Raw genomic sequence first — 53293 nt, forward strand, 5'->3', positions numbered from 1 at the left:
CAATATTAACACTGAACGGCCAGAATCCATAATAATGGATTGTCGCAATCAGGTTCGGGTCATTCAAGTTTTTAATATAATCGTGCAGGTGATCCAGCTTTTCCTGAGCTGCATTGGTTTCCAGTGTTGGAATGACCAGCGGGCGCACATCATTGCTGCCGCCTGATTTACGTACAATGTTGTAGAAGGACGTATTCAGCTCATCCAGATAACGGAGGTGAGACGGATCCTCAGCTCCCCAGCCGTCTGTAAATCTCGGTTCATTGATGCTCTCAAACATTAACTTGTTCGAGTGATTCTTGAACCGGTCCGCGATTTGAGTCCAGGCTGCATTGTAGCGCGCCTTTACTTCAGCCGGATTCTTCTCCATCTTGCTTACCCACAGCCAGGAATCGTGATGCAGATTGATCATGACATACAAGCCTTCGTCCAGCGACCAGTCAACGACCTCCTCTACCCGATCCATAAAAGCAGGGTCAATCGCATAGTCCGGTCCTTGTCCCATACGCTGGTCCCAGGTGACCGGAATCCGGATGCTGTTAAAGCCGTTGGCCTTGACAGCCTTGATCTGTTCTTTTGTCACACGAGGGTTGCCCCAGGAGGTTTCATCTTCGCCTGTAGCATCCAATGTGTTGCCCAGATTCCAGCCAGGCTGCATGGCTTCTACATAAGATTGAATGCTGCTCTTTGGCGGCTGAAGATCTTTAGGCTTATCTTTTGGTGCCGCTGCAGCGGATGTGATTGTGGTCAGCAGCATCGCCGCTGCCAAGGTCAGTGATAACAGCATCTTTTTTCGTAGACTATTCATAAAACCCTCCTACCGTTAATTTTGTCAGCGCTTTCTGAAAGCGGTTGCTGTTATACTCTAACACAGCTAATTTGTGGGTGACATCCTAATAATTAGTGATATTTTCATATGAAAATTAGACCTGTTGTTCCACTCGAAGACTATCCGGATTGAATTCGGCTTACCACAGCGGTTCCATAAACCGGTCCATCCCGGTCCCCGCATACCAGAGAAACAGCATGTAACCGACCACCATCAGCCCCGCTGTAATGAACGTGACCACATAATGTTTGGCTGGCCTTAAATACTTCCATTCCATGAACCCACGAAAACAGTGATACAGAAGCGCCATCGGTATGATCACGTAAAACCCAAAGAAAGACGGCAGGATATCATTATAAATCGCTCCCATACACACGAGAATCATTACAAGCACAATGAGCGAAACCGCAATGAACGGCTTTTGACCGGGTGTATGAGATAACCGGGCTTCACGGTCTTCTCTGCTCACAAACACCAGATTCAGTGGAATCGTTAAAAATCCAATTATCCCTAAAAGGGTGAGTATATTCATAAAGGCCCCCTGCTTTCTCTTCAAAATCATAAACTCTTGAATGAATTCCTTCATCTGGTTAAACGCACTTCAAAGGGTATAAGTTCGGAAATGAAGCAAAAAACCCCGGCTTTCCCTTACACAGGGTAACCGGGGTTGACCACATTGATTTGTCTACCGTTGATCTGCAGCGCTAGATGGCACTTACAGGCTCCTTGTTCTGAAGCAGGGCCACCAGATATGCCAGCGCTAACCCCTGTCCCCATCCCTGAACGCGTTTTTTCGAGATCACTTTATAATCATCTGCTGAGTACATGACCGCCGTGCCTGCGGATACGTTGCGAACCGAGCCGTCCTCATCAATATTTGCCCGGATCCCTTCATATGCTCTAGCCATATAATTCTGATGCAGCGGCTGGGCGTAGATCGTCATCGCAGCTGCAATCCCTGCGGAAGCCGATGTTTCCAGATACGAGGTCTCATCATCCAGAATCGTATGCCACATGCCTTCCGGAGACTGCAGTCTCACCAGAGCACTCAGCTGGTCTCCCAATGCGCCGCCAATCTGCATCCACATCGGCATAAACGGATTCAGCATCTTGTGAGTTTGTGCCATCGTATAAGCAGCCCATGCATTTGCCCGGCCCCAATAAATACCCGACAAATGATCCTGTCTTGTGTTATCCCAGGCATGATAGAACAGATTCGTTTTCGTATCCTGCAAATATTCCTCATGCCAGTAAAACTGATTCAAGGCGTCATCGATATATTCCTTGTTGTCCAGCTTGAATCCAAGCCGAATTAAGAAATAAGCGGCCATGAACAGGGTATCTGCCCAAGCTTGTTCAGGAAAATCATTTTTGGAGGAAACCGTATGCTGAAATACATCTTTCCCAAACCGAATAGCATCCTTGCGGAGATATTCGGCCTTCATCAGCGCCAGATCCAAATATTTCGAGTCACCTGTGGCCTCGTGCAGCGTCAGCATCGTATGCCCCATCGCACAGGAATTGACCATAAGCGGCGGAATGCCTAGCTCCAGATACTCGTCCACCCATTTCACAAGGAAATCGATGTATTCCTGATTCCCCGTGGCCTCCCATGCCTTACAAATCCCGTAAAAAGCCACCCCGCAGGACCAGTTCCACGTAAAGTCCATGTTCATCGTACGGCGGACTACCCGATCCAAAAGTTCCTTAACTTCCTGCTCATCACATTCAAACTTGCGCATTGCATCATCTCTCCTTCATCGCATATCCACTTTTTGCAAGCCTTCTTAGTAAGCCATTCATCCGTTTCAATCATGATGCAGTTTATAATGACTTGGTTTATATCCAAAGTAAGCGCTTCACAGTTATTCTATCAATATTGAGCAGCGCAGGCTATACTACAATTTTGCCGGGAAAGAGATTTGCCTACTCTACTCTCCCTTCCCCTCCCCACACACCCGCCCAGCTCCTGTGATTCGCAGAGAGGTCAGGTGGGTTTTTTGCGCTCCTCTCAAGAGAGCCGCAGGCCAGCGCGGGCTGGGTCAGCTGCACCTTTTCTACCCTGCAGGAGTGGCGTGAGACGGTGGAGGAGCAGCGCGTCCGCCTTTAAAATCGGGAAACTAGGTTGAATAATAATGGAGAGATGCCAGAGGGTGAAATGATTCTGGAGAAGCGGAGCGTTCGCTCAAAGCTTTCTGAAAGAAAGCTCGCATCGGAAGCATACGCTTGATCGTGGATTTCTACCTACCTCCTGAATAAATTGAAATCCACGATCAAGAGCGATCGGAAGAACATTTCACCCGCCGGCTACTACTCCTAATTAGCTTAGTTCAACCTCATCCAAGTTTCCCGATTTTAACAGCGGCCGGAATCGACTCACGCCACTCCCCCCACCCCTGCCAAAAAAGGTGCAGCGCCATCCCAGCCAAATAGCCAGCGGCCCCCATCACATAAGCGCAAAAAAGCCCGGCCTCCCTTCAAAGCAGGAGCCGGGCTGTACATTCAATTACTTTTTCAAATTGTAAAACGACTTCAAGCCGTTGTACTGAGCGAGCTCGCCCAATTGGTCTTCGATGCGAAGCAATTGGTTGTATTTCGCCACACGGTCTGTACGGGAAGGTGCACCCGTTTTGATCTGACCTGCGTTGGTTGCAACCGCGATGTCCGCGATGGTGCTGTCTTCGGATTCACCGGAACGGTGAGAGATTACCGCAGTGTAACCTGCGCGCTTCGCCATTTCGATCGCATCAAACGTTTCAGTCAGCGTACCGATTTGGTTTACCTTGATCAGGATCGAGTTACCGATGTTCTCGTTGATCCCTTTTTCCAGACGCTCAGTGTTGGTTACGAACAGGTCGTCACCTACCAGCTGGATCTTGTCACCCAGCTTCTCGGTGAGGAGCTTCCAACCTTCCCAATCGTCTTCGGAGCAGCCGTCTTCGATCGTAACGATCGGATACTTCTCTACCCATGAAGCCATCAGGTCTACGAACTCTGCAGGCGTGTAGGACTTGCCTTCGCCTTCCAGCACGTATTTGCCATCCTTGAAGAATTCAGTGGATGCAACGTCCATACCAAGCAGAACGTCTTCGCCTGGCTTGTAGCCAGCTTTCTCGATCGCTTCGATGATGGAAGACAATGCATCTTCATTGGACGTGAAGTTCGGTGCAAAACCGCCTTCGTCGCCAACTGCAGTGTTGAGGCCTTTGCCTTTCAGTACGGATTTCAGGTTGTGGAAGATCTCAGCTCCCATACGAAGGGCTTCCTTGAAGCTGGCTGCACCTACTGGCAGAACCATGAACTCTTGAACGTCCACGTTGTTGTCTGCATGAGCGCCGCCGTTCACGATGTTCATCATTGGCACTGGAAGCTGCTTCGCATTGAATCCGCCGAGGTATACATAGAGTGGCAGGTCCAGCGCGTCAGCTGCTGCACGAGCAACAGCCATGGACACAGCGAGGATTGCATTTGCGCCCAGTTTGCCTTTGTTAGGCGTTCCGTCCAGGTTAATCATCAGCTTGTCGATGCCGAGCTGATCCAGCGCATCCATGCCAATTACTTCAGGAGCGATGATCTCATTCACGTTCTCAACAGCTTTCAGCACACCTTTGCCCAGGTAGCGGGACTTATCTTCGTCGCGAAGCTCAACCGCTTCGTGAACACCAGTGGAAGCACCGGAAGGTACAATCGCACGGCCGATGGCGCCGGATTCCAGATAAACCTCAACTTCTACCGTCGGGTTACCGCGGGAGTCAAGGACTTCGCGTGCATACACATCAGAAATAATAGTCATAAGTAGAGTCTCCTTTTTTCTCGTTATTCGTGATCATTACCCCTAGCTTATCACAGGCTGGAGGCACTTTGCATTATCGGGTGGCAATCATGGAGGTTCCGGTCATTTCCTGCGGCTTCTCCAGGTTCAGCAGATCGAGAATCGTCGGAGCGATATCGGCCAGAATGCCGCCTTCACGCAGCGTTACGGTCTCATCTGTCACAATGAATGGCACCGGATTCGTCGTATGGGCCGTGAACGGACGTCCGTTCTCGTCAAACACCATATCTGCGTTACCGTGGTCTGCAGTGATGAGGACAACCCCGCCTTTTTCCAGAACGGCATCCACAACTTTACCAACACATTCATCCGTCGTTTCCACGGCCTTGATGGTTGGCTCCAGCATACCGGAGTGGCCTACCATATCCGGATTTGCAAAATTCAAAATGATCGCATCATGCTTATCTGCTTCAATCTCTCTGACGCAGGCATCGGCTACTTCGTATGCGCTCATCTCGGGCTGCAAATCATATGTAGCCACCTTCGGTGAGTTAATCAGCACGCGAGTCTCACCAGGCAGTTCCACATCGCGGCCGCCGCTGAAAAAGAACGTCACATGCGGATACTTCTCGGTTTCGGCGATACGCAGCTGCTTTTTATTATTTTGTACCAGCACTTCACCCAGCGTGTTATCCAGGTTCTTCGGCTTATAAGCCACAAATCCCTCTACGGTCTCGCTGAACAGCGTCAGGCACACAAAATGCAGACCTTGCGGAGCCTTAGGTCCACGCTCAAATCCGCGGAAATCGCTGTTCGTGAATACCTGGGAGAGCTGAATAGCACGGTCCGGACGGAAGTTCAGAAAGATCACGGAGTCTCCGCTCTCAACGAGACTAACCGGCTGGCCTTCGCTGTCCACAATTACAGTCGGTTCAACGAACTCATCAAAAATGGAATTGTCATACGATTCATTGATCGCTTGAAGAGGGTCCTGATACTTAGGTCCTTCTCCATACACCATAGCTCGGTAGGTCTTCTCTACACGATCCCAGCGCTTGTCACGGTCCATGGCATAGTAACGTCCGGATACCGTGGCGATTTTCCCTACGCCGACTTCATCGATCTTGGCCAGCAGATCCTTGATGAACTGCTTTCCGCTGTCCGGAGCCACATCGCGTCCATCCATAAAAGCATGAATATAGACCTCTTCAAGGCCTTCCTTTTTGGAAAGATCGAGCATGGCAAACAGATGATCGATGTGACTGTGCACACCACCGTCGGAGACCAAGCCGTACAGATGCAGCTTCTTGTTGTTTTTCTTGGCCGCGCGAATGGCTTCCACCAGCGTCTCATTCTCGAAAAACTCGCCATCGCGAATCGATTTCGTGATCCGCGTCAAGTCCTGATACACAATCCGTCCGGCACCAATGTTCAGGTGTCCGACCTCGGAGTTGCCCATCTGTCCTTCCGGAAGACCAACCGCTTCACCGCAAGCGGTCAGTGTGGTGTTCGGATACTGCTTCAGGTAACGGTCATAGTTCGGCTTGTTGGCTTGAGCTACGGCATTGCCTGTCGTGGTGCTGCGCAGTCCGAACCCGTCCATGATGATCAAAGCTACGGGTCTTGGTGCGGACATCTTACTTCGCCCCCTCAACGAGCTGGATGAACGAAGCTGGCTGCAGGCTTGCACCGCCGACCAAAGCGCCGTCGATATCCTGTTGTCCCATATATTCGGTGACATTCTCAGGTTTTACACTTCCGCCGTATTGAATACGTACTTGAGAAGCGGTTGTCTCTCCATACATGCCTTTTACCAGCTCACGGATGTAAGCAATCACTTCATTGGCATCTTCAGAGGTGGAAGACTTTCCGGTTCCGATTGCCCATACCGGCTCATAAGCGATAACCACATGAACCGCCTGATCTGCAGGCACGCCAGCAAAAGCTGCTTCGGTCTGTACCTTGCACACATCCTTGGTGCGGTCTCCTTCACGCTCTTCCAGGCTCTCGCCCACACAAACGATCGGCAGCAGGCCATGACGGAATGCAGCATGAACCTTCTTGTTCACGGTCTCATCGGTTTCGTTGAAATATTGACGGCGCTCGGAATGACCGATCACCACATAGTCCACGCCCAAATCTTTCAGCATCAGACCGCTGATTTCACCCGTAAACGCACCGTTATCTTCAAAATGAAGATTTTGCGCACCGATCTTGATGCTGGTTCCTTTTGCAGCTTTAACGAGTGCAGGCAGTGTCGTGAACGGCGCACAAATGACAGTTTCCACGCCCTCAACTTCTGCCTTGCCTTTGATGTCTTCGAAGAATGCTTCAGCTTCCGGAATGGTCTTAAACATCTTCCAGTTGCCAGCTATGATTGGTGTTCTCACGTCATACTTCACTCCTTTAATTCGCTAATACCAAAAGACTCTTATATTAAAAGATACTACTTATCGTTCAGCGCCACAACACCGGGAAGCTCTTTACCTTCCATAAACTCCAGGGAAGCACCGCCGCCAGTGGAGATGTGATCCATTTTGTCCGCAAGCTCGAACTTCTCTGCCGCTGCAGCCGAATCGCCGCCGCCGATGACCGTGTAGGCTTCCGTATCCGCACAAGCTTGTGCCACCTGACGAGTACCGTTGGAGAAAGGTTCGATTTCGAATACACCCATCGGTCCATTCCATACGACCAGCTTGGAGTTTTTGATAACATCTGCATAGATTTCACGGGTTTTCGGACCGATGTCCACGCCTTCCCATCCAGCAGGAATACCATCAATGCCCACAATTTGTGTGTTAGCCTTTGCACTGAAGTCGTCGGCAACCAGGATATCTACCGGCAGGTAGAAGTTTTTGCCCAGTTCTTTCGCTTTTTCGATAAAACCGAGAGCAACATCCAGCTTGGAATCATCACACAGAGACAGACCGATTTCGTGGCCTTGTGCTTTGAGGAACGTGTAAGTCAGTCCGCCGCCAATGATGATGTTGTCTGCCAGGGTCAGCAGGTTATTGATGACATCGATTTTGTCTTTTACCTTGGAGCCGCCGACAATCGCCGTGAATGGACGATCCGGATTCGAGAGAGCTTTACCAAGAACAGACAATTCTTTCTCCATCAAAAGGCCTGATACTGCCGGCAGGTGATGAGCAATCCCTTCCGTAGAAGCATGAGCGCGGTGAGCCGCACCGAATGCATCATTCACAAACAGGTCCGCAAGCTCCGCAAACTGCTTCGCAAGTTCTGGATCGTTTTTCTCCTCACCTGGATAGAAACGAACATTTTCAAGCAAGAGTACATCACCGTTCTGCATGCCTTCGATCTGCGATTTCACAGCATCGCCCACAGCTTCGTCAGCTTTTGCCACCGGCTTGCCCAGAAGCTCGGACAAACGCTCGCTCGCAGGCGTCAGACGCAGGGATTCCACGACTTCACCCTTAGGTCTTCCCATATGGCTGGCCAGGATCACCTTAGCACCTTGCTCTGTCAGAAACTTGATGGTCGGCAGTGTTTGACGGATCCGGTTATCGTCCGTAATCTTGCCGTCCTCGAGGGGGACATTGAAATCGACACGGACAAACACCCGTTTGCCGTTTACTTCCACATCACGCACACTTTTCTTGTTCATCTCCACGTTCCTCCTAAGATACTATTCTCCTCACCAACAACGCAGCGGTTCTCTTTGTTTCTATGTTTAAAAGACAAACCAAAGAGGAGCACCACAGGGAACCCCTCTTCGATTTATGGTCATGATCTGATATTACAGACCTTTGCTTGCGATGTAAGCAGCCAGGTCAACGACACGGTTGGAGTAGCCCCACTCGTTGTCATACCAGGAAACAACTTTTACCATATTGTCGCCGACAACCATGGTGGACAGTGCATCAATCGTGGAAGAAGCAGGGTCACTGTTGTAGTCGCTGGATACGAGCGGCTCGTCGGAGTAGTTCATGATTCCTTTCAGCGGGCCGTCAGCAGCTGCTTTCAGCGCTCCGTTTACGTCTTCCAGTGTTACGTTCTTGGACAGCTCGACTACGAGGTCCGTTACAGAAACGTTCTTCGTAGGTACGCGCATTGCCATACCGTTTAGCTTGCCTTTCAGCTGTGGCAGAACCAGGCTTACTGCTTTTGCAGCACCAGTGGTGGATGGAATGATGTTCTCGGCAGCAGCACGGGCACGACGCAGGTCTTTATGCGGCAGATCCAGTACTTGCTGGTCGTTTGTGTAAGAGTGAACGGTTGTCATCATACCTTTTACGATACCAAACTGCTCGTCAAGCACTTTCGCGAAAGGAGCGAGACAGTTGGTTGTGCAGGAAGCGTTGGAAATGACGTTGTGGTTAGCAGCATCATATTTGTCTTCGTTAACGCCCATAACGATGGTGATGTCTTCGTTCGTAGCAGGAGCGGAGATGATAACTTTCTTCGCGCCGCCTTTCAGGTGAGCTTCAGCTTTTTCCTTCGCTGTGAAGATCCCTGTGGATTCAACAACGATCTCAACGCCGTATTCGCCCCAAGGCAGTGCTTCAGGATTACGCTCTGCGAATACTTTTACTTCACGGCCGTTTACAACCAGTGCGCCTTCTTTAGCTTCTACTGTTGCGTTCAGTCTGCCGTGAGTCGTGTCATATTTCAAAAGGTGTGCCAGCGTGCTAACGTCTGTCAGATCGTTGATTGCTACGATTTCCACATCGTTGTTGTCCAGTGCTGCGCGGAACACGTTACGTCCGATACGTCCAAAACCATTAATACCTACTTTAACCATGAGTAATTCCCTCCATATAGTGAAAGTTTTTTTATATTCAAAACGGGTGATGAAACCCGTCATGACAACAAAGTGATGTAATTCATTCATTAATGATCAGATGGTACCCTCAGCTTCTTCTCCAGCGCAAGTGCTGCAGCCTCATCGAGAACAAGAATGTCCTCATGACCAAACTTCAGTACTGCGTGGATCGCTTTCGCTTTGCTGACGCCTCCAGCGATTCCGATAATCGTCTCTGTCCGAATGATATCCTCCAGCCTCAGCCCGAGGGTCAGCATCCGGTGAACGACGTTTCCGTCCTCGCTGAAGTAATAACCGAATGATTCTGCGATCGCGCCTTCCTTCTGAAGGCCGGCAATCGAATGTTGATCCAGCTTCCGGCGCATCGCCATCTCCATGGCGTTGCCGATGCCGTGAATAATGATCCGTGATGTGCGAATCACATCAACGATCTCCTGGATATTGGGGTCCTGGACCAGCGATTGGTATGCATCATCGCTTAACAGGTCCGGTACATGGAGCAGACGGTACTCTGCTCCCACCTTCTTGGCCATCTTGGCTGCAATCGTATTGGCTTGAATCTCCATACTCTCGCCCAGACCGCCTCTGGCAGGCACAAACCATGCGCCTTTCAGCGGTCCACCGGACGGCGTCGCCATCTGGTCTGCCACCTCGGCAAGTGTTGAGCCCCCGGTTACGGCAATCGTATCACCGCTTGTCGCTGCACTCAGAAGCGCCCGGGCACCGGCACGGCCTAGCTCCCGCTTCACATCCGGTGAGGATTCGCTGTCACCCGGGACAATGACGACCTTCCTCAGTCCATAAGCCTCACGGATTTTCTCTTCCAGGTCATCCAGTCCAAAAAGATCCTTCATCGCAGGCTCCAGCTGATCCAGTAAAAGTTCACCGGCCCGGCTGATCCGCATCCCGAGGCTCTCGATTTCAAGCAGCCCCTGGGCTTTCATAAAGTCCGTCTCGGCTCTGAGCACCCGCTCGGTCATCGCCAGGGATGATGCAAGCGTTCTGCGCCCTACGAGACCGGAAGACCGGATCTGCCGCAGGATGGTATACCTTCTCTTGAGTGTTTCCATGAGATCGGGCAGAAGCTGCTCTTGTATTTCTAATATATGGCGCATGCCTTCCACTCCCGCAACTTCGTCTTTGGAGTCCTGTCTGGTGGTCAAAAAACGTCCCAGCGAAACAATTTTAGTCCCACCATCATTCTAACCAATATTTATGAAGGTTGCAAGTGTTCCGATTGTATACTTCTCTGTCACAGGCTTTATTATGCATTTCCTGGCAGGAAGAAAGTTAGACGCCCTCTTGTTTTTTTAGCAAATATGCGTTATACTCAATAACGTTGCTAAATTTTCAACTTATATATGCGCCCGTGGTCCAATGGATATGACGTAGGCCTCCGGAGCCTGAGATCGAGGTTCGATTCCTCGCGGGCGCGCCATTTTATATTCAAGTAAGTCTGTCGTCTTCCTGACGACCTCATAATGATTACCCATAAGTGCCTGTAACGGCTCTTTTTTTTACCTTATAGTTTGACTTTCTTTGACTTTATGATTTAAATTGTTTATCATATGGGTAATACGGTAACAGTATTTTAATGAGGAATGTACTTAAGAGGAGGTTGTCCTGTAATGAGCTTTATCCCTATGGTCGTTGAACAAAGCAACCGCGGTGAGCGGGCCTATGACATTTATTCCAGATTGCTGAAAGACCGCATTATCTTCCTCGGCTCCGATGTCAATGACGTGGTCGCCAATTCCATCATTGCGCAAATGCTGTTTTTGACGGCAGAAGACCCTGAGAAAGATATCCATCTGTACATTAACAGTCCGGGCGGATCCATTACCGCCGGTATGGCCATCTTTGATACAATGCAATTCATTAAGCCGGATGTATCCACGATCTGTGTTGGTATGGCCGCATCCATGGGCGCATTCCTGCTGAATGCAGGAGCGAAGGGCAAGCGTTTCGCACTGCCGAACAGTGAGATTATGATTCACCAGCCTTTGGGCGGTGCCCAGGGACAGGCAACGGACATCGAGATTCGTGCCCGCCGCATTCTGAAAATGCGTGACAAGCTGAATCATATTCTGGCTGAACGTACCGGCCAGCCGCTGGAGCGTATCGAGAAAGATACCGACCGTGACTACTTTATGACTGCTTCGGAAGCGAAAGAGTACGGTCTTGTGGATCAGGTGCTGGAAAGCACACCGCCGCAAGGTGTCTAATACGTTTACAGCAGTATAGTTTCCATAAAGGCCCCAGATCCTGAACCAGGATTCGGGGCCTTTTTTTATAGGCTTATGTAAATAAATAGACTTCACCTAATAAATATGGATATAATTGGGATGATAGAAAACCTTGGATATGGAGTGTTTGAATGTATGGGTAGAAATATTTCATTTATTTTGCTGTTGTTTCTCTGCTCTTTTCCATTCAGCTTGACCAATTTTCTTCCCTTCTTTAAGGATCTGCCGCCGGATCCGCGTCACATGATGACTTCACTGCTCGCCGGACTGCTTGTCTTGATCACCGGCCTTGTGATGGGCTTGAACGATCAGCGCTTTTTTCTGCGCTGGTACTCCGGTTACTGGCTGACCGGACTCGTGCTTCTGCTGCTCGGCCTGATAACCAAGGCTTTTGTCCTGTTTATCCCAATCGCTTTTTTATATGTATCTCCTTTCTACGGGCTTCATGACTGGCTGAACATATCCTCTCAGCAGACTCTGCTGTTTGCTCTTCCTCTGGCAGCCTGGATGATTGGTATGGTTGGATATGGAGCAGGCATACTGTTTCAGGCAAAAAAACAACCCGGCGCTGAATCTTGAATCCTCAGCGTCCGGGCTGCTTCTACACATCTATAATTTGAATGAGAATTATGCGTTACGTTATTTCCATTCTTTTAATGGCAGCTCGAATTCCGGGAAACCGTACGCATAAGCGGTATATTCGTACAGCTGAAAATAAAGCACGGCCGTCCCCTTCTTCAGATAAAACTGCGCATCTTCGGGCACTTCGGTAAAGCCGCCAAGATAACCATCAGAATCTTCGAACTGATTCAAAATGTAAGAGTCCAGCTTTTGCTTGTTCCCACCCTTGAGGTTGATAACATCGCCCAGCTTCAGCTCTTTGCCGTCCTTCAGAGAGAAGGTCCGGCTGGTCTGATAGGTCATGCCATGTGCTCCGCCAGCGTATGTGTATTCATAGGATGTAATACTGAGGAGTCCATCCTGATTGTAATGAACTACAAAATCTCCGGTATATTCATATGGATATCCTGTGTGCGACTGCGGAATATCGCTCAGCTCTTCAGCAGCGGTCTCGATAAAAGTCTTGGCATGCTTCTTCAGGACTGCATTGATGGCAGACTGCGCTTCTGCATGTTCCATACCGCGAATAACCGGATAACGGACTTCGATATTCGCTTTGTTATGCGGTTTGTTCATACTTTCGGACCCGATGGTCAGTTTGTTCGGCGCGATTGTAGACATACTGAGCGTTTTGGTGGAAGCATTCCACTGTCCCTGTACCCCCAGATACTCATTCAACAGACTGTAAGGGACATACAGACGCCCTTTTACGATCTTCGCCCCAGGCTCGCCGGCATAAAATCCGTTAACGAGCAGACCAATCTCGCTCGCGTCATACACATGCGCTGTGATCTCATTGACACCACCGCTCAGGGTGTAAGCACGTTTTTTCGCATCATATGTCAAAGACAAGCCCAGCAGATCCCGTACCGCGGTAATGGGAATATATGTGGATCCACGGCTGATCAGCCCTTTTTGCGTAAGTTGTTTTCCATTCCATTTCAAAGTAACGTCTGCATTGACCGAAGCTTGAGTAACCGCCGTCGTCGCTGCATCTACTGACACGGCCTGCCAGCCAGCACCTCCAAACAGCATGCCTGCTGACAGTATGGCCGTCATCATTTTCATTTTTGTGTTCACATGTATCACCTTTTCCTGTTTAGGATTATGAAAATTATGTATATCATTACCCGAAATCATTATATCGAACATGCACCTCGGAAAAGGTAACAATCGTCATGACAATTTTGATGCTAAATAGAATGAAGTTAAAGTTACCATTCTGAGTGGCTGCGATGGCAAGTGTTCTTACGACCGCTGTTGTCTCCAAAATGCATGAACACATAATCCACGGAGGCATTTCGGAGACAAAGCTCATGCTTTCGATGCTATCTTTCCTACGGAAAGCTTTTAGGCGGACGCTGCCGCTTCTTCAGAATCACTTGTCACCTCCGCGTTGGAATGGTAAATATATAAATTCATTCTATACAAATCACAAAAAAGCCCATCCCGATTGGGACAGGCTTATGATGTTACCAGTTTAACGTCCGCTCTTGAGCTCGTTCCAGGAGCGGTCGTAGGTTTGAAGCGCCTCTCCTACATCTTTCAGCCACTCCGTACGGCCCAGCTCTTCGTCCGTAAGGTTAATCATGGTATCGCTGCGGTATTCCTCGGTGTGGAAGTCCATAGCCTTGGTGTTCGGATTGCTGTATCCGATGAACTCATAGTTCTTGGCACTGACCTCAGGATCCATCATATAATTCATAAACTTCTCGGCCAATTCCTTGTTCTTGGAGCCTTTAGGGATGGCGTAGTTATCGGAGAAGATGGTAGCCCCTTCTTGGGGCACGACATAAGCGACATCCGGATTATCCTTCGCGATAAATGAGGCGTCCCCGGACCATACGGTCGCGATCCAGCCCTCTTCCTGAATCATCTTCTGCTTAATGTTGTCTGTATCAAAAGCCAGTACATTCGGAAGCAGTGTCTTCAGCTCCTCCTCCGCACCTTTAATCTCGGCTTCATCCGTTGTGCTGTTGGACTTGCCCTGCTTCTTGAGTGCCATACCGATCATTTCACGGTTGTCATCCAGCAGCAGCACCTTGCCTTCATAGGCAGGATTCCAGAGATCATCCCAGCTCTTGATGTCTTCCTTCACATATTTCTTGTTATAGGCAATCCCGGTTACACCGGAAGTATAGATAATGGAGTATTGATTGCCGGGATCGAACTCCGGATTTTTGAACGTCTCCGATATGTTTTCAAAATTCGGGATATTGTTCATGTCAATTGGCTCCAGCAGATCAAGATCAATCATGGTTTTGACCATGTAATCGGAAGGCTGGATCAGATCATATCCGCTGCCGCCAGCCTTGATCTTCGCCAGCAGGTCCTCGTTATTCGCATAGTTGTCATACGTGACCTTCACATCATACTGCTTCTCAAAATCCTTCAGGACGTCCGGGTCAAAATTGTCGGCCCAGCTGTAAATATGCAAAGTTTCTTTATCGGAGCCGCATCCCGCGAGGGACAGCGCAGCCACCGTTGTTAACAAGCCTGCAAGCAGCAGGCGGGTCCATACACTTTTTTTCAATGAACTATCTCCTCTCAAATCTGTTCTTTCATGGTGCTTACATCGGCAGCATTTTATGCTTCTTCTGACCCCTGCCCCGGTTCAGCACGTATTGGGCGAGCAGGATCAGGATCACACTGACGATAATGAGCAGGGTGCACAGCGCGTTAATCTCGGGAGAGACTCCGCGTTTGACCTGGCCGTAAATATAGATGGGCAGCGTTGTTGAGCTGGGTCCGGCCACAAAAAAGCTAATCATAAAGTCATCCAGCGACAGCGTGAACGCAATCAGGGCCCCTGCAATAATGCCGGGTGAGATCTGGGGAAGCGTGACATGCCGAAACGTCTGCCAGCGGCTGGCGCCCAGATCCAGGGCCGCTTCCTCCAGCTGCCTGCCCATATTGGCCAGGCGGGCTGAAACGACGACGTAGACATAAGACAGGCTGAAGGTAATATGAGCGATGATAATCGTCATTTTGCCGGGGTCGATCTTCATCTGTGAGAATAATACGAGCAGGGATAATCCCATGATGATATCCGGGATAATCACCGGCAGATACAGCAGCCCGTTCAGGCCTGCCCTGCCTTTCCGGCTCCACTTCCGGATGGACAGCGCCGCAAGCGTGCCCAGCACAGTCGACACCACAGTGGATACCAGAGCGACGGTCAGGCTGTTCCCCAGTGCCTCCATTACATAGCGGTTACTGAACAGTGATACGTACCAATCGAGCGTAAAGCCTTCCCAATTCCCGCTGAGTCGCGTGTTGTTAAAGGAAAAGATCACAATCATCAGAATCGGCAAGTAGATAAACACCATCATTAGCACATAATGAATCCCTAGGAGAGGATGATTTGCCTTCTTCATGCGCCCCCCTCCTTGACTTTTAGATAGCGGGCCTGCATCGCCCGATTAAACAGCAGGATCAGAATCAGCGAGGTCAGCACGAAGATGACCGACAGAGCCGCACCAAAGGGCCAGTTGCGCGCACCCAGAAACTGCGACTGGATAATGTTGCTGATCATGGCTGACTTTGCGCCGCCCAGAATATCGGTGACTACAAACATGCCGGTCGTTGATACATACACGAGCACACATCCCGTCATAATCCCGGACTTGCTCTGATTTAGCGTGATATGCCGGAATGCCTTCCACTTGGATGCCCCCAGATCATATGCAGCATCCAGCAGCCGCTTGTCCATCTGCTCCAGAGCCACATAGATTGGCAGCACCATAAAAGGAATGAAATTGTACACCATCCCCAGCAGTACAGCCCCCGGGGTATAGAGCAGCTGCAGCGGCTCCTGAATCCAGCCGAACTCCATCAGCAGCGTGTTCACCACGCCCTGTGTGCGCAGCAGCAGGATCCAGGCATAGGTTCGGATCAGAAAATTGATCCAGAAAGGGACCGTAATCAGAATCAGGCCCCAGGTTTGGACACGCGGGGGAGCGTTGGCTATATAATAGGCCATGGGATAACTGATCAGCAGACAAATGACGGTTGTCGTTACCGACAGGACAATGGTATCCCAATATATGCCCAGATACAGCGGATCGAAAAAGGTTTTATACCCTTCTATGCTGAATGAGAATACCAGCTGTCCAAGCGCATCACGCTGCAGAAACGAGATGCCTGCGACAATGAGCATCGGGATGATCAGGAACAGAGACAGCCATAACAGAACAGGTGCCATACCAAGCTTGTGTCTGCTCATGATCCGATAACCACCTGATCCTTGTCTTCCCAGTTCAGTCCAATGACATCCCCGATCTGCCATGTATGATCATCTGCCAGATCCAAAGCCAGTGTGACACGCATCGGTTCATGCTCCAGCTGTACCATCAGCTTGTGCACATTCCCGAAATACTGGACATCCTGAATGACACCTGTTTTTCTGGCAGAAGCGGAGTCCGCCTGGGCCAGACTTATTTTCTCCGGACGAACAGCAAAAAGACCCTCAGGGGAAGAGAAGATATTATTCTCCCCGACAAAGGTTGCAGCAAACAAGGTTTTCGGTGCCGCATAAATCTCCCGGGGCGTTCCGATCTGCTCAACTTTGCCGCCATTCAGAATCACAATCCGGTCGGACAGCATCATCGCTTCCTCCTGATCATGGGTTACATACACGAATGTAATCCCCAAAGCTCGCTGCAGATGCTTCAGTTCTGACTGAAGGTTCTTGCGCAGCTGCAGATCCAGTGCGCCCAGCGGTTCATCCAGCAGCAGCACCTTCGGCTTGTTCGCAATGGCCCTCGCAATAGCAACGCGCTGCTGCTGTCCGCCGGACAGCTGATGGGGGTAACGTGCTTTAAGCGGCGTCAGCTGCGTCATGGTTACCGCCTCCTCCACGCGTTCCTCAATTTGCGACTTGGGCATCTTTTTCATTTTGAGGCCGAAGGCGATATTCTCTTCCACCGTCATATGAGGAAACAGGGCATAATGCTGAAACACGAGATTGAGATCCCGCTTGTTTGGAGGAACATCCGTCACCTGCTGTCCTGCTAGCCAAATTTCACCTTCTGTCGGCTGCTCGAAGCCCGCGATCATGCGCAGAATCGTGGTTTTGCCGCAGCCGCTCGGCCCAAGCAAGGTCAGAAACTCTCCTTCCTTAATGGAGAGCGAGAGCGGATGCACGACATCCTGGCCCTGAAACTGCTTCTGGATCCCGATCAGTTCAATCATCAGCATTGTTCACCCCTTCCGGTCTAAGTGTTGATTCGTAGTGTCGTAAACTAAGAAAAAAGCCATACATGCGGTATGGCCCTGATTAAAATCATGGTCAATTTTTGCATATTCACTATACCCTGTTTTCCCCCTGCACACAACACTTTTGTATGTATTCCTTCACATTCCAATTCCACCATGTACATGAACAAAAAAAATCGCCCGGCGCAGACAGCGCATTCAGGCGATTGATTTCATTTCTTTAAAAGGCTGGCTCCTACTTCAGCTCGTACTGCACCTGCAGCTGGGTCGACAGCTTGATTTCACCAGGCTCAACAGACGTAACGGCCTTATCTGCAGCTGCACTGTTCATGGACATTTCCTGCTGTGCATATTCAAACCCGTAGGTCTGCACTTGACCTTCCACAACACTTACCACCAGACCAAGCTGGCGCTGGGATGCCTTGGCGATCGCCTGAGCTTTCAGTGCTGCATTGGCCATCGCTTTTTCGAGCACCTGTGCTTCAAAAGCATCCCGGTTCTCCACGGAGAAACGGGCATTGCCAATCGAGTTGGCACCGGCTTCTGAGACATCATCCAGCAGTTCTCCCACTTTGCTCAGATCGCGAAGCGTCACCTGCAGCGTATGGCGGGCTGTGTAGCTTTTCACCTGCTGACCGTCTTTTTCCGTGTACGTGTAGTTGGGCTGAACCGAAAATTGTTCGGTTTTGATATCCTTGTCATCGATCTTCCACGTTGTCTTCAGGACATTCATCACTTTCTCCATCTTCTGTGCATTATGCCGCTGTGCAGATTGTGCAGTAGCTGCGCTGGATTCCGCTCCGATCGACAAATACACGATATCCGGCTTTACCGAAAGCTCACCTTTACCAATGACGGTAACACCTTTCTGTGCCACAGTTTCCGCAGCAAATACCTCCGCCGTTCCCGACACATTTGAAAATGCAGATACCCCCGTTAACAGCGTACCTGCAAGCATGACAGAACCTAACCGTTTTGCCCAAATGTTCATCATCATCAACCTCCTTTGAGTGTTGGCAGCCCCCTGCGCTCTAGCTTGCCTTACTTCATTGACGGATTATGGATGGTAAATGTTGCATACCCCATTAAATTAAAAAAAGCCTTGATCCCAAGGCTTTTCTGCGTGCATATACGAGCAGACTTTACTGATTCTCCAATTCTTCTTTGCTTACCAGGTTTACCAAGGAAGTAACCGCCTGCTCAGCGTCCGCGCCATCTGCGCTGATGTAAACTTCAGTACCCGAACTGATGGCAAGGCTCATAATTCCCATGATACTTTTAGCGTTTACTTTTTTATCATCTTTTTCCACAAAGATTTCAGATGAATATTTATTCGCTTCTTGAACGAACAGCGCGGCCGGTCTGGCATGTAGACCCGTTTTCAACCGAACAACTACCGGGTGCTTGGTCATGGAAAGTTAACCCCCTATTTATGAAATCTTGAAAACCACTTAAAACCTTCACATTTCTAATATTATACCATTTTACCATACAGGAGACTAGTTTAGAAAGCTTCAGCCATTTCGGATTTTTTCTGCCAGCTCGTCAATCTTGCGCAGACGGTGGTTCACTCCCGATTTACTGACCGTTCCTTTCAGCATCTCACCGACCTCTTTCAGGTTCATATCGGGATGCTGCAGGCGAATTTCAGCGACTTCACGAAGCTTATCCGGCAGCGTATCAAGACCGACTTCCCTTTGAAGAAGCTTGATGTTCTCAATCTGCCGGATCGCGGCGCCGATCGTCTTGTTCAGATTCGCGGTTTCACAGTTCACAATCCGGTTCACGGAATTGCGCATGTCGCGCATGATGCGCACATCCTCAAACTTGAACAGTGCCTGATGCGCCCCGATCAGATTCAGAAATTCAATAATCTTTTCGCCTTCCTTGATGTAAAAAATAAATCCTTTTTTGCGCTCGATACATCTTGCATTCAGATGAAACGTATTCGCCAGATCTACGAGCGCCTGACAGTGCTCTTCGTACATGGAAGCGATCTCCAGATGATAGGAAGAGCCCTCCGGATTGTTGACAGAGCCGCCGGCCATGAATGCACCGCGCAGATACGCGCGTTTGCAGCAGTTTTTACGGACAATGTCGTCAGCAATCCGTGGAAGGAACAAAAAGCCTTCGGAAACAATATGCAGTCCTTTGAGAATTTCCTGAACCCGAGCAGGAATCCGGACGATATATACGTTATTTTTCTTCAGCCGCATTTTTTTACGCACCAAAAGCTCGGTATGCGCTTGGAAATGTTTCTTAATCAAGGAATAAATCCGCCTTGCAATCGCGGCATTCTCCGTCGAAATGTCCAGAACAATCTTCTTGCTCGAGAGCTGTACCGACCCGTTCATCCGGATCAGCGCAGACAGCTCGGCTTTTTCGCAGCAGCTCTGGCTTTCGATCATCGTTAATTCTTTCTTGGTTTGCGCCGCAAAGGACAAGGGACTCACCTCTCTCTGGAAATCCAGTCTTGCACTAACTGATAAATGTGATGGCTCAGTTTGTCGGCATCATGCCGGAGATATGTGCGGAACAGCACGAGCTTGTCGGCAATCAGCTTATATCCCCGGCTGGTCACTTCATCCCGATCGAGAAAGACCGGTTTGGCGCCCTTCTCCGCGTATTTGTCCTGAACCTGGGGCGGGATCTCACCGTCATTAACAATGACATAGTCGAACAGATGAAGGCCCACATGATCATACACGGCCTGCAGGTGATCCCCTACGGTATAATTGTCGGTTTCTCCAGGCTGTGTCATAACATTGCATACAAATATTTTTATCGCATTGGATGATACAATCGCTTCAGCCAGCTTAGGCACAAGCAGATTGGGCAAAATGCTGGTATACAGGCTTCCCGGACCGATCAGAATGGCATCCGCCTGGGTGACAGCTTCCAGCGCTTCTGGCAGCGGTTCCACCTGCTCAGGTTCCAGAAATACCCGCTTGATCACGCCCCCAGCCTCGGGGATTTTGGATTCACCGCTGACGATGGTTCCGTCTTCCATTTCGGCATGGAGCACGACAGCCTCGCCCGCAGCCGGCAGTACAGCACCTCTGCAGACAAAAACCCGGCTCATCTCTTTGACCGCCGTGACGAAATCACCGTGCATATCTGTCAAGGCTGCCAGAATCAGATTGCCGAGACTATGTCCAGCGAGACCCGAACCGGTACTGAAGCGATATTTAAGGATATCAGCCAGAAGCGGCTCTACATCGGCCAGTGCGGTTAATACATTGCGAATATCTCCCGGCGGCGGCATCTGCAGCTCACTGCGAAGAATTCCGGAGCTGCCTCCGTCATCGGCTACGGTAACAATCGCCGTAATGTCCATGGGCTTTTCTTTCAGTCCGCGGAGCATAACGGATAACCCTGTTCCTCCCCCCATCACAACGATGCGGGGGCGCTTTCCGGCTGTTTGAGCCACGTTCATCACTTCCCTCAATTAATGCCGGTCACGTTCGAAATCGCGATGGCTGACAGAAACCGTCTCGGTTTCGCTGGCACCCAGCATCTTTCCGAGGTATTCCGAGATTGCCACCGAGCGATGCTTGCCGCCCGTACAGCCAATTCCTATAATAACCTGGCTCTTTCCTTCCTTGCGGTAATGCGGGATCAGGAAGTGAAGCATATCAAGCAGCTTGGTCAGAAATGCCTGGGTTTCCGGCCATTTCATGACATACTCATACACATCACTGTGCTGGCCTGTATTAGGCCGCAGGGTTTCCACATAATGGGGATTAGGTAAAAAGCGAACATCAAACACGAGGTCAGCATCGATCGGAATGCCATATTTAAACCCGAAGGATGTGATATTGACCGTTAGCGCAGGACTTTCCAGATGGGTAAAGCGGGAAACAATCTGCTCCTTCAGCCTTGCAGGCTTCATGTGGCTGGTATCAATGACCTGGGTTGCCGAAGTTTTCAGCTCATCCAGCATCTTGCGCTCCAGTCGAATCCCGTCCAGCGGCATGCCTTCAGGTGCAAGCGGATGACGCCTGCGGCTTTCCTTGTAACGCTGAACGAGTACAGAATCTGTGGCATCCAGAAACAGGATTTCACAATGAATCGTAAAGTGGTCCTTGATGTAGTTCAGCGATTCTGAAAGTGCGGTGAAAAATTCTCGTCCCCGAAGATCAATTACAAGGGCTACCTTGCCAATCTTGCCTTTAGACTGTTCGATCAGTTCCGCAAACTTCGGAATCAGCACAGGCGGCAGATTATCGACACAGAAAAATCCGAGGTCTTCCAGACTTTGCACGGCCAGCGTCTTCCCTGCTCCCGACATGCCGGTAATAATGATCAATGTTGCCATGGATGCCGCCGTACCCCGTTCCTCTGCTTCCAGCATCAGCTTTCCCTCCTTCGAAGATTTACATCCTGCAAGACAACGGTCTCTGATGATGATAAGTGTCCTCTAAGAGCGCAGCAGCAGGCCTGCTGCACCTACGACACCGGCATTATTGCCGAGCTCAGCTGCTACAATGCGCACACCGCGCTGCAGCGGCTCTGGTGTTAACTTATGAAAGACGGAACGGATTTCGTCAAACAGGAAATCTCCGGCTTTCGATACGCCGCCGCCGATAATGAACGCTTCAGGATTCAGTACGGCAGCTACCGAAGCCATGGATTTGCCAAGATAATAAGCAGCTCGATTGACAATGCGCAGGGCTACTTCGTCACCGTCTTTTGCTGCATCAAACACTTCTTTTGCAGCAATGCTGTCTACCAGTGCCAGCGAAGTGCGGTCGCCGCGCGACACCGCATCTTTGGCCATACGAATAATACCCGTTGCCGAGGACACGGTTTCCAGACATCCCATTTTGCCGCAGCCGCACTGAATGGCTTCCAGATCCGGCACGACGGTAATATGTCCAAGCTCGCCGGCCATACCGCCAAAGCCTTGATAGATCTTGCCATTCACAATGATGCCGCCTCCAACACCCGTTCCGAGTGTAAAGCACACGCAGTTGTCGACACCCCGTCCGGCACCGCTCCAGGCTTCGCCAAGTGCGGCAACGTTCGCATCGTTATCTATTTTGACCGGCTTACCGAGTCGTTCTTCCAGCAACGCACGAATCGGCACATCCCTGAAACCTACGTTAGGTGCAAAAATGATGATACCTTCACGAACGTTCGTAAAGCCTGCAAAGCCCGCTCCCACGCCTGCAAGCTGATCCCAGCTGTAGGGTGACTGCTCGACAATATGACGAACGTATTTCTCTATGTTATCAATGACCGTGTCAACGCCTTTGGACGTTTCTGTCGGTCCCTCATATGTCTGCAAAAGCTGACCCTCTTCATTGCAGATTCCGACTTTAATCGCCGTTCCACCTAAATCGACACCTACGTAGATGTTTTCAGACATGTTACAAGCCACCTTTTTCCTTCTATATTATAGATTGCTTCTACTGTACCCACTATAATTGAAGGCACACGTGCGGTCAAGAGAAGACCAGGCTTAAAAAACCTGTGTATTTCCTGTTCAAACCGACTTTTATCCCTCTAAAAAACCCCGCTCCGAGAGACCCGAGCGGGGTTAATGATCATACATATGCTGTTTCAAGGCTTGCTCAGCCCTGTCCTCCCTGAAAGGAAGGGTATTTCGTCATACCGCCGTCTGCAAACAGCGTGATACCCGTGACATAGCTGGCTTCCGAGGAGGCGAGCCAGGCAGCAACGGATGCAATCTGCTCCGGCTTGCCGATGTAGCCCATCGGAATCATGGCCTCTACACTGGCGCGGGACTTGGGATCATCGAATTTCTCCTGATTGATCGGCGTATAGATGGCGCCAGGACCGATGTTATTAACGCGGATTCCTTTAGGCGCGAACTCCAGCGCCAGTGTCTCCGTCATCAGCTTGACGCCGCCCTTGCTGGCTGCATAATGCACGAAGTGCGGCCATGGAATGACCTCATGTACGCTGGACATATTGATGACCGATCCCTTAATATCATGCTCCAGCATATAACTGATCGCCTCCCGCGATCCCAGAAATGCCCCGGTCAGATTGACGTCAATGACCTTCTGCCAGTCTTCAAGCGACAGCTTCTCGGACGGCACCTCATTCTCAATACCTGCATTATTTACCATGATGTCGAGGGATCCATATTGCTCATGGGCCGCTGAGATCAGCTTCTTGACATCCTCTTCCTTAGACACGTCTCCCTGCACGCCGGCAGCCTGTCCTCCAGCTTTCTCAATCTCGGCAATCATTTCCTCGATCGGATCCGGATTGCTCCGATAATTCAAAATGACATTGGCCTTCTCCTGGCCGAACCGCAATGCGATCGCTTTACCAATGCCTGAAGATGCACCGGTGACAATCACCGTTTTTCCTTTCAAATCTTCATACATGATTCTAACCTCCCGCCGCAATCCATGCTCTTCATTCAGCTCAGCATTGCAGAATATATACACCATTACACCATCTTTGCCTATTCAAAAACGATTTGTCTTTTTTAATGTGCTTCGCCGCTGGCCGTTTCATGCCAAAGATGACAATTGTCATCTGATTTCGTGACAATCCATACTAAACCGTGAGACGGCTTCCCGGTATGATAGGTACAACAAGAAATGAACGAGAGGTGCGGATCACATGAGCAAAGACAATGCAAACAGCCCGGCCGTGGTGCTGAAAGAGGTCAGCAAGCATTTTGGTTCCAAGAAAGCCGTGGACCAAATTTCTTTTTCCATACCGCAGGGGAGCGTTACCGCCATACTGGGCCCTAACGGAGCAGGTAAAACAACAGCCATTTCCATGATGCTGGGCTTGATGGATCCCAAATGTGGCAGTGTAGAAGTGCTGGGAAGGTCTCCTAAAGATCTGAAGGTCAGACGGAAGATCGGCGCGATGCTGCAGGAGGTCAGCGTCATGGATCAGTTAAAGGCACGGGAAATCATCAATCTGATCCGGGGGTATTATCCACATCCGATGTCCATGGAAGAGATTATGGCGCTTACGGGACTAACGCCCGAGGATCTTAATAAAATGGCGGTCAAAATGTCAGGCGGCCAAAAACGCAAGCTCGGATTTGCGCTGGCGCTGGCAGGCAATCCCGAGCTGCTCTTCTTCGATGAGCCTACCGTCGGGCTGGATACATCAGCACGCCGCCTGTTCTGGAAAACCGTACGGAGTCTGGCCGCCCTGGGCAAAACCATTCTGTTTACGACACACTATCTGCAGGAGGCAGATGACATTGCTGACCGGATCATTCTGTTTAAGGACGGCCGCGTTGCGGCAGATGGCAGCCCTGCGGAGATTAAAAATAAACTGACGACCCGATCTGTTTCTTTCGTGGCCGAACAGGATACGCAGCACATTACTGCCCGGCTTAACCAGGTTCCCGGGGTGACCGGAGTTCACCTTGAAGACGGCCGGATGTATATCTCAGCAGACAACACCGACCAGGTGCTGGCGGTCATTTTCAGAGAAGAGCTTCCTGTGCGTGATGTCGCGACCGATACGGGAAGCCTGGATGAAGCTTTTGAGCAGCTCACCCAAGTAACAGAGGAGGCGGTATAAATATGAATGGAGCACTGATTCGACTTCAATGCAAAATGGAACTGCTGCGCATTGTGCGCAACCCCTACTTTATCTTTTGGTCACTGGTGATGCCGATTGCGTTTTACTTTATCTTCACCCGTGTCGTCAACACAGGCTCACCGGATGCCGATGCTTGGCAGGGCCATTATCTGATGTCCATGACCACATTCAGTGTGATGGGCTCAGCGATTATGTCGCTCGGAATCCGTCTGGTTCAGGAGCGTACGCTGGGCTGGGCTGTATTCATGCGGATCACCCCGCTGCCCGGGAGCATTTATTTCTTCGGAAAAATGTTCGGCCAGGCCCTGCTCCATCTGCTGTCCATCATCGTCATTTTTACGGCAGGCTACCTGATCAACGGCGTGCAGCTGGAAGCCTGGCAGTGGATATTGAGCGGACTGTGGATCATGATCGCCTCCGCACCATTCCTTGCTTTGGCCACGTTGATCGGTGCCATGAAGCGGGTGGAAACTGCGAGCGGTGTCAGCAACGGCATTTATCTGGTGCTTGCCCTGCTCGGGGGCATGTGGATGCCGCTGGACATCATGCCACCATTTCTGCAAGCTATCGGCAGATGGACACCGTCCCACCATTTTACAAGCGGAGGCTGGGATATTGCGGCCGGTAATCTGCCGGAGCTGAGATCGGTGCTTATTTTGACAGGATATTTGGTGCTGTTTATGTTACTATCCACGTATGTCAGAAAAAAACAGCAGGCTGTTTAAAGGATGATGTGATGTGAAGCTTGTATCATTTGAAATTTTCCCTCGCAAGATGGGTTTTTTCCCTTATGTGTGGCTGGTGTACTTGTGCCTTCCAGTCACACAGCTTCTTCTGATTGAGGAGGGCCTGAAGCTGTATGCCGGGTTTGCCATGATCGGATGTTTTCTGGTCACGTACAGACAGCTGTATTTCTGCGAAAACAAGCCACCGTTCTTCTACTGGCTTCTAATGCAGATGGCGATTATATTTACGCTCTCAATGGCCTATGGCACGACGTATCTGTTTATGGGCTTCTTCACAGCCAACTTCATTGGGTGGTACTCAGACAATCGGAAATTCAGAAATGCCATGATCCTGTTCGCATTTGTCGAGATTGTACCGCTGCTGTACCACCTGGGCAAGGTATGGAATCTCGATCTGCTGTACACCTTCCCTTTCCTGATCATTATGATGATCTCTCCCTTCGGTATCCGGTCCATGAACCGCCAGCATAAGCTGGAGGAGCAGCTGGACCAGGCGAACGAGCAGATCCGCAACCTGATCAAAGGAGAAGAGCGGACACGGATTGCCCGGGATTTGCATGATACCCTCGGACATACCTTGTCATTGATTACCCTGAAGAGCCAGCTGGTGGAGAAACTGGTACTCGTTAATGTCAAGCAGGCACAGGAGGAAGCCCGTGAGATTCAGAATACGTCAAGGGCTGCGCTTCGTCAGGTCAGGGAACTGGTATCAGACATGCGTACCGCCAAGCTGACGGAAGAATTGAATGAAGCCAGGATGATTCTGGAGAGCGCAGGTATTGAGCTGACTTCTGAAGGCAGTCCGAAGGTGGAGGGAATGCCGGATACGACGCACAATATTTTAGGGCTTTGTCTGCGTGAGGCCGTCACGAATGTCGTCAAGCACAGCGGGGCTTCCCGCTGTCATATCACGTTCGGCCGGACGGAGGCACAATGGCAGCTCTCTGTCCATGACAACGGTGATGGCATCGTGGAGCCGGAGAAGAATGGTCAGCTTCGGGAGAAAAACGGGCTGAAGGGTATGGCAGAGCGGCTTGACCTCGTGGACGGCACGCTGGAGGTGACTGACGAGAATGGCACGCTGCTTCGTGTGAGGGTGCCCATTGTGGTCAAGAACCGGAAGGGATGTGAGACCGGTTGAGTATTCGGGTACTGATTGCGGAGGATCAGCGGATGCTGCGAGGCGCGCTGGCACTGCTGCTGGATTTTGAAGAGGATATTGAGGTCGTCGGACAGGCCGGGGATGGAAAAGAAGCGCTGGAGCAGGCGGTTAAGCTGGCGCCCGATATCTGCCTGCTGGACATTGAGATGCCGATGATGTCAGGCCTTGAGGTCGCTGAAGAAATTCAGCGGCGTAAGCTGGGGTGCCGGGTCGTCATTCTGACGACCTTCGCCCGTCCCGGATATTTCGAGCGGGCCGTTCAGGCAGGCGTGCTGGGGTATCTGCTCAAGGACGAGCCAAGCGACCGGCTCGCGGAAGCGCTGCGCCGGATCATGCAAGGCCGGCGGGAGGTGTCACCCGAGCTGGTGTTTGGCACGGTGCGCGAGACCAATCCGCTCACCGAACGGGAGCAGGAGATTCTGCGGCTGACGGCGGCAGGCAAAAGCTCCAGCGAAATCGCCGCCCAGCTGCACCTGTCATACGGGACGGTGCGGAATTACATGTCCGAGGCGTTCCATAAGCTGGACGCCAAGAATCGGCTGGAAGCCGTTGCTATTGCAGAAGAGAAGGGCTGGATCTAGTCGGCTATGGCGCGCTTGCCTATGATCACAGCTTAAAACCCGCATGATCTGCCTTGCCAGGCAGCTTCATGCGGGTCATTCATTTCTTAATGCCTTATCGGCTCTCCATAAACGCCCGTCTTTTGAAAATCGCAATAATGTCTTTGGACTGACCTTGAGAGATGCTGGTATCGAAGCAGGACACCAGTTCCCAGCCTTCATATCCCAAGCCGTTTAGCAGCTCGTTCAGATCATGTTCATCGACTTTGCCGCCGAGAAATCCCTTTGTTGCGTATTTTACCGTCTTATACTCCCATTGTTCCATCACATTCATCCCTCCTTCTATTTGTACGTTATATCTCTGTACTGCTGTGCGCTGCCATCCGCGACAATCTCAACGCCCGCTTTGGAGCTCCACCCGGAACCGCTAATATCCTCTGCCAGCTGCCCCTCAAAAACCAGATTGGTATAAAGCTGATTGGACCTGCGGGGAAGATCTAGGGTCTTATACTCGTAAACGATATTGGTATCATCCAAATCATCAATTGGACGAATGTGAACCTCCTGAGCTTTACCATAATTATAAATTCGCAGGCTGCATCTTGCTTTCGCCTTCTGTTCTCCATAATGGTAATCACACTTACTGTCTCTGAAAGAATAGTCCACTGAAGAGATTCCGCTGGCATTAAACTTGAATACATACATGGTGTACTCGGTCACATAAGGAAATATGAACAAAACTGCGATACAACCGAGAATGACTCTGCTCCTGATTTTAGGATATACCGATTCATACATGCTGCCTATCCCGATTATACCGGTAACTAGAAGCAGCAAGCCTATAATAGCCGTAAGATGCAGTCGGCCCGAACCTCCGGTCTCGATCCATGCCGGAACTCCCAGCCATTCAAAAAAATGATCTCCCGTGGAATAGCCCAGATGGGCCGGAGCAAAAAGAAACATCCCCAGCAGCGCTGAAATTATGTAAACAAACTTTACTTTCTTCATTCCTCAACCTCCCTGGTTTCCATATTATAACAAACTATGCACTCCATTTCCTCCTTTTTTATAAAAAACAAAAAACCCCCGAGGGGGCCTTTTAGAAAAAATTATATATAGACCTAACTAAAGAAAAAACCCTTCTATAGCAGAGGTGACAAGTGATTCTGAGGTTCAATCGGAATATCCAGCAGCGGTAAAGCTGAGCGGACCTACTTCAATTGCCGTTGTGTTGGCTGCACCGGATATTAATACCTGATACACCGTAAAAGCAGCAGGAGGCAGATAGTCAGCGCCTGTGAAGGTAAGAACAACTTCGGCTTCATTTTCGCCAGGATCCTCATACTCCTGCACCACTTCATAAATGATCGGACCGCCAATCCCTCTAGTAACCACCAGGGTGATCGTTTCAGCTGCGGCAATAGTCAGTCCTACGGTGCCTGCGAAGTGCACCTGTGCTCTGGTTCCTGCTGCAGCAAGATCCAGTCCCAGTGTGAATATGAGTGTAGGTGTCGTCGTTACAGCTGTTGTTCCCGTTACTGTACCATTGTTCGCCAGGCTTAGCTGAGCATCCAGGAATCTCTTTGCCATGTTCATCCATCTCCTCTCGTTTTGATAGTGTATTCTATGAGAGAAGGCGCGCCGACGTTTGGACAGGATACAACCTGTTCGCCTCATTTTAATAGAACAACAGGTATATCAAAAGAGACCATAAACAAAGGAAAGAAGCTGTTCCAAAGAACAGCTTCTTTCCATAATTCAGGGTGAATCCCATTAGTCAGAGTAGCCGGCAGCAGTAAAGCTGAGCGGGCCTTCTTCGATCGCCGTCGTACCCGCTCCACCGGAAATCAGTACCTGATACACTGTAAATGCTGCAGGTGGCAGGTAATCAGCACCTGTGAAAGTTACTACTTCAGTTACAGCAGCTGTTGGAGCTTCGTAATCCTGAACTACTTCATATATTACAGGACCCCCGACACCTCTGGTGACTTGGATTGTAATAGTTTCAGCAGCCGCAATGGTCAGTCCTACAGTACCTTGAAAGTGCACTTGAGCGTTAGCGCCAGCTGTAGTGAGATCCAAACCCAATGTCAAAATGAGTGTCGGCGTCGTCGTTACACCTGTTCCTCCCGCCACCGTACCATTGTTAGCCAGACTAAGCTGAGCATCCAGGAATCTCTTTGCCATGTTCATGCATCTCCTCTCGTTTTGATAGTGTATTCTATGAGAGAAGGCATGCTTGAGATTGGACGGGACTCCCCTTATTCGCCTTGATTTGATAGAAAAGGCTGGTATCTTCCATGGCAAAATACCGGGAATGATAGATATGGATCAGTACGTATAACTTCAGATAAACCTCTTCTTGGAAAAACCTTCTATTGCTTTTATATAACTATCCTCTTCTTCCCCATTGGTAAAGGAACGCCGTGGGATAATCACCGCTTGAAGCGGATTCACAAAAACAAACAGATATTCCTCATCCCTGCGGAGCTCATGGATTCCGTTCCAGGGATACCGCAGCTGGCTCTTCCCGGTCACTTCATGAATGGCGGAGCTGTCCATCGTGATCCGGCGCTCTCCCAGCATGCCCGGCGTGTGCTTGACCATCCTCATCGTGCGGCTCTTAATCCGGTACACAAACAGGAAATCACACAAGATCCCCAGAAGCACACCGACCACTACGGAATAGACCCATCCAAAGCCCGAAAATTTCAGCAGCACTATACTGAGTACAGGGATCGCGGCTAACGCGGCCCACATCATGACTCTATACTTAGGCAGATGAAACATCACATAGCGATTGAATCGCCAAAAATCTTCCTTATTCAAATCCACCGTTACTTCCATTAATCCTCTCTCCTATCCTTAACAACACGTTCTACGCCAGACTCCGATCTATTATAACACAGGGTTTTTCGTAAAAAAGCGCCGCTTCTTTTTACGGAAGCAGCGCACTTTAGCAGATCGGGAGGAGCTACATTTTTTTATACAACAGGTAAAAAAAGAACGGCGCTCCAAACGCGGCGGTAAATACGCCCGCGGGAATGTCCAGCGGCTGGAGCAGCATCCGTCCCGCCAGATCCGCCAGCAGCAGTATAACAGCTCCGGTTAAAGCCGCAGTCGGCAGAAGGGCGCCATAAGCGTTACCAACCATCCGTCTGGCGATATGCGGGGCAATGAGACCAATAAAGGAGAGCGTACCGGCGATACCTACAGCAGCACCCGCAAGTGCGATGCTGCACAGCATAATGAGAAGCCGATCACGCTGAATCCGGGTGCCGAGCCCTGTCGCCACCGTATCTCCCATAGCTTGGGCATTGAGCGAGCGCGAGAATAAAAAAGACAGCGGAATGATCACGAGGGCCCATGGGGCAGCAGCGGAGACATGCTTCCAGCCGGTGCCGTACACGCTGCCTGTCATCCAGTTCAGCACCTGTGAAGCCAGATAGGCTGGACCGCTGATCAACAGAAATGTGGTCAGCGCGCTCAGCGCGGTGGAGATGCCGACTCCAATCAGGACAAGTCTCAGGGGAGATACCCCTTTTTTCCATGCCAGCATGTAATTTAAGGATCCCGCTGCAAGTGCACCCAGAATCGCAATGAGCGGAATCCACTGCATACTGTACATACCGGTATAGAGCGTCATAAAAGAGACAACAGCAACAGAAGCCCCGCCGGTTACTCCAATAAGATCAGGTGCAGCCAGAGGGTTACGGATTACACCTTGAAGCAAAGCACCCGATACCGCAAGCATGGCTCCTACAAGCAGAGCGGCCAGTGCCCTCGGCATTCGAAACTGAATGACAATCAGCGAATTTCCGCCGTCCGCCGATCCGAACAGAGAAGCAATTACTTCCCTCATCGGGATGGTCGTACTGCCTACAGAGATACTGATTAGAGCAAGCAGGATGGTCAGCATCGACAACGCTGTCACTGTCATGCTTTTTCTATAAGACATAAGATTTCCTCCGCACAATGTAGATCAGAAACGGGACACCGATTAGAGCCGTAGCAACACCGACAGGCACTTCTTTCGGCATGATCACAAACCGTGACACCAGGTCCGCCAATACAAGCAGCAGGCTGCCGGCCACTGCACAATAAGGAATGAGCCAGCGATGATCTTGCCCTACCAGCGAGCGGCATAAATGAGGTACGATCATGCCAATAAACGCAATAGGACCGGCGACGGCAACTCCGCTTCCAGCCAGCAGCACGACCGATATACATGCCCCTGCGCGCACCAGAAACAGCGAAATGCCAAGTCCCTTGGACACTTCATCACCTAATGCTGCAACATTAAGCGATCGGGATAGAAGAAGGGCCAGCACCAGCCCGGCTGCAGCATAAGGCAGCATGGCCATGACATGCTCCATGTTTCGATTCACTACAGAGCCAACCATCCAGAACAGCGCCTGATCCAGCGATTGCTTATCAATGAGAATGATGCCAGAAGTCACCGATGCGGAGAAAGCAGCAATGGCAGACCCGGCAAGCGTTAATTTAACGGGCGCAAAACCGCCTGGACCGCTAAAACCTAGAACAAATACGAGTAAAGCAGTGACCGCAGCGCCCGCAAAAGCAAGCCAAATCATGCCGCTCATACTCAATCCGCCCCCCAGCACCGTAATGCCGATCACGATAAACAGTACGGCCCCCGAGTTAATGCCAAATACAGAAGGTGATGCCAGCGGATTGCGGGTAATGGCCTGCATTACAGCTCCTGCTACTGCGAGTCCGGCGCCAACCACGGCTCCGACAATAGTACGTGGAACCCGAGTATCGCGAATAATCATATGTTCGGTTGAGCCGTCGAAGGCTTGATATGTATGAAGCAGCATGCTGATATGAAAGTTCTGCAAGCCCAGCAGTATACTTAACAGCATAACACCAGTTAGAAGCAACACTCCTGTAAGTAAGCCCAGCAGGCGTGCTCTCTGGCTTTGAAACAATCCCATAATGAAGTCATCTCCCTGAAGATGCTGAGGATGATAATCCGAATACAACATGTTCTATTGTAGTTTGGGTTGTAAAACCTGTCAATGAGTATGATAATCATTTTCAATTAAAGCTTGACAGAATCTTTATGCTGAATTATATTGCAATTATCTAGTTGATAATGATTCCCATTATCAAAGATGAAACCATACATAAGGGGAGAATGTTTAAATGTCATCACTATTCCGCAATAAATCCTGGCTGGTCATGCTGACCTTATCCGCTATTCTTATGCTCACTGCCTGCGGAGGTACTAACACTGCTGATACACCAGCTTCAGGCACCGAGCCTTCTAATAGCGCTGCTGCGAACGGCGATACCCGTACCATCCAACATGCAATGGGAGAAGAAACACTGACTGGTACGCCTGAACGTGTCGTTATACTGACGAATGAAGGTACAGAAGCTCTGCTGGCTGTAGGGGTCAAGCCTGTCGGCGCTGTTCAATCCTGGGTTGGTGATCCTTGGTATGATCATATTAAAGATCAGATGGAAGGCGTGGAAGTACTCGGAGAAGAAACACAGCCGAACGTAGAATTAATTGCAGGATTGAAGCCCGATTTGATTATCGGCAATAAAGTCAGACACGAGAAGATCTATGATCAGCTGAAACAGATTGCGCCAACTGTTTTTGCCGAAGAGCTCTCTGGTAACTGGAAAAACAACATGCTGCTTTATACGGAAGCCGTCAATAAAAAAGCCGAAGGCGAGCAGGCGATTGCCGAGTTTGACCAGCGTGTGGAAGACGTGAAGTCCAAGCTCGGAGACAAGGCTGACACAAAAGTTTCGGTGGTCCGTTTCACGGCTGCAGATGTGCGTACTTATATGAAGGATACTTTTAGCGGTGTGCTGCTGGAACAGCTCGGGATTGCTCGTCCTGCCGACCAGGATAAGAATGAGTTTATCGAGAAGCTGACGAAAGAACGCATTCCTGCAATGGATGGCGATGTACTATTCTACTTCACACAGGAAGACCCCGGCTCCACAGACGCGCAGAAGGCTTCCGAAGAATGGATGGACGAACCGCTCTTCAAAAGCTTGAATGTGGCGAAGAACAATGAAATTCATAAAGTAAATGAAGTCGTATGGAATCTCGCCGGTGGCTACGAAGCTGCTAATCTATTGCTGGATGAGATTGCTGCTTATTTTGAAGTCAACTAAACCGGGTTAACCTTAACAAGGAGCTGCATCTTGCAGTTCCTTGTTTTTTTTAGGCTATAACCGATAAAGCTGGCTTGCGATCACGTTTCTCCTGTCCTCGATATATCTGCGGATGACAGTCATCTCTCCTTGGAAATCCTGCAGGGTCCATTTGTACACAGGTCCACGTCGCACCTCATCTGCAATGAGGTCAAAGTGTCGTCTCGCGCTGCCCGTCTGCTTGGGGATTGTAAAGACGGTTTCCAGATATCGGCTAAGCATGCTCTTGTATTGCTGGCGGTAATCCCGGAAAGAAAGCACTTTATCAGTCAGCTTATTGTAGCCTGCCACTCGAACCAAATCGGCACCCACCGGTTTCCCAAAACAGTTCCGGCCCCACGTTCCCTCATAATCCCATGGGCTCATCTGATATAATCCCGAGCCGCCGTTCTCAAAAATCGTATAATTCTGCTTGAATCCGTCGTAGTTGCCGGTCAAGACAGCTCCGCACAGCCAGCGAAGGTAGGCCTCAACATCCAGAGACGATTGCAGATGAAGCCTTAGCCGATCTCCGCTGCGGTCATGAAGACCCCGGATAAAAGAAACCAGCTTGGCACGATCATCTTCCCGCCCATGGATAAGGCGATAGCCTGCAAACCATGATAGTCCCGCGGCGCGTTTGTCCGAAAAATCGGCATGGTCGTTGACCGCATACATAATGCTTTTTACAGGAGTACTCCGCCTGCGAAAAAAGGGCAGCTTCACCGCCTCAATTTGCAAATAGACCCCCGCCCGCTCCTGATTAATATATAAGAGGCAGTGCCTCGTTTTGGGACTCGGGACTTGCAAAGATTCAAATAATTCAAACGAGAGCGCATTCCGGATCAGGGAGGGATCATCATATTCTGCATTAAAATGATAGGTTTGCGAGGCCGTTCTAATTTCGTAAGACCGCTTGGGATACTCCCGGGTATGTCCTCCGCGGTATCGGATGCGAACAGGAAACTTTTTTTCTTTATATAAAATATGGGCTTCTACGAACTGTTCCGACCAGATATGTTTATTGAGCCATTCCCGCTTTCTGTCTTCGATCATAATCCGGTACACCGGTAAACCCACCTGAAGCCCTCCTTTGAGTTAAGACTTTGAGAACCTTCACCAGGCTATCGCTGAAATTGCGCTGTAGTCCTACATTGGACCAGTCCACTTTACACGCTTTTACATAAGATATGACAGATAGAGATGGAACATATGCAAGTGATATACGAAAGGAGAATGGACAGTGATCATAAAAAAGTCAAAACATGCAGCCGCCGCAATGTCCACCGATCAGCCTCAAGCACGTGTATCGTCCCTAGTCGGACCTTGGCCTTGGCAAAGTGAAGTCGAAGGAAACCTGCTTGGTCATCACTCCTTGGGCCAAGCTTCCAGCGGACACCGCTCAGGTGGTCATCGCTCCCAAGGTCATGGCTCGCGTGGCCATCACTCCACTGGGCATCGCTCCCAAGGTCATGGCTCACACGGTCACCACTCCAATGGTCAACGCTCCCAGGGTCATGGCTCGCACGGTCACCACTCCAGTGGTCACCGCTCTCAAGGACATGGCTCACACGGTCACCACTCTCAGGGTCATGGCTCGCACGGCTTTTGTCCTCCTGGACTTGGTCCACAGGGTACCCTTCCCGGTTCCTGGGCGCAATACCCTGCTTCCGGCGGCATCTGGGAGCACCACTCTCATAGCAGCGGCCACCGCAGCTGGGCAAGCGAAGGCTGGAAACCGAAGAAACGTCCAAAGCGTAGACGTATCAGAACCAGACCCGGTACAGGACCAGCAAGAACCAGACCTTGTCGGCCTGCGAAACGCAAACACCGCTGAGTTTACAGCTTTAAAACTCATACAGCACAGTTGTCAGCCGGCAGCTGTGCTTTTTTCATAGGTACGTGGTCTGTATACTATATGCTCTTCACCCTCAATGGTGAAAAAAAGACCTGCTGGTCTTCCATTCAACCGTGTAACACAAATGCCTGGCCCTCAGTGAATGTTTACACCGAGGACCAGGCATTTGTTTAAAATTTCAGTTGTTGTCATGCCGGCCGAAGGGGCCCGAACACAGCTGATCGGCAGCTGCCTTAAAGCGTATGATTCGGCTTTTTTTGTTTTCGGAATGTCTCATAAATAAAGCCTGCAGCAAATACGACCAGCACGAGAATATACGTCAAGATAGTAATCTCCGTTGAATCGATAACACTCGGCGAGAATATAAGCATATAGAATCGAGCGCCGATAGCCACCATTAACACCACGTACAGCTGAGACAGCAGCGCCAACACCAGGTTTCTCGACTCATCATTGATAAAGACAAACTGCCAAACAAACAGACCAAAAGATAATATCCACAGCAGATTACCCATCAGGAAGCTTTGAGGCTTGCTCCGATTCATCTGTGCAAACTGACGTCCCGCCCAAAACCAAAATATCGCGAAGCCGATATTGATGGTCCAGATCAAAAATCCCGATGCGGGCACCTGGAGCATCATGATATTAAACAACCATCCACCGAACAATGGTGCGAGCACAATCCATGTCAGCTTATTCCTTTTAAAATAACTCTCCAATCCACGTGCTCCTTTCTTACAGGCCATTCCCTCCTGCTGCATACCAATTATTATCCAGATATTATAACATAAGCCATACGCGTTTACGGCCGGGCGCAGAATGTATGTGATTTACCACATACATTCGCCGCTTACCGCGGTCAGCGAGCCCATCTAGCGCTCACCACCACTTTCGCACCCGCAGCGCACGCAAAATAGGGCCGCCCTCAAGATTCAAAATCTTGTGGACAGCCCCTTCACTCATACTTATTAAGAATTAAGAGTTTCGCTCCAGTCATGAACCATATGGCCTTCGATAAACTTCTCACAGTCCATCGCTGCCATACATCCGGAACCGGCAGCCGTGATTGCCTGACGGTACTTGGTGTCCTGAACGTCGCCGCAGGCAAAGACGCCTGGAATGTTCGTCTCGGTCGTACCTGGCTTGACTAGAATATAGCCGGTCTCGTCTGTCGTCAGCTGCCCACCCAGGAACCCGGTGTTCGGCGTATGGCCGATCGCCACGAATACACCTTCCGCTTCAATCAGCTCTTCCGCCCCGGTCTCGTTATTCCGGACCTTCAAGCCCTTCACGCCCGTCTCACTCGTTACAACTTCAAGCGGAGTGCGGTTCAATGCCCATTGTACCTTCTCGTTTTCCTTGGCACGATCCTGCATGATCTTGGAAGCCCGCAGCTCTTCACGACGGTGAACCAGGGTCACACTGGAGGCAAAACGCGTCAGGAAGCTGGCTTCCTCCATCGCGGAATCTCCACCCCCGATGACAACGATCTTCTTGCCGCGGAAGAAGAATCCGTCACAGGTTGCGCAGGTGCTGACGCCTCTGCCGACATTCTCCTGTTCACCCGGAATGCCAAGATACTTAGCTGAGGCCCCTGTCGAGATAATGACCGATTCTGCCAGCAGTTCTCCCATGCCTTCCACGTTCACTTTGAACGGGCGCTTGGAAAAGTCCACGGACTCTACCCAGGCACTTTTGAACTCGGCGCCAAAACGTTCTGCCTGCTGCCGCATGTTATCCATGAGCTCGGGCCCCATGATTCCTTGTGGGAAGCCTGGAAAGTTCTCCACTTCCGTTGTTGTCGTCAGCTGACCGCCAGGCTGCATGCCTTCGATCACCAGCGGTTTCATGTTGGCACGTGCCAGATAGATTGCTGCAGTAAGTCCGGCAGGGCCGGTTCCGATTACGATTGATTTGTACATGTTGATTGCCTCCTTTATCCTATATCTTGTTCTGTTTATTATATTGTCCTGGTTTTACACTTTTTCTGTAAAAGGACGGAAATCGCTGCGGTTATCTTCCGGATCAGCCCGCATCACATCCATCTGACGGGCATAGCGGCGTACGGTGGATGACGATATCCCGTAACGCTCGGCCATTTGTTCGTACGTAGAAGAGCCGCCCCGAATTTTGGCAGCTGTATAGTCCAGTGCAGCAGCCCAACCGGGAATATTCCTCATTTTAGGAATGTTCGGATAGATACGGCTTAGAAACGCCGACCACAGATTTCCGATTTCCCGCTTGCGGAACGGGTCGCTGCGCTTATCCATGCATTGGAAGACCGTATTCAGCACTTGCTGCCAGTCATCATGCCATTCCGGCAAAATCCCCCGGTGCTGTGCTGAGTTATCCCGGTCACTGTGGCCTCCACTGTGACCTTCAAGCCGCATAAGCACCAAACGGGCCGCATCTTTTAATTCCGCATCTTCCCCAGGTTCCTGAAGAAACAGCTGCAGCGCATGCTGAACCTCCTCATCTGCAATCAGCTCCAGTGTCTGTATCACCTGAAGTTTGATGTGAGGTTCTCCGTGGCGAAGCGCCCAGAAAAAAGAGGATCGAATTAGCGGATTATGCTTGGCTTCTTCCGTCATGGCTTCCCCGTGATGTTCCCATGCCTTGAACTGTTCCTCAAAAGGAAGATGGTAGTGATAGCTCACTTTCATCGATTCCGCTCCACTGTTCTGCAGCGGTCCCAGCTGGGCCAGATAAAAATCGGGTACATCATTGGTCGGATCAAGCTTTCTGCAGTGACGCCAGTATTTAGCGGCAGCATCCATTCTTCCGCTGTTGCAGGCAGCAGCTGCCGTATAATGGTACAAGCTGGCATCACTGCTGAACTCCTCGTCTTTCAACAGGCGGCGGAAATGGCCGTAAGCGGCCTCATGCTTGCCTAATATACCCATAGTGGTCGCCAGTTTAAACACATGCTCCTGGTGAAACGGTACAGTGACGGACAGCATGTCCACCAGCATGCTCAACTCTTCTTCATTGTTCTCATGCTGGAAAAAGATCGCCAAGTTGCACAAGGCATGCAAATTTCCCGGTTCCACATCCAACACGCCCTGAATACTCTCCTTGGCTTTGGCGAAACGCCCCATATAGTAATAGGCCAGTGCAAGATTGTTCCGCGCGGACATAAAATCAGGGCAATCGGCTACGATCTCTTCAAGAAGCTTGACAGCCTGAGCAAATTTCCCTTCCTCCAGCAGCTTCCGAGCATGTTCATGCTCAACCATACCTTCACGGCTTTTGATCTTGTTCACCTTGGTCGGGCGGTTCAGCTCATAATGCAGCAGCTCCATCATCTCTTCTGCCTCATCCATAAACTGACCGCTGGGATCTTCCTCCAGATAGGTGATCAGCGCTTTCTCCGCTTCTTCAAAGCTTTCCATGTTGGCATAATTGTTCGCCATGTAAAAATAGCACTCGGTCATCGAGGCATCCACATGCTCCAGTATATGCTGCAGCACCTGGTTGGAGCCCTTATAATCCCCTGTCTCTGATAATATACCCGCCATGTTGCAATGATTCACAGGATTGTCCGGTTCATATTCAACAGCTTTGCGAAAATATTTCAGCGCCTTCTCGTACTGGTACCGATCAAGCGACTTGACGGCACGGTCAAAGAAAAAATTAGCGTTATAATCGATAGAAATAATATTGTGCAGGTTCTCGGAACCTGATGAATTTTCATGCATCGAAGCAAGACACCTCCTTTAACTTGCTCCTCTATCCTCAACAGTATACCATGATCTACTGCCGTTTGCAGAAAAAAACACGCCGGTTTTCAGACACCGGCGTCTTTGAAAAGGGTGGCGATAGAGCCGCCTTCCATAATGATATGGGTGGCTTCTGCCAATATGTTCGCAACAGATAACACCTTCACAAAACCTTTGTAATCATCCGGCACGGCGATCGAATCCGTGACCACCAGTTCTTTAATATGGGTATGGTCCAGACGATATAGCGCCTGACCGGAAAAGACCCCGTGCGTGGCACAGACTATAGCATCATTTGCCCCCCGCTGCTTCAGTGCCTCCACCACTTGAACGATGGTCGAGCCGGTATCGATCAGGTCTTCGATAATAATTGGTGTACGGCCCTTCACTTCACCAACCACATGGGTGATGACAGCTTCATTATGCGCCGGCCGCTGTTTTACCATCATCGCAAACCTTGCATCCAGCCGGCTCGCCAGCTTCTCAGCCGTCTTCGCCCGTCCTGCGTCAGGAGAGACGATAACGGGGTTTTCAATATGTTTGGATTTCAAATAATGAGTAATCAGATCCATTGCTGTTAAATGGTCCACCGGGATATTGAAGAAGCCCTGAATAGCCGGTGAATGCAGATCAATGGTAATCACACGGGTTGCTCCTGCTGTGGTGAGTACATCGGCAACCATCTTGGCTGAGATCGGTTCCCGGGGTGCCGCTTTCCGTTCCTGTCTCGCGTACCCGTAGTAGGGCACGATAATGTTAATAGTCCGTGCGGAAGCCCGCTTGGCTGCGTCGATCATGACCAGCAGCTCGACGAACATTTCATTAATAGGATGAGAGAAGGACTGAAGCAGAAATACATCACAGTTACGGATGCTTTCTTCATAGTGCACGTAAATTTCACCGCTTTGAAAGCGGGCAACTTTGATCTTGCCTAACTCAACCCCAAGCTGTTCACTAATGTCCGCTGCCAGCTTCGGGTTGGATGATCCGGCGAACAGACGAAGATTCTGATACATGAATTCCTCCTGGGATACCTAAATATAATAATTCCGGCGTTTTCCACTCTATTATAGCGCATGAAGAAAGCGCTGTCGCGTAAACAGGCCGCCTCTCCACCCCCGGATGAGATTCTTTGTAAGAAATCACAAACCGGTTTGGAAAAACAGCCTGCCTCAACACACCGTTATTTTACAATAAAAGCATTATAAAGCAACCATGACCCGCTCCCGGCCCTCAAATGCAGCCAGATGCCGAACACCGAGTTCCTGCAGCAGCGCTCTAGCCTGATCCAGATACTCGCCCAGCTTACCGGGCTGATGGGCATCCGACCCCAGTGTCAGCGGTATGCCGAGCGCAATCGCCTCTTCCACCATCCGGCGGCTGGGGAACATCTCTTTGCAGTCCTTCGACAGGCCGGATGCATTAAGTTCCATCACGCTGCCGCTCTTACGGACGGCGGCAAGGGCTGTATTTTCCAAGTGAATCACTTCATCTGCATGCTCCGGACCCGGCTTGAATCCGAACCGTTTAATCACATCCAGATGGCCCATGATATCATAGAGACCTGTCTCCGCTGCTTTCTGCACAGCATCATAGTACCGGCGGTAGACGGCAATCGGTTCTCTGTCCTCCCAGCCATGGGTCTGACGGTAATCGGTAATATCCCATTTTCCTAAAAAATGCACCGAGCCAATCACATAATCCCACGGGTAATCCTGAATGATCTTCTCTATCTCCATCTCATAGCCTTCGATATAATCGCCTTCCAGGCCCATTCGAATTTCAATCTGTCCCTTATAGCGCTCCTTCAGCAGAAGGCATTCCTCTACATAACGCGGCAGCTCGTCCATGGACATCGCCATTTCCGGATAATATTCCTCCGGTTTGATATGGATCAGGGGCATATGATCCGACAAGCCGAGATGATCCAGTCCAATCTCGATCCCGCGCTTCACGTATTCTTCCAGTTGTCCGATCGCATGGCCGCAGCGAGCATGATGGGTATGGTAATCAATATGCATGGTTTGGCTTACACTCCTTACCCGTCGCGGCGGGGACGCTCATGACGGCGGTCCAGCTCTCCCAGGATATCATCCAGCGGCAGCTTGCGTTCCTGCAGCAGCACCAGCAGATGGTAGATCAGGTCGCTGACCTCCAGCCGAAGCTCCTCGTTATCCCCGTTTTTAGCTGCAATAATCGTTTCGGACGCTTCTTCACCGACTTTTTTCAAAATCTTGTCTACGCCTTTATCAAACAGGTAGGTCGTATATGCCCCTTCCGGACGCTCGACTTCCCGCTTTGCAATGATCTCTTCCAGCTCTCCAAGGACATCAAAACGGCCGCGCACTTCCTCGGCCTCTGCCGTGCCCTCAGACAAAGTGGATTGTCCCTGCAGTGTGATCGTGTTGAAGAAGCAGGTATTCTCGCCCGTATGGCAGGCCGGGCCTTTCGGATTGACCAGAACCAGCAGCGTATCGCCGTCGCAGTCATACGACAGGGATACCACAGCCTGGGTATTGCCTGAGGTTGCGCCTTTATTCCACAGCTCCTGACGGGAGCGGCTCCAGAACCAGGTTTCCCCCTTTTCCAGCGTCAGCTGCAGCGATTCCCGGTTCATATAAGCCATCATCAGCACTTCCTTGCTGAGGGCATCCTGAACAATGGCTGGTACCAAGCCGTCCCCATCCCAGCGGATATGCTCCAGCACCTGCTGGAGGGACAGATCCTGCATCATTTCATCATGTACGCTCAACGGATTTCCACTCCTTTTTGCTTCAATTGTTGTTTTAAATGCGGAATGCCGATTTCCTTATAGTGAAAAATAGTAGCGGCTAGTCCCGCGTCCGCCTTACCGGCTGTAAACACATCATAGAAATGATCCTCTTTACCGGCTCCGCCTGAGGCGATCACCGGTATGGATATGGTGCTGCACACGGCTGAGGTCAGATCCAGGTCAAATCCATCCTTCGTACCGTCAGCATCCATGCTGGTCAGCAGGATTTCACCAGCACCCAGCGACTCCGCTTCCTTGACCCAATCCAGTGTCTTTATGCCCGTAGGATTCCGTCCGCCGTGGGTATACACTTCCCATTCGTCCCAATCTGCATTGTACTTCGCATCCACTGCGACAACGACGCATTGGGAGCCGAAACGGCGTGCACCGGCAGAAATCAGTTCCGGCTGCTTCACCGCGGCCGTGTTCATACCGATCTTGTCAGCACCGGCGCGCAGGATCCGCTTCATGTCGTCCACGGAAGAGATCCCGCCTCCGACTGTAAACGGAATTGCGATTTCTCCCGCTGTTCTACGCACGACTTCCTCCATGGTCGCCCGGCCTTCCACCGAAGCTGAAATATCCAGAAAGACCAGTTCATCAGCACCTTCACGGTCATACAGCGCCGCAAGCTCCACCGGATCACCCGCATCACGCAGGTTGACAAAGTTAACCCCTTTTACGACCCGTCCGTCCTTTACATCCAGACAAGGAATAATCCGTTTGGCCAGCATGGTGTCCCATCTCCCCTTATTCATCTCTCAAAATATAGGAAGACGAAAGCCTCATTCAGCCCCCGGATGATCACCGGCCGCCGTACGATGCTGTCGTCTCTCTCTTTTTATCAACCGATCAATTCTATTGCTTCCGCCAGATCAATGCTGCCCGTGTACAGTGCCTTGCCTACAATCGCACCGCCAACACCGTCTGCGCTGTGCTTGCTGAGTGCAGTCAAATCCTCCAGACGGGTCACCCCGCCAGAAGCAATAACGGTGCGTCCGCTCGCTTTTGCCAGGGAAACAATGGCCTCCACATTCGGGCCCTGCATCATGCCGTCCCGGGAAATGTCCGTAAAGATAAAGGTTTCGGCACCTTTGGCCGCTAATTCCTTCGCCAGCACTTCAGCTTGAACCTCGGAAGTTTCCAGCCAGCCGCGTGTTGCAACATAGCCGTTTCTTGCATCGATGCCGATGGCTACCTTGTCTCCATACTTGCCCAGTACGGTTTCCGTAAAGACTCGATCTTCAATCGCCGCTGTTCCGATGATGACACGGCTGACGCCGAGAGACAGCAGACGCTCTACATCTTCCAGCTTGCGCAGCCCGCCGCCAACCTGTACCGGTACGCCTACCGTTGCTGCAATTTTCGCAATAATCTCATCATTGACAGGATGTCCTGCCTTTGCTCCGTCCAGATCAACCAGGTGAATATATTTGCCGCCCTGCTCTTCCCAGGAACGCGCCACTTTCAGCGGACTGTCGTTGTAGACCGTCTCCTGATTATAATCACCCTGTACAAGTCTTACACACATGCCGCCACGAATATCAATGGCCGGATACATAATGAACGATGACATCGTTATCCCCGCTTCCTCAAATGATTGATTTGCTTGTCTATTTCGTCATAGCCAAAAAGCCGCGCAGCAGACTCATGCCAAGCTCCCCGCTCTTCTCAGGGTGAAACTGCATACCGTATACATGATCCCGGCCGACAATGGCCGTCACGGGCTGTCCATAGTCGGTCACGGCCAGCAGGTCGCTTGTTGCTTCAGGAAGAACATGATAGGAATGGACAAAATACACATGCCCTTCCTCAAGCTCCGCAAATAGCGGATGCTCCGGTTTCTGGAATTGAAGGCTGTTCCATCCCATATGAGGTACCTTAACCTCTCCGCCCGTAAAGCGCACCACCTTGCCCGGGAGGATGTCCAGTCCCTTATGGCTGCCATGCTCCTCACTTTCGCTAAACAGCAGCTGCATGCCGAGGCAGATGCCCAGCAGCGGTGTAGACCCGGATGACGCTTCCAGCATAACTTGGTCCATTCCGCTTTCCCGCAGATGTTCCATCGCATCGCCAAAAGCGCCCACGCCCGGCAGAATGATGCCGTCAGCGGAAAGAATCTCCTCCCGCACGCCGGTGACCAGCGGCTCATAGCCGAGCCGCTCCACCGCTTTGCTGACGCTGTGCAGGTTGCCCATGCCGTAATCCACTACCGCAATGGCCATATGCTACAGCACTCCCTTCGTGGAAGGTACGCCTGTCACGCGCGGATCAATCTGGGTCGCCTCATCCAGTGCACGGCCCAGCGCTTTGAAGACGGCTTCGATCATATGGTGCGTGTTCTGGCCATAATGCACGATAATATGCAGCGTAATGCGCGCTTCCAGCGCCAGCTTCCACAAAAACTCGTGCACCAGCTGCGTATCAAAGGATCCTACCTGCTGGGAAGGATACTCTGCACGGTATTCAAAATGAGGCCGGTTGCTGATATCAATCACAACCTGTGCCAAGGCTTCGTCCATCGGAACGAACACGCTGGCATACCGCTTGATCCCCTTCTTGTCACCCAAAGCTTCTCTCAGCACCTGGCCGAGGCAGATGCCGATATCCTCAACGGTATGATGATCGTCGATGTCGATATCTCCTTTGGCGTTCACGCTAAGATCGAACTGGCCATGCTTTGTGAACAGGTCCAGCATATGATTCAGGAAAGGAACATCGGTTTCCAGTTCAGAAACTCCGGTTCCATCCACGTTAAATTTCAGAGAAATATCCGTCTCATTGGTTTTACGGCTGACGCTGGACGTCCGCCCTTTGGCTTCAAAGCTCATGATCATTGCCCCCTGTTTGTGATGCCTGTTCCTGTTCCAGCCGGATGGCGATCGCTCTTGCATGGCCTTCAAAGCCTTCCCGGCGTGCCAGCTCCATGATCGTCTCTCCGTCACGAAGCAGGGCTTCCTTGCTGTAATAAATCATGCTCGACTTCTTGATGAAATCGTCCAGATCGACCGGTGAGGAAAACCGTGCTGTACCGTTCGTCGGGATGATATGGTTTGGTCCTGCAAAATAATCGCCGACCGGCTCGGAACTGTAAGGTCCGAGGAAGATCGCGCCGGCGTTCTCAATGGACCCCATGATCTCCATCGGATCCTGTGTCATGATCTCCAGATGCTCCGGAGCCAGCCGGTTCACAATGGAGATCGCCTCATCCAGCGATGCTGTCACTACGGCAGCTCCATAGCTGTCTATGGATGCACGTGCAATGTCTCTCCGCGGCAAAAGCTCCAGCTGACGCTCTACTTCGACAGCTACTGCTTCGGCCAGTTGACGGGACGGTGTCACGAGCACGGCAGAAGCCATCTCATCATGCTCTGCTTGAGACAGCAGATCTGCTGCTACATAGGAAGGCTCTGCGGTATCATCAGCCAGCACTACAATCTCGCTCGGTCCGGCGATGCTGTCAATGTTAACAGCGCCGTACACTTCACGCTTTGCCAGCGCAACATAAATATTGCCCGGGCCGCAGATTTTATCCACCGGCGCGATGCTGTCAGTGCCATAGGCGAGGGCCGCAATGGCCTGCGCTCCGCCCACCCGGTACATTTCCGTCACACCGGCTTCTGCCGCAGCTACCAGAATGTACGGGTTAATCCCTTCCGTGCCGCCGGTTGCCGGTGGTGTCACCATCACGATCTCCGGTACACCCGCCACCTGGGCAGGAATGACATTCATCAGCACCGATGAAGGATAGGCGGCTTTACCGCCAGGAACATATACCCCAACGCGTTGAAGCGGGCGGATAATCTGTCCCAGAATGCTGCCGTCCGGCTGCAGGTCCATCCAGGAATTACGCTTCTGTCGTTGATGATAGCTGCGGATGCGCTCCGCTGCAGCCCGAATGGCGTTCACGAAGGAAGGCTCTACCTGATCGTAGGCTGCCTGGAGCTCGCTTTCTTGTACGCGAAGACTGCCTGCGATCAGCTTTATCTTGTCATGCTGCTCCGTATACCGGAGCAGAGCAGCATCCCCTTCACGGCGTACAGCCTGTATGATCTCCTTGACGGCTGCATTCTGCTCCGGCGTACCATAGTCACTTTCCCGCTTCATTTCAAACTCCTGTGCCGGTATGATCTTCATCCCTGATTCCTCCTGCCCGCTTCTTTCCTTACTCTGTACCCATATCTATTTCAAAACTTCTCCTGTATAAATCACCTTTTGCAGCCGGTCGCACAATGCCTGAATCTCACTGTTCTTCATCCGGTAACTGACCCGGTTGGCAACCAGACGGCTCGTAATTTCAAAAATACTGTTCATCTCTACAAGTCCGTTCTCCCGCAGGGTCTGACCCGTTTCCACCATATCGACAATGCGGTCAGCCAGCCCGATCAGCGGCGCAAGCTCGATGGAGCCATTGAGCTTGACGACCTCGACCTGCTGTCCCTGTTCACGAAAATAACGGGACGCCGTATTGGGATACTTGGTCGCCACACGCTGCCGAATGCCAGGCGTCCAGTCAGGAAGACCGATCACGGACATACGGCAGCGGGCAATTCCCAGATCCAGCAGTTCGTACACATCCTTGTCTTCCTCGATCAGCACATCCTTGCCAACAATACCGATATCGGCAACCCCGTACTCCACATAAGTCGGTACATCCACCGGCTTGGCAAGAATAAACTCCATTCCCGCCTCCGGCAGTGGAATGACCAGCTTTCGGGTCTCATCTACGTCCAGCGGAATCGGCAGCCCGGCCTGACGGAACAAAGCTGAAGCTTTTTTATATATCCGGCCTTTCGGCATCGCTACTTTTAGGGTTTCTGCCATGACAGAACACCTCCTGTCTATAATATTGTTCTATTGAAGGGTTACAATCTCCTCATAGCCTTGATGAAGAAGAGAAGTCCCTGACTTTTGATCTCTTGCATCTCTGGAAATTCCGTGATCAGGGTCACCCATCAGCGAAGTTACCACAATTCGGCCTTCCTTCCGCATTGACGCAGCCCGCGCGAGCCCCTCTTTTCGATGCTCCAGGGTGTACTGAATCAGGACCGGCTTCTGACGGCCTTCTTCTTGCGCGGACACACCATCCAGGATGCGGTTCGTTTTCAGAGCGAATCCTGTTGCCGGCACGCTCCGTCCAAACTGCTGCAGCAGCTTGTCATATCGGCCCCCGCTGGCCACAGGCGAACCGATTTCAGCAGCATAGCCTTCAAAGGTCATGCCTGTGTAATAGGAGAAATCTCCGATCATGGTCAGATCGATCAGTACATGTTCAGAAGCCTCGTAGGCCTCCAGCACATCCCAGACTTTGCACAGATGCTCGATCGAAGCCCGTGCCAGCGGGTTTGTGCTCAGCTCCATCGCCGCATCACCTACTTCACGGCCTCCGCGCAAGCGCAGAATGCCTTCCAGCCTGGCAGCCTCCTGCTCCGGCAGATTCAAGGCCTCAATCGTATTGCGGTAGCCGACATAATCCCGGCTGAGCAGATCGCGTTTTAGGCTCTCCTGGTCCGCTGGACGATCCGGCAGGATCTCCTGCAGCAATCCATTTAAAAATCCCATATGGCCCATGGCCATCTTAAAGGTATGAACACCGGCGGCGCGCAGACTTTCAATCGCCAGTGCCACGACCTCGGCATCCGCTTCCGGTGAATCATCACCAACCAGCTCTACACCGGTCTGATAAAATTCTGCCTCGCGTCCCGCTTCTTCTTCAATCGCGCGGAATACATTGGCATGATAAGACAAGCGAATTGGCAGTGCTTCTTCTTTCAAAAGAGACGAGACGACCCGCGCAATCGGTGCTGTCATATCGGAGCGGAGCACCATCGTTGTGCCTCGGTTATTCAGCAGCTTAAACAGCTTCTGATCGGATGTCGAGCTGGCCACCCCGACCGTATCATAAAATTCAATCGTCGGTGTCATGATTTGCCGGTATCCCCAGCGTTCCATACACTGCAGCACCTGTGTTTCGATCTGGCGCAGCCGGGCTACTGCATGAGGAAGATAATCCCGGACACCGGCCGGTTTTTCAAAGCCTTTCGGTTTGGACATGACGTATTCACCTCGGGTTCTATATTCAATAACCGGACCACATTCACAAGAACACGGGCCCGTATATTCTTTATCATGGTAAAGTGCTACCTTGCTAATAAAGTAAAGGATAATGGCTATATTACCACATCTCTGGCTTGACCGTCAATTGAGGCGCTGCCCTCTTTAAAAATAACGTACTGCTGCTATTATAACCTACTTAACATGCCAAACAAAAAACCGCCCGGATGCAATCCGGACGGTCCTCATCTCCAAAGATCAGCTTCACTGCAGCAACGGCTGCTGTGATTACAAATCAACTGACTTTTTGCTGTCTCCAGACGTAACGTCCCGCTTGGGCTGACCTTTTGAGTCTCCAGGCACCTTGGGCTTCAAGGAACGCGGAATGCTGCCCAGAAGCACCCAGGCTCCCGGAACATATTTCATTACGGTCTGCACTACCAGGGCACTCACCAGCAGCGCGGTGATCATACCGCCGTACACCCAGATCAGATAGTCATCCGTCACAGGATTCAGATTGAAATCATGCAGCCTGTAGTAAGCAAGCCAGAGCGGATGCACCAGATAGATGGCGAAGGACAGCTCGCCAATTCGTGCAAGAAGTCCGGTGATCTTCTTCCATCCGCTGTTGAACAGCCAGTTGGTCAGCTGCATCAGCACAATCGCCGAGAATACGGTATGCATGTTCCAAAAGAATTCGTACCATAACGAGTCATATTTCGCACTGTAAAGGCGCACATTATACCACAGCATCACATGGGAAATCCCCATGGCGAGCCAGCCAGCCCACAGCACAATTGTACCGATCTTCTGACGTGAGGTCTGTTTCTTCCAGCCCGAGGTCAGCCAAGCCTTGAACTTATCATAATGAATAGCCAGGTAAGCGCCAAGGAGGTAATAGGCCATATAGGAAATCGCAAGACTTCCTTTGTTCGCGTACTGCAGGTCAAACTTGTTCCAGATGATAAATCCCCACTGCAGCAGGAATCCGATCGGCACAGCCCAACGGACCAGAAACTTCGATGATTTAAACAGCATCAAGAAAACAGGAAACAGAATATAAAACTGCAAACTGATAAATACAAAATATAAGTGCGTATAGTTCTTACCGGTAGTGAGCCTGTCCCAAAAGTCAGGCAGCAGGACGCTCCAATCCAGCGGACCACTCAGCACCCCGTTCTGATACAGACGGACAAAGAAATATCCAATCGAGATCAGCACATACGGTAGCAGAATGTAGAGCAGCCTTCTTTTATAAAAGTTGGTGATCAGGCTCCGGTTTAATGGACGGTCATAGTAATTGTAAAAGAGAACAAAACTGCTCAGAAATATAAACGACGGTGTCCCGTATTTAAAGAAGATATTGATAAAATTAATAATAAAATAAAATCGGGAATCGACCGCATCCACAGTGGCAAACGAGGTGGCATGGACATGCAGGACACCCAATATGGCCAGAGCCCGGTATATATCCAGCTGCGGCAGCCTCTCCCTCTTCTTGATCGTGGTGGCTTCCATGTGTATCCCCCTCCAGATTGCAAAAGGTTATTAGAATCCGCCGTCAGGATGGCGGCAATAAAAAAGTCCCTCACGGCACATAACCCGAAGGACTCCTCATAAAAATCGTCATACTGTGCTGTTACAGCCCTATTCATTTTACAACATATCAGGCTTTATGGGAACCAAACTTCAGCGATTGGATGTAACTGTCTCTTCTTCCGGTGTTTTTCGCTGCAGGTCCCGCAGTGGATTCCCGCCTACAAAAGCGCCGGGCGCCACATCTTTATGCACCACCGCACCAGCCGCCACGACAGCACTATCTCCGATCGTAACGCCTGGCAAAATGGTAACATTCGCGCCGATCAGCACATTTTCCCCGATGATCACTTCACCCAGCCTGTACTCCCGGATCAGATACTCGTGCGCCAGAATGGTGGTGTTGTACCCGATCACCGAGTTTTCGCCTACGGTTATTTTTTCTGGAAAAAACACATCCACCATAACCATCAGTCCGAAAGCGGTATGCCTGCCGACCTTCATGCCCAGCACACGGCGATAAATCCAGTTTTTCATAGAAAGCACCGGGCAATAGCGGGCAAGCTGGATAAATATAAAATTTCGGACCCCTTTCCATGGACTGACGGTTCGATAAATATGCCATAAGGCATTATGTCCTTCCACGGGGTAGCGGGTTACCTTTCTGGCCATATGAACGGCTCCTATTCCTGATTCGGTTTCAGCAGGTCGTACACATCACGCATGTCTCGCAAAATATAATCCGCCCCGTATTGACGGAGCATGTCTTCGCCTTTTAGCGACCAGGCTACTCCCGCGGCTAGAGCGCCGGCGGCTTTTGCCGATTGCATATCTACGGTACTGTCGCCAATCATGAGCGTAGTTTCCGGACGGCTCCCCAGTAATTTCATTGCAGTTAGCACCGGTTCCGGATGCGGCTTCGGATGCTCTACATCGCTTACGGTGACAACGGCATCCATATAAGGTGCCAGGTTAAACTTGTCGAGTGTCATGAGCGTGGACGGACGAATCTTGGTCGTCACGATTCCCATAGCAATGCCTTGTTTGTGCAGCTGCTCCACCACTTCATTCACGTATGGAAATGGTTTCACCATGTCATCATGATGCGCCTGATTATAGGCCCGGTACAGGGGAACAAGCTCTGTGACATCCTCCTTGCCGGAGAACGTCTGAAGCTGGTATTCCAATGTAGTTCCCATATGCGGAATAATGCCCTCGCGCGTTAAAGGACCTGTCGGTCCTTTCTCAAACACATGCATGAATGAAGCTATGATCAGATCATTGGTGTCGATAATCGTGCCATCTAAATCAAACAATACGGTTTCAATCATTCACTTACTCCTTATTTGTCCTGCTTCTCTTTTTTGGTAGTATCTTGTTCAATGTCCGAGTGTACGTTCTGATCGGTTTGGAGCCGCTCCGTCGTTGGTGATGAGGCAGCATCCTGCACCGCAGATGAAGAAGATGGTGCATGAGCACCTGTACGCTCTTTGCGGTTCAAATCCGCTTCCGGTGTTGGTGCAGCACCTGTTTTAGTGCTTACGATAGGATCACTGTAACGTACATCTGCTTTGCCTGTCTTTCTCCGTACAATGATAAGGATCACTGCAGCTACTACGATGACAACCGCAAGCAGCTGGGATATACGAATATTTCCGTAGGATGGATCCAGAAAGCCCTGTTCAAAGCCCATCCAGGTCATCGGACTCCATAATCCGTTAAGGAAGGAGGCCAATGCTGAAGGTCCTTGGAAAGCGAGGCTGTCGGTACGGACCGCTTCAATAAAGAACCGCCCGATCGAGTACCAGATGAAATATCCGATAAACAGCTCCCCCGCACGCAGGAACCGCTGTCTTCGCAGGATCATAAGTAGGGCAATGCCTGCAAAGTTCCACAGGGATTCATACAAAAAGGTCGGGTGGTGAAACACACCGTTTACATTCATCTGGTTTACTATGAAGTCCGGCAGGTGAAGCGTGCTGCGTAAAAAAGACTCTTCCACCGGTCCGCCATAAGCTTCCTGATTCACAAAGTTACCCCAGCGTCCAATCGCCTGACCAATCAGCAGCGAAGGCGCACAAATATCCGCAATTCGCCAAAAGTTGTAGCCTTGACGCCGCACGTAAATGATGGCGCAAATAATTGCACCAATCAAAGCGCCGTAGATGGCGATGCCGCCCTCCCAGATTTTGAAGGCATCCCATATGTTATTTCGATAATCTTCCCACTTAAATGCCACATAATAGATACGAGCGGCAATGATGGCTGAAGGCACACCCAGAAGCAGCAGATCCATAAAGAACTCTTGCGGAATTCCGAATCTCTTACCTTCCCGGATGGCCAGCAGCAATCCCATTAAAGCACCAAAACCCAAAATCATTCCATACCAATGCACCGGAAGCGATCCAATTTTGAACGCGATCGGGTCAATAAGCAACGACATTTCTTTTCCCCCTAGTCCATATCATCCATATCTTCGGCAATCGTTGCCGTCAATTTGTTCGTGAACTGAAGTGCAGCATTCAGACCCATTTGCTTCAAACGGTAATTCATGGCTGCAACCTCAATAATAACCGCCAGGTTTCGTCCTGGGCGAACAGGTATGGTCACCAAAGGAATATCCGTGTCAATGATCTGTGTCGTTTCCTCATCCAATCCCAGACGATCATACTGTTTATCCTGCTGCCAAGCTTCCAGCCGGATCACCAGCGTAATCCGTTTATTATTGCGCACCGCACCCGCCCCAAACAGGGTCATCACATTAATGATGCCTACACCGCGGATTTCCAGCAAATGCCGGATGAGTTCCGGCGCCGTACCATGCAGCTGAAAATCAGAGGTTTGACGGATTTCTACCGCATCATCTGCAATCAGGCGGTGTCCTCTTTTGACAAGTTCAAGAGCAGTCTCACTTTTCCCGATACCGCTGGTTCCGGTAATGAGCATGCCTACTCCATATACGTCGCACAGCACGCCATGAATTGTAGTGGTCGGCGCAAGCTTGCGTTCCAGGAAACCGGTGATCCGGCTTGTCAGTGTCGTTGTGGCCATACTGCTGCGAAGAACAGGGATGCCCTGCTCATTGCTGACGGCAACCAATTCCTCTGGAACATCCAGAGAACGGGTGACTATAATACACGGCGTTTCATCTGTACACAGCCGGACCATGCGGTCTTGACGTTCCTCCGGGTTCAGCATGGCATAAAAAGCAAGCTCCGTCCGTCCCAACAGCTGCACACGTTCAATCGGATGATATTCAAAATATCCGGCCATTTCCAGTCCCGGACGATTCAGGTCATCCGTCGTTATTTGCCGTTTTAGGCCTTCGTCACCTGAAATGACCTCGAGCTGGAACTGCTGTACAAGCTCGGATACTTTTACTTTCTTGGCCATTGTCGTACCCCTTTTCATTGCTATGTAGAGTTTCAAATTTATGGACCTTCTAGATTCTTACTTCCTGATATCTTAACAGGAATTCGGTGGCAATTGCAATGATGGCACCCCTGTCGAGAATGGGGCTGTATGCGTAACCATTCCATCACATTCTAGTGAGTACCGTATTTTCTCAAAGTCCCAGTTGAAATAAAAAACCGCCCTGTTGGTCATACCCCTGTCAAGTAGACAGATGAAAAAAACTAAGCAGCCAGCGCGTGCCGAAACTCAATCGGCGCGCGCTGTTTGAGTTT

General features: G+C 50.7%; 55 protein-coding genes and 1 tRNA gene (1 of these 56 running past the window's edge). 8 read left to right on the forward strand and 48 right to left on the reverse strand.

The window, feature by feature from the left end:
- The 9 genes from HII30_RS15440 to HII30_RS15480 all read right to left on the reverse strand — a co-directional run.
- Positions 1-808, reverse strand: the 5' end (the start) of a protein-coding gene (locus tag HII30_RS15440; RefSeq protein WP_169505944.1) for a cellulase family glycosylhydrolase. It extends 920 nt beyond the left edge of the window; 808 of the gene's 1728 nt are visible here — the first part of the coding sequence; its start codon is at positions 806-808; the stop codon falls past the left edge of the window.
- Positions 809-968: 160 nt separating this feature from the next.
- On the reverse strand, positions 969-1361 hold the full coding sequence (locus HII30_RS15445; protein WP_169505945.1) for a DUF4181 domain-containing protein: 393 nt from the start codon (positions 1359-1361) through the stop codon (positions 969-971).
- Between the two features lie 172 nt (positions 1362-1533).
- A complete protein-coding gene (locus HII30_RS15450; RefSeq protein WP_169505946.1) occupies positions 1534-2571 on the reverse strand; it encodes a glycoside hydrolase family 88/105 protein in 1038 nt (345 codons plus the stop codon).
- A 764-nt stretch (positions 2572-3335) separates the two neighbouring features.
- A complete protein-coding gene (gene eno / locus HII30_RS15455) occupies positions 3336-4622 on the reverse strand; it encodes a phosphopyruvate hydratase (RefSeq protein WP_169505947.1) in 1287 nt (428 codons plus the stop codon).
- A gap of 73 nt (positions 4623-4695) precedes the next feature.
- Entirely contained in the window at positions 4696-6237 is a 1542-nt protein-coding gene (gpmI, locus tag HII30_RS15460; protein ID WP_169505948.1) for a 2,3-bisphosphoglycerate-independent phosphoglycerate mutase, read from the reverse strand.
- Between the two features lies 1 nt (position 6238).
- Entirely contained in the window at positions 6239-6991 is a 753-nt protein-coding gene (tpiA, locus tag HII30_RS15465; RefSeq protein ID WP_169505949.1) for a triose-phosphate isomerase, read from the reverse strand.
- A gap of 56 nt (positions 6992-7047) precedes the next feature.
- Positions 7048-8229: a phosphoglycerate kinase gene (locus HII30_RS15470; RefSeq protein WP_169505950.1), complete on the reverse strand. Its 1182-nt coding sequence runs from the start codon at positions 8227-8229 to the stop codon at positions 7048-7050.
- A 132-nt stretch (positions 8230-8361) separates the two neighbouring features.
- Positions 8362-9366, reverse strand: a complete 1005-nt coding sequence (gap, locus tag HII30_RS15475; protein ID WP_169505951.1) for a type I glyceraldehyde-3-phosphate dehydrogenase — start codon at positions 9364-9366, stop codon at positions 8362-8364.
- Between the two features lie 89 nt (positions 9367-9455).
- A complete protein-coding gene (locus HII30_RS15480) occupies positions 9456-10502 on the reverse strand; it encodes a sugar-binding transcriptional regulator (protein ID WP_169505992.1) in 1047 nt (348 codons plus the stop codon).
- 248 nt (positions 10503-10750) lie between these two features.
- Here HII30_RS15480 and HII30_RS15485 point away from each other — a divergent pair.
- The 3 genes from HII30_RS15485 (at position 10751) to HII30_RS15495 (ending at position 12212) form a co-directional block, all read left to right on the forward strand.
- Positions 10751-10825: transfer RNA gene (locus HII30_RS15485), tRNA-Arg, on the forward strand.
- 190 nt (positions 10826-11015) lie between these two features.
- The gene (clpP, locus tag HII30_RS15490) at positions 11016-11612 is read left to right on the forward strand and encodes an ATP-dependent Clp endopeptidase proteolytic subunit ClpP (protein ID WP_169505952.1); all 597 of its coding nucleotides are present in this window, start codon (positions 11016-11018) and stop codon (positions 11610-11612) included.
- 156 nt (positions 11613-11768) lie between these two features.
- Complete coding sequence (locus tag HII30_RS15495; RefSeq protein ID WP_169505953.1) at positions 11769-12212, forward strand: hypothetical protein; 444 nt, start codon at positions 11769-11771, stop codon at positions 12210-12212.
- A 60-nt stretch (positions 12213-12272) separates the two neighbouring features.
- On the opposite strand, the gene HII30_RS15500 is transcribed toward HII30_RS15495, so the two are convergent.
- The 12 genes from HII30_RS15500 to HII30_RS15555 all read right to left on the reverse strand — a co-directional run bounded on the left by HII30_RS15500 (position 12273) and on the right by HII30_RS15555 (position 23833).
- Complete coding sequence (locus tag HII30_RS15500) at positions 12273-13322, reverse strand: PdaC/SigV domain-containing protein (RefSeq protein ID WP_246246513.1); 1050 nt, start codon at positions 13320-13322, stop codon at positions 12273-12275.
- A 412-nt stretch (positions 13323-13734) separates the two neighbouring features.
- On the reverse strand, positions 13735-14787 hold the full coding sequence (locus HII30_RS15505; RefSeq protein WP_169505955.1) for an ABC transporter substrate-binding protein: 1053 nt from the start codon (positions 14785-14787) through the stop codon (positions 13735-13737).
- A 37-nt stretch (positions 14788-14824) separates the two neighbouring features.
- Positions 14825-15631, reverse strand: a complete 807-nt coding sequence (locus HII30_RS15510) for an ABC transporter permease (RefSeq protein ID WP_169505956.1) — start codon at positions 15629-15631, stop codon at positions 14825-14827.
- Positions 15628-16479, reverse strand: coding sequence for an ABC transporter permease (locus HII30_RS15515; protein WP_169505957.1), 852 nt, complete (start codon positions 16477-16479; stop codon positions 15628-15630). The genes HII30_RS15510 and HII30_RS15515 overlap by 4 nt, the downstream gene beginning before the upstream one ends.
- Positions 16476-17453 (reverse strand): ABC transporter ATP-binding protein, encoded by a 978-nt coding sequence (locus tag HII30_RS15520; protein ID WP_211184622.1) that lies wholly within the window; start codon positions 17451-17453, stop codon positions 16476-16478. The genes HII30_RS15515 and HII30_RS15520 overlap by 4 nt, the downstream gene beginning before the upstream one ends.
- A gap of 253 nt (positions 17454-17706) precedes the next feature.
- Complete coding sequence (locus HII30_RS15525) at positions 17707-18462, reverse strand: SIMPL domain-containing protein (RefSeq protein ID WP_169505958.1); 756 nt, start codon at positions 18460-18462, stop codon at positions 17707-17709.
- 151 nt (positions 18463-18613) lie between these two features.
- Positions 18614-18883, reverse strand: coding sequence for an HPr family phosphocarrier protein (locus HII30_RS15530; protein WP_138224037.1), 270 nt, complete (start codon positions 18881-18883; stop codon positions 18614-18616).
- 102 nt (positions 18884-18985) lie between these two features.
- Entirely contained in the window at positions 18986-19915 is a 930-nt protein-coding gene (gene whiA / locus HII30_RS15535; RefSeq protein WP_169505959.1) for a DNA-binding protein WhiA, read from the reverse strand.
- 5 nt (positions 19916-19920) lie between these two features.
- On the reverse strand, positions 19921-20907 hold the full coding sequence (locus HII30_RS15540) for a gluconeogenesis factor YvcK family protein (RefSeq protein WP_169505960.1): 987 nt from the start codon (positions 20905-20907) through the stop codon (positions 19921-19923).
- A 12-nt stretch (positions 20908-20919) separates the two neighbouring features.
- Entirely contained in the window at positions 20920-21825 is a 906-nt protein-coding gene (gene rapZ / locus HII30_RS15545) for an RNase adapter RapZ (RefSeq protein WP_169505961.1), read from the reverse strand.
- A 66-nt stretch (positions 21826-21891) separates the two neighbouring features.
- Complete coding sequence (locus tag HII30_RS15550) at positions 21892-22842, reverse strand: ROK family glucokinase (RefSeq protein WP_169505962.1); 951 nt, start codon at positions 22840-22842, stop codon at positions 21892-21894.
- Between the two features lie 205 nt (positions 22843-23047).
- The gene (locus HII30_RS15555; protein WP_169505963.1) at positions 23048-23833 is read right to left on the reverse strand and encodes a glucose-1-dehydrogenase; all 786 of its coding nucleotides are present in this window, start codon (positions 23831-23833) and stop codon (positions 23048-23050) included.
- Positions 23834-24074: 241 nt separating this feature from the next.
- Between HII30_RS15555 and HII30_RS15560 the strand changes: the two genes are divergently transcribed.
- The 4 genes from HII30_RS15560 to HII30_RS15575 are packed head-to-tail and all read left to right on the forward strand — an operon-like array spanning position 24075 to position 27511.
- The gene (locus tag HII30_RS15560) at positions 24075-25001 is read left to right on the forward strand and encodes an ABC transporter ATP-binding protein (RefSeq protein ID WP_169505964.1); all 927 of its coding nucleotides are present in this window, start codon (positions 24075-24077) and stop codon (positions 24999-25001) included.
- Between the two features lie 2 nt (positions 25002-25003).
- Positions 25004-25747: an ABC transporter permease gene (locus tag HII30_RS15565; RefSeq protein ID WP_169505965.1), complete on the forward strand. Its 744-nt coding sequence runs from the start codon at positions 25004-25006 to the stop codon at positions 25745-25747.
- A 13-nt stretch (positions 25748-25760) separates the two neighbouring features.
- Entirely contained in the window at positions 25761-26909 is a 1149-nt protein-coding gene (locus tag HII30_RS15570; RefSeq protein ID WP_343045117.1) for a sensor histidine kinase, read from the forward strand.
- 32 nt (positions 26910-26941) lie between these two features.
- Positions 26942-27511 (forward strand): response regulator, encoded by a 570-nt coding sequence (locus HII30_RS15575; protein WP_246246522.1) that lies wholly within the window; start codon positions 26942-26944, stop codon positions 27509-27511.
- A gap of 94 nt (positions 27512-27605) precedes the next feature.
- On the opposite strand, the gene HII30_RS15580 is transcribed toward HII30_RS15575, so the two are convergent.
- From HII30_RS15580 to HII30_RS15610, 7 genes are all read right to left on the reverse strand, one after another.
- On the reverse strand, positions 27606-27815 hold the full coding sequence (locus HII30_RS15580; protein ID WP_169505995.1) for a DUF4177 domain-containing protein: 210 nt from the start codon (positions 27813-27815) through the stop codon (positions 27606-27608).
- A gap of 17 nt (positions 27816-27832) precedes the next feature.
- Positions 27833-28498, reverse strand: a complete 666-nt coding sequence (locus HII30_RS15585; protein WP_169505967.1) for a hypothetical protein — start codon at positions 28496-28498, stop codon at positions 27833-27835.
- A gap of 165 nt (positions 28499-28663) precedes the next feature.
- Positions 28664-29080 carry a hypothetical protein gene (locus HII30_RS15590; protein WP_169505968.1) on the reverse strand — a complete coding sequence of 139 codons (417 nt, stop codon included), beginning with the start codon at positions 29078-29080 and terminating at the stop codon, positions 28664-28666.
- A gap of 183 nt (positions 29081-29263) precedes the next feature.
- Complete coding sequence (locus HII30_RS15595; protein ID WP_169505969.1) at positions 29264-29677, reverse strand: hypothetical protein; 414 nt, start codon at positions 29675-29677, stop codon at positions 29264-29266.
- 159 nt (positions 29678-29836) lie between these two features.
- On the reverse strand, positions 29837-30337 hold the full coding sequence (locus tag HII30_RS15600; protein ID WP_169505970.1) for a YcxB family protein: 501 nt from the start codon (positions 30335-30337) through the stop codon (positions 29837-29839).
- 127 nt (positions 30338-30464) lie between these two features.
- Entirely contained in the window at positions 30465-31448 is a 984-nt protein-coding gene (locus HII30_RS15605) for a FecCD family ABC transporter permease (RefSeq protein WP_169505971.1), read from the reverse strand.
- On the reverse strand, positions 31438-32448 hold the full coding sequence (locus HII30_RS15610; RefSeq protein WP_169505972.1) for a FecCD family ABC transporter permease: 1011 nt from the start codon (positions 32446-32448) through the stop codon (positions 31438-31440). Before HII30_RS15610 ends, HII30_RS15605 begins: the two co-directional genes overlap by 11 nt.
- A 211-nt stretch (positions 32449-32659) precedes the next feature.
- On the opposite strand from HII30_RS15610, the gene HII30_RS15615 reads away from it, so the two are divergent.
- Complete coding sequence (locus HII30_RS15615) at positions 32660-33649, forward strand: ABC transporter substrate-binding protein (protein ID WP_169505973.1); 990 nt, start codon at positions 32660-32662, stop codon at positions 33647-33649.
- A 54-nt stretch (positions 33650-33703) separates the two neighbouring features.
- On the opposite strand, the gene HII30_RS15620 is transcribed toward HII30_RS15615, so the two are convergent.
- From HII30_RS15620 to hprK, 20 genes are all read right to left on the reverse strand, one after another.
- Positions 33704-34747 carry a CotH kinase family protein gene (locus HII30_RS15620; RefSeq protein ID WP_343045118.1) on the reverse strand — a complete coding sequence of 348 codons (1044 nt, stop codon included), beginning with the start codon at positions 34745-34747 and terminating at the stop codon, positions 33704-33706.
- 167 nt (positions 34748-34914) lie between these two features.
- Entirely contained in the window at positions 34915-35298 is a 384-nt protein-coding gene (locus HII30_RS15625) for a hypothetical protein (protein ID WP_169505974.1), read from the reverse strand.
- A gap of 460 nt (positions 35299-35758) precedes the next feature.
- Positions 35759-36244, reverse strand: a complete 486-nt coding sequence (locus tag HII30_RS15630) for a hypothetical protein (protein WP_169505975.1) — start codon at positions 36242-36244, stop codon at positions 35759-35761.
- Between the two features lie 249 nt (positions 36245-36493).
- Complete coding sequence (trxB, locus tag HII30_RS15635; RefSeq protein ID WP_169505976.1) at positions 36494-37447, reverse strand: thioredoxin-disulfide reductase; 954 nt, start codon at positions 37445-37447, stop codon at positions 36494-36496.
- A 54-nt stretch (positions 37448-37501) separates the two neighbouring features.
- Positions 37502-39223, reverse strand: a complete 1722-nt coding sequence (locus HII30_RS15640) for a tetratricopeptide repeat protein (protein ID WP_169505977.1) — start codon at positions 39221-39223, stop codon at positions 37502-37504.
- Positions 39224-39312: 89 nt separating this feature from the next.
- A complete protein-coding gene (locus tag HII30_RS15645; RefSeq protein ID WP_169505978.1) occupies positions 39313-40260 on the reverse strand; it encodes a ribose-phosphate diphosphokinase in 948 nt (315 codons plus the stop codon).
- A gap of 186 nt (positions 40261-40446) precedes the next feature.
- A complete protein-coding gene (gene hisJ / locus HII30_RS15650) occupies positions 40447-41265 on the reverse strand; it encodes a histidinol-phosphatase HisJ (protein WP_169505979.1) in 819 nt (272 codons plus the stop codon).
- A 17-nt stretch (positions 41266-41282) separates the two neighbouring features.
- Positions 41283-41978, reverse strand: coding sequence for a bifunctional phosphoribosyl-AMP cyclohydrolase/phosphoribosyl-ATP diphosphatase HisIE (gene hisIE / locus HII30_RS15655; RefSeq protein WP_169505997.1), 696 nt, complete (start codon positions 41976-41978; stop codon positions 41283-41285).
- A gap of 14 nt (positions 41979-41992) precedes the next feature.
- The gene (hisF, locus tag HII30_RS15660; RefSeq protein ID WP_169505998.1) at positions 41993-42751 is read right to left on the reverse strand and encodes an imidazole glycerol phosphate synthase subunit HisF; all 759 of its coding nucleotides are present in this window, start codon (positions 42749-42751) and stop codon (positions 41993-41995) included.
- A gap of 110 nt (positions 42752-42861) precedes the next feature.
- On the reverse strand, positions 42862-43593 hold the full coding sequence (gene hisA, locus HII30_RS15665; RefSeq protein WP_211184623.1) for a 1-(5-phosphoribosyl)-5-[(5-phosphoribosylamino)methylideneamino]imidazole-4-carboxamide isomerase: 732 nt from the start codon (positions 43591-43593) through the stop codon (positions 42862-42864).
- Between the two features lie 37 nt (positions 43594-43630).
- Positions 43631-44242: an imidazole glycerol phosphate synthase subunit HisH gene (hisH, locus tag HII30_RS15670; protein WP_169505980.1), complete on the reverse strand. Its 612-nt coding sequence runs from the start codon at positions 44240-44242 to the stop codon at positions 43631-43633.
- Between the two features lie 3 nt (positions 44243-44245).
- Positions 44246-44848, reverse strand: coding sequence for an imidazoleglycerol-phosphate dehydratase HisB (gene hisB, locus HII30_RS15675; protein ID WP_425496000.1), 603 nt, complete (start codon positions 44846-44848; stop codon positions 44246-44248).
- On the reverse strand, positions 44838-46154 hold the full coding sequence (gene hisD, locus HII30_RS15680) for a histidinol dehydrogenase (protein WP_169505981.1): 1317 nt from the start codon (positions 46152-46154) through the stop codon (positions 44838-44840). Before hisD ends, hisB begins: the two co-directional genes overlap by 11 nt.
- Before the next feature lie 45 nt (positions 46155-46199).
- Positions 46200-46841: an ATP phosphoribosyltransferase gene (gene hisG / locus HII30_RS15685; protein ID WP_169505982.1), complete on the reverse strand. Its 642-nt coding sequence runs from the start codon at positions 46839-46841 to the stop codon at positions 46200-46202.
- A gap of 30 nt (positions 46842-46871) precedes the next feature.
- Positions 46872-48071, reverse strand: coding sequence for an ATP phosphoribosyltransferase regulatory subunit (locus HII30_RS15690; protein ID WP_169505983.1), 1200 nt, complete (start codon positions 48069-48071; stop codon positions 46872-46874).
- A 288-nt stretch (positions 48072-48359) separates the two neighbouring features.
- A complete protein-coding gene (locus HII30_RS15695; RefSeq protein ID WP_169505984.1) occupies positions 48360-49589 on the reverse strand; it encodes an acyltransferase in 1230 nt (409 codons plus the stop codon).
- A gap of 171 nt (positions 49590-49760) precedes the next feature.
- On the reverse strand, positions 49761-50279 hold the full coding sequence (locus HII30_RS15700) for an acyltransferase (protein ID WP_169505985.1): 519 nt from the start codon (positions 50277-50279) through the stop codon (positions 49761-49763).
- 11 nt (positions 50280-50290) lie between these two features.
- On the reverse strand, positions 50291-50938 hold the full coding sequence (gene ppaX, locus HII30_RS15705) for a pyrophosphatase PpaX (protein ID WP_169505986.1): 648 nt from the start codon (positions 50936-50938) through the stop codon (positions 50291-50293).
- Positions 50939-50949: 11 nt separating this feature from the next.
- Positions 50950-52050, reverse strand: a complete 1101-nt coding sequence (lgt, locus tag HII30_RS15710) for a prolipoprotein diacylglyceryl transferase (protein WP_169505987.1) — start codon at positions 52048-52050, stop codon at positions 50950-50952.
- 11 nt (positions 52051-52061) lie between these two features.
- Positions 52062-53000, reverse strand: coding sequence for an HPr(Ser) kinase/phosphatase (gene hprK / locus HII30_RS15715; RefSeq protein WP_169505988.1), 939 nt, complete (start codon positions 52998-53000; stop codon positions 52062-52064).
- Positions 53001-53293: the final 293 nt, after the last annotated feature.

Source organism: Paenibacillus lemnae, from assembly GCF_012933385.1.
In the GTDB taxonomy this organism is placed as follows: domain Bacteria; phylum Bacillota; class Bacilli; order Paenibacillales; family Paenibacillaceae; genus Paenibacillus_AQ; species Paenibacillus_AQ lemnae.

Bases quoted from the DNA above. Each gene is read 5' to 3' on its own strand.
- hisF (WP_169505998.1), bottom strand. From the start codon at position 42,751: ATGCTGGCCAAACGGATTATTCCTTGTCTGGATGTAAAGGACGGACGG.
- hisJ (WP_169505979.1), bottom strand. From the start codon at position 41,265: ATGCATATTGATTACCATACCCATCATGCTCGCTGCGGCCATGCGATC.
- trxB (WP_169505976.1), bottom strand. From the start codon at position 37,447: ATGTACAAATCAATCGTAATCGGAACCGGCCCTGCCGGACTTACTGCA.
- HII30_RS15555 (WP_169505963.1), bottom strand. From the start codon at position 23,833: ATGTATGAAGATTTGAAAGGAAAAACGGTGATTGTCACCGGTGCATCT.
- HII30_RS15590 (WP_169505968.1), bottom strand. From the start codon at position 29,080: ATGGCAAAGAGATTCCTGGATGCTCAGCTAAGCCTGGCGAACAATGGT.
- HII30_RS15560 (WP_169505964.1), top strand. From the start codon at position 24,075: ATGAGCAAAGACAATGCAAACAGCCCGGCCGTGGTGCTGAAAGAGGTC.
- HII30_RS15640 (WP_169505977.1), bottom strand. From the start codon at position 39,223: ATGCATGAAAATTCATCAGGTTCCGAGAACCTGCACAATATTATTTCT.
- hisD (WP_169505981.1), bottom strand. From the start codon at position 46,154: ATGAAGATCATACCGGCACAGGAGTTTGAAATGAAGCGGGAAAGTGAC.
- HII30_RS15530 (WP_138224037.1), bottom strand. From the start codon at position 18,883: ATGACCAAGCACCCGGTAGTTGTTCGGTTGAAAACGGGTCTACATGCC.
- HII30_RS15690 (WP_169505983.1), bottom strand. From the start codon at position 48,071: ATGTCCAAACCGAAAGGCTTTGAAAAACCGGCCGGTGTCCGGGATTAT.
- HII30_RS15700 (WP_169505985.1), bottom strand. From the start codon at position 50,279: ATGGCCAGAAAGGTAACCCGCTACCCCGTGGAAGGACATAATGCCTTA.
- HII30_RS15565 (WP_169505965.1), top strand. From the start codon at position 25,004: ATGAATGGAGCACTGATTCGACTTCAATGCAAAATGGAACTGCTGCGC.
- HII30_RS15445 (WP_169505945.1), bottom strand. From the start codon at position 1,361: ATGAATATACTCACCCTTTTAGGGATAATTGGATTTTTAACGATTCCA.
- HII30_RS15585 (WP_169505967.1), bottom strand. From the start codon at position 28,498: ATGAAGAAAGTAAAGTTTGTTTACATAATTTCAGCGCTGCTGGGGATG.
- rapZ (WP_169505961.1), bottom strand. From the start codon at position 21,825: ATGCTGGAAGCAGAGGAACGGGGTACGGCGGCATCCATGGCAACATTG.
- HII30_RS15510 (WP_169505956.1), bottom strand. From the start codon at position 15,631: ATGAAGAAGGCAAATCATCCTCTCCTAGGGATTCATTATGTGCTAATG.
- HII30_RS15525 (WP_169505958.1), bottom strand. From the start codon at position 18,462: ATGAACATTTGGGCAAAACGGTTAGGTTCTGTCATGCTTGCAGGTACG.
- eno (WP_169505947.1), bottom strand. From the start codon at position 4,622: ATGACTATTATTTCTGATGTGTATGCACGCGAAGTCCTTGACTCCCGC.
- HII30_RS15470 (WP_169505950.1), bottom strand. From the start codon at position 8,229: ATGAACAAGAAAAGTGTGCGTGATGTGGAAGTAAACGGCAAACGGGTG.
- HII30_RS15575 (WP_246246522.1), top strand. From the start codon at position 26,942: ATGCTGCGAGGCGCGCTGGCACTGCTGCTGGATTTTGAAGAGGATATT.
- HII30_RS15550 (WP_169505962.1), bottom strand. From the start codon at position 22,842: ATGTCTGAAAACATCTACGTAGGTGTCGATTTAGGTGGAACGGCGATT.
- hisG (WP_169505982.1), bottom strand. From the start codon at position 46,841: ATGGCAGAAACCCTAAAAGTAGCGATGCCGAAAGGCCGGATATATAAA.
- hisH (WP_169505980.1), bottom strand. From the start codon at position 44,242: ATGGCCATTGCGGTAGTGGATTACGGCATGGGCAACCTGCACAGCGTC.
- HII30_RS15695 (WP_169505984.1), bottom strand. From the start codon at position 49,589: ATGGAAGCCACCACGATCAAGAAGAGGGAGAGGCTGCCGCAGCTGGAT.
- HII30_RS15580 (WP_169505995.1), bottom strand. From the start codon at position 27,815: ATGGAACAATGGGAGTATAAGACGGTAAAATACGCAACAAAGGGATTT.
- HII30_RS15595 (WP_169505969.1), bottom strand. From the start codon at position 29,677: ATGGCAAAGAGATTCCTGGATGCTCAGCTTAGTCTGGCTAACAATGGT.
- HII30_RS15615 (WP_169505973.1), top strand. From the start codon at position 32,660: ATGTCATCACTATTCCGCAATAAATCCTGGCTGGTCATGCTGACCTTA.
- HII30_RS15610 (WP_169505972.1), bottom strand. From the start codon at position 32,448: ATGGGATTGTTTCAAAGCCAGAGAGCACGCCTGCTGGGCTTACTTACA.
- gap (WP_169505951.1), bottom strand. From the start codon at position 9,366: ATGGTTAAAGTAGGTATTAATGGTTTTGGACGTATCGGACGTAACGTG.
- gpmI (WP_169505948.1), bottom strand. From the start codon at position 6,237: ATGTCCGCACCAAGACCCGTAGCTTTGATCATCATGGACGGGTTCGGA.
- HII30_RS15605 (WP_169505971.1), bottom strand. From the start codon at position 31,448: ATGTCTTATAGAAAAAGCATGACAGTGACAGCGTTGTCGATGCTGACC.
- hisA (WP_211184623.1), bottom strand. From the start codon at position 43,593: ATGTCATCGTTCATTATGTATCCGGCCATTGATATTCGTGGCGGCATG.
- HII30_RS15645 (WP_169505978.1), bottom strand. From the start codon at position 40,260: ATGTATCAGAATCTTCGTCTGTTCGCCGGATCATCCAACCCGAAGCTG.
- ppaX (WP_169505986.1), bottom strand. From the start codon at position 50,938: ATGATTGAAACCGTATTGTTTGATTTAGATGGCACGATTATCGACACC.
- hprK (WP_169505988.1), bottom strand. From the start codon at position 53,000: ATGGCCAAGAAAGTAAAAGTATCCGAGCTTGTACAGCAGTTCCAGCTC.
- HII30_RS15600 (WP_169505970.1), bottom strand. From the start codon at position 30,337: ATGGAAGTAACGGTGGATTTGAATAAGGAAGATTTTTGGCGATTCAAT.
- lgt (WP_169505987.1), bottom strand. From the start codon at position 52,050: ATGTCGTTGCTTATTGACCCGATCGCGTTCAAAATTGGATCGCTTCCG.
- HII30_RS15540 (WP_169505960.1), bottom strand. From the start codon at position 20,907: ATGAACGTGGCTCAAACAGCCGGAAAGCGCCCCCGCATCGTTGTGATG.
- HII30_RS15450 (WP_169505946.1), bottom strand. From the start codon at position 2,571: ATGCGCAAGTTTGAATGTGATGAGCAGGAAGTTAAGGAACTTTTGGAT.
- HII30_RS15480 (WP_169505992.1), bottom strand. From the start codon at position 10,502: ATGCGCCATATATTAGAAATACAAGAGCAGCTTCTGCCCGATCTCATG.
- clpP (WP_169505952.1), top strand. From the start codon at position 11,016: ATGAGCTTTATCCCTATGGTCGTTGAACAAAGCAACCGCGGTGAGCGG.
- hisB (WP_425496000.1), bottom strand. From the start codon at position 44,848: ATGAGCTTTGAAGCCAAAGGGCGGACGTCCAGCGTCAGCCGTAAAACC.
- HII30_RS15515 (WP_169505957.1), bottom strand. From the start codon at position 16,479: ATGAGCAGACACAAGCTTGGTATGGCACCTGTTCTGTTATGGCTGTCT.
- hisIE (WP_169505997.1), bottom strand. From the start codon at position 41,978: ATGATGCAGGATCTGTCCCTCCAGCAGGTGCTGGAGCATATCCGCTGG.
- HII30_RS15500 (WP_246246513.1), bottom strand. From the start codon at position 13,322: ATGAAAATGATGACGGCCATACTGTCAGCAGGCATGCTGTTTGGAGGT.
- HII30_RS15520 (WP_211184622.1), bottom strand. From the start codon at position 17,453: ATGCTGATGATTGAACTGATCGGGATCCAGAAGCAGTTTCAGGGCCAG.
- HII30_RS15495 (WP_169505953.1), top strand. From the start codon at position 11,769: ATGGGTAGAAATATTTCATTTATTTTGCTGTTGTTTCTCTGCTCTTTT.